General features: G+C 72.7%; 50 protein-coding genes and 1 pseudogene (2 of these 51 running past the window's edge). 25 read left to right on the forward strand and 26 right to left on the reverse strand.

Going from position 1 to position 56,345, the window contains the following annotated elements:
• The 3 genes from RM779_RS13730 to RM779_RS13740 all read right to left on the reverse strand — a co-directional run.
• Positions 1-1,025, reverse strand: partial view of a C40 family peptidase gene (locus RM779_RS13730; RefSeq protein WP_311617952.1) — the 5' portion only. 49 nt of this gene lie to the left of the window's left edge; only the first 1,025 of its 1,074 coding nucleotides appear in the window; its start codon is at positions 1,023-1,025; its stop codon lies beyond the left edge, outside the window.
• Between the two features lie 142 nt (positions 1,026-1,167).
• Positions 1,168-1,983 carry a DsbA family protein gene (locus RM779_RS13735; protein WP_311617953.1) on the reverse strand — a complete coding sequence of 272 codons (816 nt, stop codon included), beginning with the start codon at positions 1,981-1,983 and terminating at the stop codon, positions 1,168-1,170.
• Positions 1,984-2,090: 107 nt separating this feature from the next.
• On the reverse strand, positions 2,091-4,682 hold the full coding sequence (locus tag RM779_RS13740; RefSeq protein ID WP_311617954.1) for a glycoside hydrolase family 9 protein: 2,592 nt from the start codon (positions 4,680-4,682) through the stop codon (positions 2,091-2,093).
• Between the two features lie 195 nt (positions 4,683-4,877).
• Here RM779_RS13740 and RM779_RS13745 point away from each other — a divergent pair, with 195 nt between their 5' ends.
• Positions 4,878-5,228, forward strand: a complete 351-nt coding sequence (locus tag RM779_RS13745) for a hypothetical protein (RefSeq protein WP_077059480.1) — start codon at positions 4,878-4,880, stop codon at positions 5,226-5,228.
• A gap of 45 nt (positions 5,229-5,273) precedes the next feature.
• Here the strand turns inward: RM779_RS13745 and RM779_RS13750 are convergent, their stop codons facing one another.
• From RM779_RS13750 to RM779_RS13765, 4 genes are all read right to left on the reverse strand, one after another.
• Positions 5,274-9,569, reverse strand: a complete 4,296-nt coding sequence (locus tag RM779_RS13750; protein ID WP_311617955.1) for a serine protease — start codon at positions 9,567-9,569, stop codon at positions 5,274-5,276.
• Positions 9,556-9,891, reverse strand: coding sequence for a trypco2 family protein (locus tag RM779_RS13755; RefSeq protein WP_311617956.1), 336 nt, complete (start codon positions 9,889-9,891; stop codon positions 9,556-9,558). Before RM779_RS13755 ends, RM779_RS13750 begins: the two co-directional genes overlap by 14 nt.
• Positions 9,892-9,947: 56 nt before the next feature.
• Entirely contained in the window at positions 9,948-11,168 is a 1,221-nt protein-coding gene (locus tag RM779_RS13760; RefSeq protein ID WP_311617957.1) for a C40 family peptidase, read from the reverse strand.
• A 218-nt stretch (positions 11,169-11,386) separates the two neighbouring features.
• A complete protein-coding gene (locus tag RM779_RS13765) occupies positions 11,387-12,004 on the reverse strand; it encodes a DUF1707 SHOCT-like domain-containing protein (RefSeq protein WP_311617958.1) in 618 nt (205 codons plus the stop codon).
• Between the two features lie 121 nt (positions 12,005-12,125).
• Between RM779_RS13765 and pcrA the strand changes: the two genes are divergently transcribed.
• From pcrA to RM779_RS13795, 6 genes are all read left to right on the forward strand, one after another.
• A complete protein-coding gene (gene pcrA / locus RM779_RS13770) occupies positions 12,126-14,552 on the forward strand; it encodes a DNA helicase PcrA (RefSeq protein WP_311617959.1) in 2,427 nt (808 codons plus the stop codon).
• Between the two features lie 154 nt (positions 14,553-14,706).
• Positions 14,707-15,408 (forward strand): hypothetical protein, encoded by a 702-nt coding sequence (locus RM779_RS13775; RefSeq protein ID WP_311617960.1) that lies wholly within the window; start codon positions 14,707-14,709, stop codon positions 15,406-15,408.
• 174 nt (positions 15,409-15,582) lie between these two features.
• Positions 15,583-16,836, forward strand: coding sequence for an FAD-dependent oxidoreductase (locus RM779_RS13780; protein ID WP_311617961.1), 1,254 nt, complete (start codon positions 15,583-15,585; stop codon positions 16,834-16,836).
• Positions 16,837-16,869: 33 nt separating this feature from the next.
• Entirely contained in the window at positions 16,870-17,994 is a 1,125-nt protein-coding gene (locus RM779_RS13785; RefSeq protein WP_311617962.1) for a cupin domain-containing protein, read from the forward strand.
• Positions 17,991-18,875 (forward strand): fumarylacetoacetate hydrolase family protein, encoded by an 885-nt coding sequence (locus tag RM779_RS13790; protein ID WP_311617963.1) that lies wholly within the window; start codon positions 17,991-17,993, stop codon positions 18,873-18,875. The genes RM779_RS13785 and RM779_RS13790 overlap by 4 nt, the downstream gene beginning before the upstream one ends.
• Before the next feature lie 72 nt (positions 18,876-18,947).
• Complete coding sequence (locus RM779_RS13795) at positions 18,948-19,730, forward strand: IclR family transcriptional regulator (protein ID WP_311617964.1); 783 nt, start codon at positions 18,948-18,950, stop codon at positions 19,728-19,730.
• Between the two features lie 27 nt (positions 19,731-19,757).
• Here the strand turns inward: RM779_RS13795 and RM779_RS13800 are convergent, their stop codons facing one another.
• From RM779_RS13800 to RM779_RS13825, 6 genes are all read right to left on the reverse strand, one after another.
• A complete protein-coding gene (locus RM779_RS13800) occupies positions 19,758-20,906 on the reverse strand; it encodes an FUSC family protein (RefSeq protein ID WP_311617965.1) in 1,149 nt (382 codons plus the stop codon).
• A 103-nt stretch (positions 20,907-21,009) separates the two neighbouring features.
• Positions 21,010-21,996: an ABC transporter substrate-binding protein gene (locus tag RM779_RS13805; protein WP_311617966.1), complete on the reverse strand. Its 987-nt coding sequence runs from the start codon at positions 21,994-21,996 to the stop codon at positions 21,010-21,012.
• Positions 21,993-22,760 (reverse strand): ABC transporter ATP-binding protein, encoded by a 768-nt coding sequence (locus tag RM779_RS13810; protein WP_311617967.1) that lies wholly within the window; start codon positions 22,758-22,760, stop codon positions 21,993-21,995. The genes RM779_RS13805 and RM779_RS13810 overlap by 4 nt, the downstream gene beginning before the upstream one ends.
• Entirely contained in the window at positions 22,753-23,619 is an 867-nt protein-coding gene (locus tag RM779_RS13815) for an ABC transporter permease (protein WP_311617968.1), read from the reverse strand. The genes RM779_RS13810 and RM779_RS13815 overlap by 8 nt, the downstream gene beginning before the upstream one ends.
• Positions 23,616-24,491: an ABC transporter permease gene (locus RM779_RS13820; RefSeq protein WP_311617969.1), complete on the reverse strand. Its 876-nt coding sequence runs from the start codon at positions 24,489-24,491 to the stop codon at positions 23,616-23,618. The genes RM779_RS13815 and RM779_RS13820 overlap by 4 nt, the downstream gene beginning before the upstream one ends.
• Before the next feature lie 199 nt (positions 24,492-24,690).
• On the reverse strand, positions 24,691-26,016 hold the full coding sequence (locus tag RM779_RS13825) for a M23 family metallopeptidase (RefSeq protein ID WP_311617970.1): 1,326 nt from the start codon (positions 26,014-26,016) through the stop codon (positions 24,691-24,693).
• A 323-nt stretch (positions 26,017-26,339) separates the two neighbouring features.
• Between RM779_RS13825 and RM779_RS13830 the strand changes: the two genes are divergently transcribed.
• The 3 genes from RM779_RS13830 to sucD all read left to right on the forward strand — a co-directional run bounded on the left by RM779_RS13830 (position 26,340) and on the right by sucD (position 29,055).
• The gene (locus RM779_RS13830) at positions 26,340-26,744 is read left to right on the forward strand and encodes a cobalamin B12-binding domain-containing protein (protein WP_311617971.1); all 405 of its coding nucleotides are present in this window, start codon (positions 26,340-26,342) and stop codon (positions 26,742-26,744) included.
• Positions 26,745-26,966: 222 nt separating this feature from the next.
• Positions 26,967-28,142 carry an ADP-forming succinate--CoA ligase subunit beta gene (gene sucC, locus RM779_RS13835; RefSeq protein ID WP_311617972.1) on the forward strand — a complete coding sequence of 392 codons (1,176 nt, stop codon included), beginning with the start codon at positions 26,967-26,969 and terminating at the stop codon, positions 28,140-28,142.
• Positions 28,143-28,170: 28 nt separating this feature from the next.
• On the forward strand, positions 28,171-29,055 hold the full coding sequence (sucD, locus tag RM779_RS13840) for a succinate--CoA ligase subunit alpha (protein WP_077059459.1): 885 nt from the start codon (positions 28,171-28,173) through the stop codon (positions 29,053-29,055).
• 136 nt (positions 29,056-29,191) lie between these two features.
• Here the strand turns inward: sucD and RM779_RS13845 are convergent, their stop codons facing one another.
• The gene (locus RM779_RS13845; protein WP_311617973.1) at positions 29,192-29,854 is read right to left on the reverse strand and encodes a SigE family RNA polymerase sigma factor; all 663 of its coding nucleotides are present in this window, start codon (positions 29,852-29,854) and stop codon (positions 29,192-29,194) included.
• Between the two features lie 124 nt (positions 29,855-29,978).
• Here RM779_RS13845 and RM779_RS13850 point away from each other — a divergent pair, with 124 nt between their 5' ends.
• Together RM779_RS13850 and RM779_RS13855 are read left to right on the forward strand one after the other, a co-directional pair.
• Positions 29,979-31,403, forward strand: coding sequence for a cell division protein PerM (locus tag RM779_RS13850; protein WP_311617974.1), 1,425 nt, complete (start codon positions 29,979-29,981; stop codon positions 31,401-31,403).
• Positions 31,404-31,453: 50 nt separating this feature from the next.
• A complete protein-coding gene (locus tag RM779_RS13855; protein WP_311617975.1) occupies positions 31,454-32,350 on the forward strand; it encodes a carbohydrate kinase family protein in 897 nt (298 codons plus the stop codon).
• Positions 32,351-32,369: 19 nt separating this feature from the next.
• On the opposite strand, the gene RM779_RS13860 is transcribed toward RM779_RS13855, so the two are convergent.
• A complete protein-coding gene (locus tag RM779_RS13860) occupies positions 32,370-33,116 on the reverse strand; it encodes a hypothetical protein (RefSeq protein ID WP_311617976.1) in 747 nt (248 codons plus the stop codon).
• A gap of 155 nt (positions 33,117-33,271) precedes the next feature.
• On the opposite strand from RM779_RS13860, the gene purN reads away from it, so the two are divergent.
• Both purN and purH read left to right on the forward strand, forming a co-directional pair.
• A complete protein-coding gene (gene purN, locus RM779_RS13865) occupies positions 33,272-33,907 on the forward strand; it encodes a phosphoribosylglycinamide formyltransferase (RefSeq protein WP_311617977.1) in 636 nt (211 codons plus the stop codon).
• Entirely contained in the window at positions 33,904-35,484 is a 1,581-nt protein-coding gene (gene purH, locus RM779_RS13870; RefSeq protein ID WP_311617978.1) for a bifunctional phosphoribosylaminoimidazolecarboxamide formyltransferase/IMP cyclohydrolase, read from the forward strand. Before purN ends, purH begins: the two co-directional genes overlap by 4 nt.
• Positions 35,485-35,530: 46 nt before the next feature.
• Here purH and RM779_RS13875 read toward each other — a convergent pair whose 3' ends face one another.
• The 3 genes from RM779_RS13875 to RM779_RS13885 form a co-directional block, all read right to left on the reverse strand.
• Entirely contained in the window at positions 35,531-35,800 is a 270-nt protein-coding gene (locus tag RM779_RS13875; RefSeq protein WP_311617979.1) for a hypothetical protein, read from the reverse strand.
• Between the two features lie 22 nt (positions 35,801-35,822).
• Positions 35,823-36,452: an HNH endonuclease family protein gene (locus RM779_RS13880; protein WP_311617980.1), complete on the reverse strand. Its 630-nt coding sequence runs from the start codon at positions 36,450-36,452 to the stop codon at positions 35,823-35,825.
• Between the two features lie 160 nt (positions 36,453-36,612).
• Positions 36,613-37,395: a DUF4234 domain-containing protein gene (locus RM779_RS13885; RefSeq protein ID WP_311617981.1), complete on the reverse strand. Its 783-nt coding sequence runs from the start codon at positions 37,393-37,395 to the stop codon at positions 36,613-36,615.
• A 271-nt stretch (positions 37,396-37,666) separates the two neighbouring features.
• Here RM779_RS13885 and RM779_RS13890 point away from each other — a divergent pair, with 271 nt between their 5' ends.
• Positions 37,667-38,530, forward strand: a complete 864-nt coding sequence (locus RM779_RS13890; RefSeq protein WP_311617982.1) for a bifunctional methylenetetrahydrofolate dehydrogenase/methenyltetrahydrofolate cyclohydrolase — start codon at positions 37,667-37,669, stop codon at positions 38,528-38,530.
• A 13-nt stretch (positions 38,531-38,543) separates the two neighbouring features.
• Entirely contained in the window at positions 38,544-38,957 is a 414-nt protein-coding gene (locus RM779_RS13895) for a DUF3017 domain-containing protein (RefSeq protein WP_311617983.1), read from the forward strand.
• Positions 38,958-38,966: 9 nt separating this feature from the next.
• Here the strand turns inward: RM779_RS13895 and RM779_RS13900 are convergent, their stop codons facing one another.
• Both RM779_RS13900 and RM779_RS13905 read right to left on the reverse strand, forming a co-directional pair.
• Entirely contained in the window at positions 38,967-39,851 is an 885-nt protein-coding gene (locus RM779_RS13900) for a glycine betaine ABC transporter substrate-binding protein (RefSeq protein WP_311617984.1), read from the reverse strand.
• 89 nt (positions 39,852-39,940) lie between these two features.
• Positions 39,941-40,930: a malate dehydrogenase gene (locus RM779_RS13905; protein ID WP_311617985.1), complete on the reverse strand. Its 990-nt coding sequence runs from the start codon at positions 40,928-40,930 to the stop codon at positions 39,941-39,943.
• 213 nt (positions 40,931-41,143) lie between these two features.
• Here RM779_RS13905 and trpS point away from each other — a divergent pair, with 213 nt between their 5' ends.
• The 3 genes and pseudogenes from trpS to RM779_RS13920 all read left to right on the forward strand — a co-directional run.
• Positions 41,144-42,160, forward strand: coding sequence for a tryptophan--tRNA ligase (gene trpS / locus RM779_RS13910; protein WP_311617986.1), 1,017 nt, complete (start codon positions 41,144-41,146; stop codon positions 42,158-42,160).
• Positions 42,161-42,214: 54 nt separating this feature from the next.
• Complete coding sequence (locus RM779_RS13915) at positions 42,215-42,799, forward strand: 2'-5' RNA ligase family protein (protein WP_311617987.1); 585 nt, start codon at positions 42,215-42,217, stop codon at positions 42,797-42,799.
• Between the two features lie 98 nt (positions 42,800-42,897).
• Positions 42,898-43,656 (forward strand): annotated as a pseudogene (locus RM779_RS13920) (YihY/virulence factor BrkB family protein); the annotation flags it as partial.
• A 64-nt stretch (positions 43,657-43,720) separates the two neighbouring features.
• Here the strand turns inward: RM779_RS13920 and RM779_RS13925 are convergent.
• A complete protein-coding gene (locus RM779_RS13925) occupies positions 43,721-44,947 on the reverse strand; it encodes a D-alanyl-D-alanine carboxypeptidase family protein (RefSeq protein ID WP_394813287.1) in 1,227 nt (408 codons plus the stop codon).
• Between the two features lie 174 nt (positions 44,948-45,121).
• Here RM779_RS13925 and RM779_RS13930 point away from each other — a divergent pair, with 174 nt between their 5' ends.
• The 4 genes from RM779_RS13930 (at position 45,122) to RM779_RS13945 (ending at position 49,536) form a co-directional block, all read left to right on the forward strand.
• Complete coding sequence (locus tag RM779_RS13930) at positions 45,122-46,438, forward strand: metallophosphoesterase (protein WP_311617988.1); 1,317 nt, start codon at positions 45,122-45,124, stop codon at positions 46,436-46,438.
• 175 nt (positions 46,439-46,613) lie between these two features.
• Positions 46,614-46,922: a carboxypeptidase-like regulatory domain-containing protein gene (locus tag RM779_RS13935; RefSeq protein ID WP_077059444.1), complete on the forward strand. Its 309-nt coding sequence runs from the start codon at positions 46,614-46,616 to the stop codon at positions 46,920-46,922.
• 115 nt (positions 46,923-47,037) lie between these two features.
• A complete protein-coding gene (locus RM779_RS13940; protein WP_311617989.1) occupies positions 47,038-48,675 on the forward strand; it encodes an ABC transporter substrate-binding protein in 1,638 nt (545 codons plus the stop codon).
• Between the two features lie 21 nt (positions 48,676-48,696).
• The gene (locus RM779_RS13945) at positions 48,697-49,536 is read left to right on the forward strand and encodes a hypothetical protein (RefSeq protein WP_311617990.1); all 840 of its coding nucleotides are present in this window, start codon (positions 48,697-48,699) and stop codon (positions 49,534-49,536) included.
• A gap of 9 nt (positions 49,537-49,545) precedes the next feature.
• On the opposite strand, the gene RM779_RS13950 is transcribed toward RM779_RS13945, so the two are convergent.
• On the reverse strand, positions 49,546-50,913 hold the full coding sequence (locus tag RM779_RS13950; protein ID WP_311617991.1) for an FAD-binding oxidoreductase: 1,368 nt from the start codon (positions 50,911-50,913) through the stop codon (positions 49,546-49,548).
• Between the two features lie 63 nt (positions 50,914-50,976).
• Here RM779_RS13950 and RM779_RS13955 point away from each other — a divergent pair, with 63 nt between their 5' ends.
• Positions 50,977-51,732, forward strand: a complete 756-nt coding sequence (locus RM779_RS13955) for an SAM-dependent methyltransferase (protein WP_311617992.1) — start codon at positions 50,977-50,979, stop codon at positions 51,730-51,732.
• 9 nt (positions 51,733-51,741) lie between these two features.
• On the opposite strand, the gene RM779_RS13960 is transcribed toward RM779_RS13955, so the two are convergent.
• Genes RM779_RS13960 through sdhC form a run of 4 tightly spaced genes read right to left on the reverse strand, consistent with a single transcriptional unit; the run spans position 51,742 to position 55,142 of the window.
• Positions 51,742-52,515, reverse strand: coding sequence for a succinate dehydrogenase iron-sulfur subunit (locus tag RM779_RS13960; RefSeq protein ID WP_311617993.1), 774 nt, complete (start codon positions 52,513-52,515; stop codon positions 51,742-51,744).
• Positions 52,515-54,269: a succinate dehydrogenase flavoprotein subunit gene (gene sdhA, locus RM779_RS13965; RefSeq protein WP_311618015.1), complete on the reverse strand. Its 1,755-nt coding sequence runs from the start codon at positions 54,267-54,269 to the stop codon at positions 52,515-52,517. The genes RM779_RS13960 and sdhA overlap by 1 nt, the downstream gene beginning before the upstream one ends.
• Before the next feature lie 25 nt (positions 54,270-54,294).
• Complete coding sequence (gene sdhD / locus RM779_RS13970) at positions 54,295-54,756, reverse strand: succinate dehydrogenase, hydrophobic membrane anchor protein (protein ID WP_077063302.1); 462 nt, start codon at positions 54,754-54,756, stop codon at positions 54,295-54,297.
• Positions 54,757-54,761: 5 nt separating this feature from the next.
• Positions 54,762-55,142, reverse strand: a complete 381-nt coding sequence (gene sdhC, locus RM779_RS13975) for a succinate dehydrogenase, cytochrome b556 subunit (protein WP_311617994.1) — start codon at positions 55,140-55,142, stop codon at positions 54,762-54,764.
• A 176-nt stretch (positions 55,143-55,318) separates the two neighbouring features.
• Here sdhC and RM779_RS13980 point away from each other — a divergent pair, with 176 nt between their 5' ends.
• Positions 55,319-56,345: the 5' portion of a family 20 glycosylhydrolase gene (locus tag RM779_RS13980; RefSeq protein ID WP_311617995.1), read on the forward strand. It continues 584 nt past the right edge of the window; the window shows 1,027 of its 1,611 coding nt (coding positions 1-1,027); the start codon lies at positions 55,319-55,321; the stop codon falls past the right edge of the window.

Consider the following 56,345-nt stretch of genomic DNA (forward strand, 5'->3'; position numbering starts at 1 on the left):
AGCCGGACCGGCGTGCCGGGGCGGGAGGCGTGCACGATCTGGCCGTTCCCGACGTAGATCCCGACGTGGCTGATGCCGGAGTAGTAGAACACAAGGTCGCCGGGGGCAAGCTCGTCACGCGCGACGCGGGTGCCGGCCGAGACCTGGCTGTAGCTGGTGCGGGGGAGCGAGACGCCCGCGGCGCGCCAGGCGGCCTGGGTCAGGCCGGAGCAGTCGTAGGCGTCGGGCCCTGCCGAACCCCAGCCATAGGGCTTGCCCAACTGGCCCCAGGCGAACGCGACGGCGGCTGAGGCCCGCCGGTTCGGCGCGGTGGCGGGGCGGCCGGCGCGTTCGCCGCTCGCCGCGGTGGTCCCGCCCGTGCCCTCCTCGCGCAGCAGGGCCTCGCGTTCGCGGGCGGTGCGGGTGGCCAGCAGGTCCTCGGCCTCGGCGAGCCGGTCGGTCACCACCGCGCGGTGCCGGCGTGCGCGGTCCTGGGCGTCGGCGAGCGCTTCGGCGCGCTCGGCGGCCTCGGCGCGCAACTGTTCGACGGCGCGCAGCCGTTCCTCGATGCCGAGGGCGGCGCGGGCCTGACGGTCGCCGCTGCGGTGGGCGACACCGGCGCGGTGCAGGAAGACCTCGGGGTCGGCGGACAGGGCGAGTTGCACGGCGGCGGGCAGCCCGGCGGCCCGGTATTCGGCGCTCGCCTGCGAGCCGAGGGCGTCGCGGGCCGTGTTCAGCTCCTCGGTGCGCAGCGCGGCGCTGTCGCGGAGCCGGTCCATGTCCTGTTCGGCCTGGCGGGCGGCCTCGGTGGCGGCGTTGAACGCCTCGGTCGCCTCCTCGGCCTCGCGGTGCAGCGTGTCGACGCGCTCCTCGACTTCGGCGAGGGTGGGCTCGGGGTCGGCGAGTGCGGCACCGTCGAACGCGGCGGCCGACGCGGCACCGGCCAGGGTCAGGGTGGCGGCGGCGCGGAGGGCGGCGGGCACGGGTTTTCGGTGGACGCGCCGGTGCCGGAGCCGCCCGAGCCGCTGCTTTCGATGCTGGGCCATGGAGCAGGACGCTAAACCGGGCGCGCCCGTGGTCATGGCCGTCCGACCGGGATTGGTGCCAATCCCGCAGAAAGTGGCGGATGCTGACCATGTCACCCGCCGCGGGCGGGCGTTAGAATGATCGTTCCTGTGCTATCTGTGACTATTCCGCGGCCTCGTACAGCTGGTCGATCACATCGCGGAACTCGTCGACCGACCGCGCGCCGTGCAGCGCCTGACCGTTGATGAGGAACGAGGGGGTCGAGGTGACGCCCAGGTCGTACGCCTCCTGCGCGTCGCGGCCCACGGCCTCCCCCGCCTCCTCGGATGCCATGTCGGCCTCGAAGCGCTCCAGGTCCGGCACGTCCGCCGCCTCGGCGAGGGCGAGGACGCCGTCCTCGTCGAACCGCCCGCTGTCCCGGTGGAACTCCTCCGCGAACGCCGCGTCGTGGAACTCCCAGAACCGGTCCTGCTGCCCCGCGGCCCAGGCGGCGCGCGCCGCGGCGTCGGACTCGGGGCCGTTGATGGGGAAGTTGCGGACCTCGATGCGCAGCACGCCCGTCTCGACGTACTCCTCGACCAGCTCGCCGTGCGTCCCGCGGGCGTGGATGCCCGCGAACGCGTCCTGGAAGTCCACGTACTCGATCATGACGACCGGGGCGTCGGCCGGGCCCGCGGCCAGCGGGTCGTCCGCGTCGCGGCGGGCCAGGTCGAGCGCGGGATGCCCCTCGGGCAGCGGCTGGATCTCCCCCTGCTCCTGCGCGTCGCTCTCCTCGTCCCCGCCCGGCGAGCCGATCGCCGAGAGCACGCCGACCATCAGCACGCTCACGAGGACCGCGGCCAGCAGGGCGGCGGCGAGCTTGCGGCGCTTCGCGACCGGCCGGGCGGCCTGCGGCCCTGAGGCGCCGGGGGCACCCGGGGTGCGCCTTTTGTTGCTTTTCTTATTGTTTTTGGTCTTTCTCGTCCGTGCCACGGGCATGAGGCAAGCGTAGGCCCGCGGGAACGGGCCCGTCGGCCGGTGCGGCCGACGGGCCCGGGGCCGCCCCGCCTGAAGGGCGGGCGGCGGGACGGCCGTGTGGGGGGTGGTCAGCCGGTGGTGCAGCCGCCGCCGTTCAGCGTGAACGCCTGCGGGTCGGCCGCCTGGCCCGATGCGGTGCCCTGGAACCCGAAGTTCACCGAACCCCCGGGCGGCACCGTGCCGTTCCAGTTGACCGGGCGGGCGAGCACGTCCTGTCCTGACTGGGTGACGACGGCGTTCCACGCGTTCGTGATCCGCTGGTCGTCGGCGAACGTCCAGGTCAGCTCCCAGGGGCTGATCGGCGTCGCACCGGTGTTCTCCACCGTCACGGACGAGGTGAAGCCGGCGGACCAGCGGTGCGAGGTGTAGGTCACCTCACAAGTCGCGGGCTCCTCGCCCGGGTCCCCGCCCGCCCCCGCGCCGAGGTCGTCGGCGTAGGAGGCGAGCCAGGCCAGCGGCGCGTTCCAGTTGATCGTGACCTCGTTGGTCGCGAACGACTCGATGTGGTCGACGTAGCACATCGCCGGGGCGCAGCCCTGGAGCAGGTCCTCGGCGATCGGGTCCTGGAGCGCGCTGTTCGGGCCGCCCGCCACCGAACCGGCCGGCGGGTTGGGCAGGGTGGCGTCGAGCTGGTTGGCCCAGTGCCTGTGGTGCTGGTTGTGCACGTCCCGCTCGCCGTAGCCGGTGACGTACGACAGGTTCAGCGGGTTGCGGCCGAGCAGGTAGTCGAGGCCGCTGAGCACCGCGTCGCGGTACTCCGCCGCGCCGGTCAGGTCGTGCGCGGTCGCCAGGACCACCATGTTGTTCATGACCTGGCTGTTCGAACCCCACACGTAGTTCTCCGTGCCGGCCAGCGGCACCCCGTACAGCGCGTCCTGGGCGGTGGCGGCCAGGCCGTCGGCGGCCTCCGTGACCATGGCGAGGACGCCGTCGCGCTCGCTGTCGGTCAGGCCGTTGTCCGTGGTGGCCAGGTTCAGCGCGCCGAGCGCCGCGGTCGAGCCCCAGCTGAAGCCGCCGGGCGGGAAGACCGCCTCGGCGTCGCCGTGCAGCTCCGAGGACAGCACGTCCTGGCGGTAGGTGTCCTCACCGGTCGTGATGAACAGCTCGGCCGCGGCCCAGTAGAACTCGTCGGTCACATTGTTGTCGCTGTACGCGCCGCCGCCCACGCCGTCGTTCGGGTCGGCCAGCATGTCCGGGTTGGCCAGGGCCGCCTCGTACGCGGTGGTCGCCGCGGTCAGCAGCTCCGCCGCGTACGCCGCGTCGTACGGCTCGAACAGCCGGGCACCCTGCGCGGCCGCCGCCGCCACGTTGAGCGTCGCCGCGGTGGACGGCGGGTGCAGCTCGCGCGCCTGCGAGTCCTCGTGCGGCAGCAGCGGCAGGCCGGTCCACGCCGCGTCGTGCAGCTTGTGGTGCGCCATGCCGGCCAGCTCCTCGCCCGCCGGGACCTGCATGGCGGTGAGGAAGTCCAGCTCCCAGCGCGCCTCGTCGAGGATGTCGGGGACGTCGTTGCCCTGCTCGGGAACGGCCAGCGCGCCGTCGCCCAGCGCCTCGCCGTCCGCGCCCTCCGCGGTCAGGGTGCGTTCCCAGGTGGACAGCACCTGCGCGGTCGCTATGCCGCCGTTGACGACGTACTTGCCGTGGTCGCCCGCGTCGTACCAGCCGCCGGCCGCGTCCAGGGTGTAGTCGCACGGGGTCGTCGCCCAGCAGGTCACGCCGTCGTCGCCCTGGTTGGGCGCCACGTTCACGTGCCCGGCCGGCCGCGCGTACTCCTCACCGACCAGCTCGGCGTCGATCTCGATGCCGCTGCGGTTGTGGTAGAAGTACGCGAGCGCGTCGGTGCGCAGGTCGGCGTACAGGTCGTCGCCGATCGCGAACGGCTCGCTGACGTGCTCGCCGACGGTGACGGTGTAGCCGTCCCCCGCCTCGGTGACGTCACCGAAGTCGAAGGTGTGGACGTTCTCTTCCGACGTCGGGTCCACGCCCTGCGGCGTGGTGGTGCCGGTCGCGACCTCGGTGCCGTCCGCCGCGTTCAGCGTCCACGGCAGGGCCTCGGTCGCCTCCGTGACGTAGGTGCCGGCCTTCGGGCCCTCGGTGAGGTAGCCGACCTGGTTGACCCGTACCGGGGAGCCGGTGTCCGGCTCGTACACCGGCGGCTCCGCCCCGCCGGTCAGCGAGACGTCGTCCAGGCAGAAGGTCAACGGGTCGTCGCTCCCACCGATCTGGAACGCCAGCTGCGCGGCCTCGTAGTCGGCGCTCGCGGTGAAGACGTGCGTGAACGTCTCCGGGGCCTGGGAGATCTGGTCGGCCGCCGCCAGTTCCTGCGTCCACGGCTCCTCGGCCAGCTGCACGTTGGTGCGGCTGGTGACCGGCGCGGTGGCGGTGGCGGTGTAGCTCAGCTCGTAGGACTCTCCCGCGGTGAGGGGGAGGCCGTCCTGCCCGACGATGGCATCCCAGGGGTTGACGGTGCCGCCCTCGACCTCGGCGCACAACTGGCCGTCCACGACCGCGCTCGGTGCGTTGGGCGTCGACCACCACGGGTCGATGAAATCCGAGGAGAAGTCGCCGTTCACGATCAGCTCGGGGCCCTCGGCGGCCGAGGAGGAGGCGGTGGTCATGCCGAGGACACCGGTGGCGAGACCGGTGGCGAGGGCTGCGCCCATGAGGCGTCTGCCGCGCGATGCACGGCGAGACGCGCGTGGGGGGTGGGAAGGACGTTGGGTCACGGCTCGATCCTTCGTACGTGCGGACATGGGCATGGGAGCGCTCCCAAGCATGGTGTGTGCGTGGCAGGACCCCGTCAAGACCTTGGGAGGGCCCTAAATCCGCGTGCGGGTGCGGCAGTTAAACTCCGGCCCATGGAGCCGCTGATCAACATCTTTCTCGCCCTCCACATCATCGGGATCGCCGCGTTGCTCGGGGGCTTCCTCGGGCAGGTGAAGGCCATGAAGGGCGGCGGGGCGCGCATGACGCCCGGCATGCTGCACGGTGCGCTGACGATGCTGGTGACGGGCCTGGCGCTGGTCGGCCTGAACCAGGCGGACGACCAGGAGGTCAATAACACCAAGATCGCCGTCAAGCTGGTGGTGCTCCTGGTCATCACCGTGCTCGTCTACATCAAGCGGGACGACGAGCGCGTGGAGACCCCGGTGTTCGGAGCGGTCGGCGCGCTCACCGTCGTCAACATCTTTCTCGCGACCCTCTGGTAAGCCCGCCGGGCGGGGCTCACCGGGTCGTTCCGGCTGCCCGGCGTGCTAGCGGCGCCCGAGAAGTCCTGCCAGGCGGGCGGCGACTTCGTCGCCCTCGCGTCTGTCGGCGTTCTCCGGCATGCTCAGCCAGTCGGCTGCCTTCGTGCGGCAGTCCGCCGTCTGCGGCCGCGTCAGCCCTGGCCCTTCGAGCAGTGCCGCGAGCACGTGCCCGGCGTACCAGGACCCGGCGTATGTCTCCAGCCAGGCGAGTGCCATGGCCACGACGGCCGTTCGCTCGATCTGCCCGGAAGCGGGCAGGCGCGGGTCCAGGAGCGGGCCCAGAATGGCCCCGCTGAACGACGAGAACTCTCTCTCGTCGAGCCACACCAGGGCCCGCGCCGTGACGGCACGGGCCTGCCCGGGGTCGAGATCCGTGCGAGCCAGCAGAGCGCGCAGCACCTTCTGCCCAAGCGCGCTGATCGGCTGCCCGCCGCAAGCCGCTTCGAGCGCGAGGTCCACGAGAAGGGCGCGCGTCCGGTCGGGGAGCGGCACGAGCCCCAGCCGGCACACGGCGGGGAGTGTCTCCTTCGCCAGCACCATATGGCCGTGGCCCGCACACTCCAGTACCCGCTCCACGGTTCGCCGGCGGAGCCCCTCGTCGGACACGCGGCAGCGGGGCAGGTTTTTCAGTATCCACGGTGCGGCCTCGGCGGCGTGGTGGGTGTCCAGCCAGTCGAGGGCGGGGCGGAGGGCATCGGCCCGGGCCGCCTCCGGCAGCTCGGGGAACTCCAGCAGCGGGCCGAGCACGAACGACGCCGCGTCGTTCATGCGGTTGCCGGGCTTTTCCAGCCATGCGAGGGCGAGCGGCACCGCGCGCACTTCGGCCGCCCGGTGCTTGAGCAGGGGTTGCAGCACGAAGCGCGCCTCAGGGGCAGAGCCGCGCGGGCCCGTGGTGAGCCAGGCGAGCGCGGCGTCGACGACATCGGTGTCGCTGCCGTCGGCGGGGCCGATGCGAGTGTCGAGGCGGAGCAGATGCTGGAGCACGAATGAGGTGTTCGGTGATTCGGCGTGGTCCCCGAGCCAGGTGACGGCGAGCCGGGCAGCCGCCTCGCCGTGGCGGCCGAGTTCCGGATGAGCCAGCAGCGGCCGGAGTACGAAGCTCGCGTCCTCCCCGCTCAGATTGCCGGGGGCGGCGAGCCACCGGACCCCGGCCGCACAGGGCTTGTCGGCGAGCCGCAGTCCACGGCGCTGGAGCAGCGGCCCGAGCACCGACTTGGCGTGATGCTGCGTGCCGTGCTGACCCGTGTCCAGCCACCGCATGGCGTGCTGCGCGGCGCGTTCGGCCGCCGGCCGGGGCAGGTCCGTCTTCTCCAGCAGCCTCCGCAGCACGAAGTGGGCATCCCCGTAAGTGCTGTGCCTCTCAAGCCAGGCGAGGGCCTGGCCGACGACGTCGTACTGCCCGTCCGGGGCGGCAGGGGCCAGCGCGAGCAGGGGGGCCAGTACGAACGTCGCGTCGTGCTCGGTGTCGTGCTCCTCAAGCCATGCGCGGGCGTGGCCCACGGTGGTGTCGGCGGGCTTTCCCCGCAGGGCTGCGTGTTCGAGGAGGTTTCTCAGGACGAACGACGACACCAGGGAGGTGCTCCGGCCGGTCAGCCAGTTGACGGAGCGGTCGATGATTTCCCTCGTCCGGCTCTCGTCCAGATCGTTCCGCCTGAGCAACTCGGCGAGAACGAGGGAGGCCGTATCGGCGTCGGGATGGCGTCTGAGCCAGTCGAACGCGAGCCCAAGCGTTCTGTCGGCCCGGCCGTCGCCGCCGAAGTTGTCACGGCGCAGGAGCGCGCGCAGCACGTGGGCGGTGGCGGACGCGGGCAGGCGCCGGCTGACCACGCCGAGGGCCCGGTCGACTGCTCGCGCTATGCGGTCCTCACGCAGATCGTCGCGTGCCATCAGCGCGTTGGCGAGGGGGAGGCCGCCCTTCATATACGGGTGTCGCAACCACTCGATCGCTTCCTCGGCGGCCTGATCCAGGTGCCCGGCCTGCACTCCGGGTGCCCGGAGCAGGGCTTCGAGGACCGGATGGGTGTCCTCCGGCCGGTCGCGGTTGTCGGCTTGCCACGCCAGAGCCGCCGAGGCCAGACGCGCGGGAACGGCGTCGGAGGTGTTGCGGATCGCGTTCTCGAACAGCCTGCTCGGCAGGTGCGGCGCGTCGGCCTCGGCCTTCTGGAGCCAGGGCCGCACCAGGGAGTCCCAGGACGCGACGACCGCGGACTGCCACGGCGGCCCCGACAGCAGCGTCAGCAGGGCCCGCCTGGCCTCCTCCAGGTCGGGCTCGCCCGCCAGCCGTTCGGCAAGGCCGTTGTCGTCCGCGAGCCACTGCTCGCAGACTCGGCGCACATTGTCCCGCACACCCGGTTCGAGGTCGGCCGACCACCGTCGCACGGTGGCGGAAGCGAGCCGGAACGTCCTGGTGCTGACGAGGAACGCGGAGAACATCCGCTTCGCGGCGTCGGCTTTCAGGCGCACCGTGCTCGGCTGCAGTGCCTGCCGGAGAAGCTCGTCGGCCACGAAGTCGTGGATGACGTGGAGAACGCCGCTCTCGGAGCTGACGAGCCAGCCCAGTCCGAGCAACTGCTGCACGGTGCCGATTCCGCCGTCCAGGTAGCCGTGGTCCTGGTGCAGGTCGAGGAAGGCCTCGACGGCCGTCTCCACCGCCTCCTGCTCCTGCTGACAGGAGGCGGCAGCGACCGCGGAGGCGAGGAGGGAGGTCTGCGAGTCACTGAGGTCCTCTTTGGTGCGCGTCCGTAGCCAGTACGACAGATCCTGGAGTTCGTCGCGCAGCCCGGAGAGGACGAGCGCGCCCTCGGCGTCGTCGTGCAGGCGCGACTCGATGGCCCGCGCGATCAGCAGGGTGAGCGCCGGGCGGTGCCCGCAGACGGCGGCGAGCCGCGCGGTGCCGTAGGCGTCCACGGCCTTCAGGGCGACGCTTTCGATGATCCGGGTAGCGACGGCTTCCTGGTGCCCTCTCTCCTGGGAGACCTGCACCTCCTTGAGGAGCGAGAGCTGATTCATGTCCTGGGCGCGCTGGACCGCCCCGGGGCGCAGTGCGGCGACACACGCGACTCCGGCCCGGGAGGTGCGCTCCGCGTTCACTTGTTCCGCGAAGCCGGAGAGGTCGAGGTGCTCGTAACTGTCGAGGTAGTCGAGTACGAGCAGGACGTCCCTGTTCCGCGCATGCAGCTCGCCCACGGCCTCGGCCAGGGTCTCCGCCGTGATGGGATTCTTCGGCGCCAGATGCAGCACGGTCCAGCCTTGCTTCTCCGCCCTGGCCGCCACCTCGAAACACGTACGGGTCTTGCCGGTCCCCGCGGCGCCTACGAGCACCACCCCCAGTGACCTCGAACCCGGTGCGGCGGCTGCCGTCAACCGCTCCAGGAGAACGTCCGGCTCGGCCTCGTGGCGTTCGCCTGGGCTGACGAAGGAGAACTGGTCGCCCGTCAGAAACTTGTCTCGGTTGGAGTCCCGTGCGAGCGTCTGCCGGTGGGTGCGGATGCCCGCGGGGAGCTTCGGCAGGCCGACATCGGTCAGGTCACCGGCGTGCAGGCTGCCGCAGCCCAGCAGCCGCTGCAGCCGGTCCAGTTCGCCGGGGGGCAGGCGGTCGTGGAGACTGTCGATCCTGGCCGCGGCGAGAGCGGGACCGTCGGAGGGATGGTGTTCGGTGACGACGCCGATGATCCGCCCGCGGCTGAAGACCGCCGCCCCCGACATGCCCTGCCACGGCGAGTACGGGTCGGCGGCCGTGTCATCCGGGCCGTCCGTGCCGTCCGCGTTCGTGCGTTTCTTTGCCTTGCGCGGGTCGTCGTCCGGTGAGGGAGGCCCCGCGACCTTCAGGGCGAGCGTGCCCTCCCGTCGATTGGCGAACGGTACACAGGTGGCCTCCGCGGCCTCCAGGTCCCGATAGGTCCCCTCGCGGAGCTTGAAGAGCGGAAAGCCGAAGGCCACGCACTCGACTCGGGCGGCCCGCTCGCCGACACCGCCGAACGAGGCGGGGGCCGGCGCGGGTGCGGCGGCCGGAGGGTCGAAGACGAGCACGGCGATATCGGTCTCCTCGTCCCGCCATCCCACCGACGCTTCGTACGCGGCCTCGTCCTGCCGGTCGGCGTTGAACCGCACCCGCACCCCGGACGCTCCGACGAGCGGATGGCACGCGGTCAGCACCTTGCCGTCCGCCACGAGGTAGCCGGAGGCCCGGGAGCCTTTGCCCGCCGAGCGGCTGACGATCACCTCGGCGATACGGCCGGGCTCGTCCCACCTGGCGCCCTGCCGTCCGGTGCCCTGCCGTCCGGTGGCTTCACCGTTCGCCATCGACTTCGTCCCCGGAGATCAGCGGGGAGCGCGTCGTGCCGTCCGGTGCCACCTCCTTGGGATGCAGCGTGAGCGTGACGCGTTGGGTCGCGGATCGGGCGAACCTGCTGTCGCCGCCCGCGTCGACGACCCAGAACCGCACCTTGCCGTTCGCGCCGGCTTCGCGTGAGGCCGCGACGGTCACCTCGACCTCGACCGGCCCCACTTCGAACCGGAGATTCTCTCCCGGTGCCGCGCCCGCTGTCGCCGCGGCCTTGATTTCCTGCCGCAACTGGCGTATGAGCTCGGCCAGTTCGACTCCGCTTTCCCCTCCCGATGCCATGCCGAGATGGTAGGAGGCAACAGCGGTACCGTCCATGCGGCAGCGGCGCGGCCCGCTCAGCCGGGGCGGACCGCGCTGTGCCAGGGCATCACGTCGATCGACTCGTACTTGACGGCTTCCCCCGGCCGCGGGGCGTGGATCATCATGCCGTCGCCGGTGTAGAGGCCGACGTGGCTGATGTCGTCGTAGAAGAAGACCAGGTCGCCGGGCTGGAGGGCGTCGCGGGACACCTGGGTGCCGGTGTTCACCTGGTCCCAGGTGACGCGCGGGATCTCCACGCCCGCCGCGCGCCAGGCGGCCTGGGTCAGCCCTGAGCAGTCGAACGAGTTGGGCCCGGTCGCGCCCCACACGTACGGCTTGCCGAGCTGCGCCTCGGCGAACGCGATGGCCGCCTGGGCCTGCGAGGCGTTCGAGCCGCCGTCCGCGGGCGGGGTGCCCGGGTCGGCCGGCTGTTCCTCGGCCTCCGCCTCTGCCGCATCCTGGGCCTCCTGTGCCTGCCGGGCGCGCTCGGCTTCCTCGCGCTCCTCGCGTTCGCGCCGTGCCTGCTCGGCGCGGCGCTCGGCCTCCTCGTGCTCCAGCCGTTCCAGCTCGGCGAGCTCGGCCGCTTCGTCCTCCGTCAGCTGGTCCATCAGGGCGCGGGCCTCGGCCAGCTTTCCCTGGACCGTCTCCTTCTGGTCCGCCAGCTCGGTCTCGCGCTCCTCCAGGTCCGCCAGGGCGTCGGTGGCCTCGTCGCGCTGCGCCTCGGCCTCCTCGCGGCGGTCGGTGAAGTCGTCGACGGCCTGGTTCTGCGCCTCGCTCAGCCGGTCGAGCGTGTGGTCCGTGGCGAAGAAGCTGCGCGGGTCGGGGGCCAGCAGCAGGGCCGCGGTGTCCGAGAGCCCGCCGCCGCCGGTGCGGTACTGGGCGGCGGCGAACGTGCCGAGGGTGCGGCGGGCCTCGTTGACGCGCTCGGTGGCCTCGGCGGCCTGCGACATCAGCTCGTCCGCCCGTTCCTGCTGCGCCTCGCTGGCCTCGCGTGCCTCGTTGTAGTGCTGGGTGGCGGTCCCCGCCTCCCGGTACAGCGCGTCGACCCGCTCGCGCACGTCGAGTGCGCGCTGGCGCGCGTCGTTCGCGCGCTCGCGCTGCTCCTCGATCGCGGGGGTGTCGTCGTCGTCCGCGTAGGCGGCGGACTGCGTGAGCAGCGAGGCCGAGGCGAGGGCCACGGCACCTGCGCCGACGGCGCCCCTGCGGGCCGCGGGGGATTCCAGAATGCCGGGGCGCGGCTTGCGGTGGGAACCCAAGGCCGTGTCCTTCCCTCTGCACGAACGGGAGGCCCCCGGAACGGTTGAGGAGATCCGGGGCACTTGGCGCTGCACGGTAGCCACTCGAAGGGGTGTTTGTGAAGGCGAAGTGCGATCGGACCGAAACCGATTCGTGACCAAAAGCCGTGGTGGCGGCCCCGCGGGTGCTCCGGTGTGGTGGACGTCACGTGCGCCGGGGCGGGCGGCCCGCCCGCGGGTCAGGCCGGGTTGTCGCGCAGGCGGCGGCGCTCCCAGCGGTTGGGGTGCCGCACCGTCACGCCCGCCACACCGCCCGTGCCCGTCAGGCGCAGCACCGGGGCGCCGCGCAGCCGTTCGCCCGTCGTCTTGTTCTTGATGCCGCCGAAGCCGGGGTCTGCGCCGCTGGTGTCGACCTCCCAGCCGGGCGGCACGATGATCGTGATGCCCGCCATGTCGCCGTGCACCTCGATCTCGGTCTCCGGCCAGGCGCAGTCCGCGCGCGAGTAGTCGACCTTGACGCCGCCGAGGCCGCCGCGCGCGATCACCTTCGGCGGGACCTGCCAGCGGCCCACCTGGTTCGCGCCGTGGATGCCGCCCTTGAGTACCAGCGGCCGGCCGTCGGGAGCGGGCGGCGCGGAGCCGAGGCTCCGGGCCAGTCCTGGCTGGGCGGGGAGGTCGGCGATCAGCGGTTCGAGGTCGCCGTAGGTCTTGGCGGTGAGCGCCTTCTCCAGGCGCTCCTCCAGCTCTTCGAGGTCGAGCCGCCCCTCACCCGCCGCTTCCCGCAGCCGCTCCGCGACGGCTTCCCGGTCCTCGTACGAGGCACGCAGCTTCGCGTGCGGCCGCGGCTCGGATGTCATGCCTTTCACGATAGCCGAGGGGGCGGCGGCCGTGCGCCGCCCGGCTTCCGCCGACCGCGCGGGGGCGCGGGGAGCATCGGGCCCGGGCGTCCGCCTGGGCACGGCCTAGACTCGGTCAGCGATGAGCGGCCTTTTCGATGACAACGCGCTGGCGGACCTCGGCCCTTCCGGGCCTGAAGACGAGGAGCCGCCATCCGAGCACGACTTCGCCCAAGAGGTGCGCGAAGAGGTGCCGGACGACCTTTTCGCGGGCACGTTCGCGGAGCCGAAGGCCGCCGACGAGGACGCCTTCTACCGCAACGGCGCCCGCAAGCCCGTGACGGACCCGGCCGAGCTGCTGGCCGGGCTGAACGAGGAGCAGCGCGCCGCCGTCACGCACAGTGGCGCGCCGCTGCTGATCGTGGCGGGCGCGGGCTCGGGCAAGACCCGGGTGCTCACGCACCGCATCGCGCACCTGCTCGCCGCCCGTTCGGTGCACCCGGGCCAGATCCTGGCGATCACGTTCACCAACAAGGCCGCGGGCGAGATGAAGGAGCGCGTCGGCGAGCTGATCGGCCCGCGCGCGAACGCGATGTGGGTGATGACGTTCCACAGCGCCTGCGTCCGCATCCTGCGCCGCGAGAGCAAGCTGCTCGGCTTCACCTCCAGCTTCTCGATCTACGACGCGGCCGATGCCAGGCGGCTGATGGCCCTGGTCTGCCGCGATCTGGACCTGGACCCGAAGCGGTTCCCGCCGAAGTCGTTCAGCGCCAAGGTCTCCAACCTGAAGAACGAGCTGATCGATTCGGAGGACTTCGCCGCGCGGGCGAGCGAGCCCTACGAGCGGACCGTCGCCGAGGCGTACACGCTGTACCAGGCCCGGCTGCGCGAGGCCAACGCGCTGGACTTCGACGACATCATCATGACCACGGTGCATCTGCTCGACGCGTTCCCCGACGTCGCCGAGCACTACCGGCGCCGTTTCCGGCACGTGCTGGTCGACGAGTACCAGGACACCAACATCGCCCAGTACACGCTGATCCGGCTGCTGGTGGGCGAGCGGGAGCCGGCGGAGCTGTGCGTCGTCGGCGACGCCGACCAGTCGATCTACGCGTTCCGCGGCGCGACGATCCGCAACATCCTCCAGTTCGAGCAGGACTACCCGGACGCGACGACGCTGCTGCTCGAACAGAACTACCGCTCCACGCAGACGATCCTCTCCGCCGCCAACGCCGTCATCGAGCGCAACGAGGGCCGCCGCAAGAAGAATCTGTGGACGAACGAGGGCGCCGGCGCCCGCATCGTCGGCTACGTCGCGGACACCGAGCACGACGAGGCGCAGTTCGTCGCGGAGGAGATCGACCGCCTCTCCGACGCGGGGGACGCCCGCGCCGGCGACATCGCCGTCTTCTACCGGACCAACGCCCAGTCCCGTGTCTTCGAGGAGATCTTCATCCGCGTCGGCCTGCCCTACAAGGTGGTCGGCGGCGTCCGCTTCTACGAGCGCCGCGAGGTCCGGGACGTGCTCGCCTACCTGCGGGTGCTCGCCAATCCCGAGGACACCGTTCCGCTGCGCCGCATCCTCAACGTGCCCAAGCGCGGCATCGGCGACCGCGCCGAGGCGATGATCGAGGCGCTGGCGCTGCGCGAGCGGATCTCCTTCGCGCGGGCGCTGCGCCGCGTGGACGAGGCGTACGGGATGGCGGCGCGTTCGGCGAACGCGGTCAAGCGGTTCAACACGCTGCTTGAGGAGCTGCGCACCGTCGTGGAGTCGGGTGCGGGGCCCGCGACCGTGCTGGAGGCGGTGCTGGAGCGGACCGGGTATCTGGCGGAGCTGCAGGCGTCGACCGATCCGCAGGACGAGACCCGCGTCGAAAACCTCCAGGAACTGGCCGCCGTCGCGCTGGAGTTCGAGCAGCAGCGGGAGGAGGACGACCCCGGAACGCTCGCGGACTTTCTCGAACAGGTCGCGCTCGTCGCGGATTCCGACGAGATCCCGGACGACGAGGGTGACGGTGTGGTCACGCTGATGACGTTGCACACCGCGAAGGGCCTCGAATTCCCCGTGGTGTTCCTGAGCGGCATGGAGGACGGCGTCTTCCCGCACATGCGCTCGCTCGGCAAGACGAAGGAACTGGAGGAGGAACGGCGGCTCGCGTATGTGGGGATCACCCGCGCGCGGCAGCGGCTGTACGTGACGCGGTCCGCGCTGCGCAGCGCGTGGGGGCAGCCCCAGCACAATCCGCCGTCCCGCTTCCTTGAGGAGATCCCCGACGTACACGTGGAGTGGCGCCGCACGGGCGGCGCGGGCCAGGCGCCGCCGCAGGGCGCGGCCGCCGCTCCCGCGGCGCGGGAGCGGCGGGGGGCCGGCGGGTTCGCCACGGGCCGCATGAAGGACCGGCCGGTGGTGGCGCTTTCTGCCGGGGACCGGGTGACGCACGACAGCTTCGGCATGGGCACGGTGGTGTCGGTCCAGGGCAGCGGCGACCGGGCCGAGGCGACGATCGACTTCGGCGGCGAGAAGCCGAAGCGGCTTCTGCTCCGTTACGCCCCCGTGGAGAAGCTTTGATTCTTACCCTGTAGTGTCCCCGGTATGTCACAGACCGGGGAAAGGGCTTGTGGTAGAGCCGCGGGGAGCGATTAGCTGCCTGCGGCAATGTTCGTACTCCAGTTCCTTCTGTCCCCGGAGTACGTACCATCTTGAGATTCCCAGGGGGAACACAATGAGCCAGCCCTGGCAGCAACAGCCGGACGGCGGCGGATACGGACAGCAGCCGCAACAGCCGGGCGGATACGGCCAGCCCCAGCCCAACCCGTACGGCCAGCCCCAGCCGCCCCAGCCGCCCGCGCAGCCGTATGGCCAGCCGCCGCAGCAGGGTTACGGCTACCCGCCGCCCCAGCCCCAGCCGCCCCAGCCGTACGGCGCCCCGCAGGGTGCGCCCGGCGGCGGCTGGCCGGCCCCGCCTCCCTCGGGCGGCCCGGCGAACCAGAACATCGCGCTCGCGGTCCTTTCCGCGGTGGGTGCCACGCTGGTCATGGCGATCCTCTACGCGTTCTTCTACGACGCGATGTTCGACGAGAGCAGCGGTGAGGTCACCAAGATCGGCTACGTGTCGCTGGCCATCGGCGCGGCGGTCGGCGCCGGTCCGGCGTTCCTCGCCCGGCGGAACATCGGCATACAGGTCCTCGCCGCCGCGCTGGCCCTCGTGGCGGCCGTGCTCGGTGAGCTGTACGGCATGGCGATGATCCTCAGCGAGTACCTCACCAACGGTGAGTGGAGCGCCACGAAGATCTTCTTCGAGGAGTTCAACCACCTCTGGGACTTCTGGACCGAGTCCAACGATCCGATCAACTACTTCTTCCTGATCCTGGCCCCCGTCGGCGTCTTCGCCATCGGCCAGGCGGTCGCGCGCCGCACCAGGTGAGATCCGCCGGCCCCGCGGCCGGCTCGCACGGACGGCAGGCCCGCCGCTCCCTCCGGGGAGCGGCGGGCCTTTTGCGTGCGCGTGGCCGCCGGGCGCACACCAGCGCTATTTCGGCATAGCGGAAATCAGATCGATCTTCTTTCATGCATGCGGAACGTATGAGATGTTTGCCGCATGCCAGGAATTGAGCGCGGACTCCCCGGCGGCCCGGTGGTCGTCGTCGGCGGTGGTCCGGTCGGAATGGTCGCCGCCGCCTCCCTCGCCCGCTTCGGCATCCCCGTGGTGCTGATCGAGGCCGAGGAGCGGCCGAAGACGGACTGGCGCGCCTCCACGTTCCACGCGGCGACGCTCGAACTGCTCGACGAACTGGGCATCGCGGACCAGATGCACGCCGAGGGCCTGGTCGTGCCCGTGTACCACTTCCGCGACCGGCGGGACGGGCTGATCGCCGCGTTCGACTTCTCGCTCCTCGCCGACGAGACGCCCTTCCCCTACCGCCTCCAGCTCAACCAGCAGCACCTGGTGCGCATGCTGCACGAGAGGCTGGCCCGGACGCCCGGCGTCGAGCTGCTGTTCGGTGCCCGTGTCACCGGCGTCGCGCCGCGTGCGGGGAACGGGGCCTTGGTCGTCGTCAGCACCGCGACCGGCACCCGCGAGGTGCACGGCTCGTGGGTGATCGGCGCCGACGGCGCGGGCAGCACCGTGCGGCGGGCACTCGGCGTCGACTTCACCGGCTGGACCTACCCCGAGCGCTTCCTCATCGCCAGCACGAGCGTCGACCTCGCCGAGGCGCTGCCCGGCATCGCGGAGGTCAACTACGTGGCCGACCCCCGCGAGTGGCTGTTCCTGCTGCGCACCCCCGAGTCCTGGCGGGCGGTCTGGCCGGTGCCCGCCGGGCAGAGCGAGGCCGACGCGCTCGCCGGGGCGACGCTGGAGCGGCAGTTCCAGGGCGTCGCGCCCCGCCGGGCCGGCTACCCGATCATCGACCGGCAGCTGTACCGCGTGCACCAGCGGGTGGCCGGGTCGTTCCGCGCCGGCCGCGCCGTCCTCATCGGAGACGCGGCCCACATCAACAGCCCCATGGGCGGGGTCGGTCTGAACAGCGGCATCCACGACGCCGTCGACATCACCCGGCGCCTCGCCCGCATCGCCGAAGGCGCCGCGGCCGAGGCGGAGCTGACCGCGTTCGCCGACGTGCGGCGGCGGGTGGCCGTGGAGTACGTGCAGGCCGACACGCAGCGCAATACGCAGCGGCTGAGCGAGGCCGACGAGAGCCGGCGCCGCGCCGCGCACGAGGAGATGCGCGCCACCGCGGCCGATCCGGACCGCGCCCGCGCCTACATGCGGCGTGCCTCGCTCCTCGAAAGCGTGCGCCGCTTCGGCGTCGGCCTGCCCCCCGGCGCCCCCGCGCCCGCGCCCGCCCGCTGAGGCGTTTCCCACCCCCTACCCCAGGAGGTCTCCATGTCCCTCGTCGACGAACCCGGGGTCGGCGATCCGCGCTTGCGTTCCCTCTACGAGGACATCGCCGCCGCCGGACTGCGTCCCCTGTGGACGATCACCGAGCAGCTGCTGACGCCCACCCCCAGGCCGCGGGCCGTGCCCTGGCTGTGGCGCTCCGCGGTGCTGCGCCCGCTGGCCGAACGCGCCATCCGGCTGGTGCCGGTGGAGCGCGGCGGCGAGCGGCGCGTGCTGTCCCTCGCCAACCCGGGTCTGGGCGGGCGGCCCTACGCGGCCGGCACGCTGTGGGGCGCGCTCCAGTGCCTCGGGCCGAACGAGACGGCGCCCGCGCACCGGCACACGCCCGGCGCGATCCGCTTCGTCATCGAGGGCGAGGGGGTGTGGACCACCGTCGACGGGGACGCCTGCGATATGCGGCCCGGCGACCTGATCCTCACCCCGGGCGGCGCCTGGCACGACCACGCCAACGGCGGCGACGGCAGCATGTTCTGGTTCGACGGCCTCGACCTGCCGATGGTCGAGGCGCTGGACGCCGTGTTCTTCGAGCCGCACCCGGAACTGCGGCAGCCGGTGACCGGCCCGCACAACCGTTCCGAAGCCGCCTGGGCCGGCGCGGGTGGCGAGGGCGGCGATGCCGCGCGCACCATGACGCCCGGCGCGGTCACCCGCGCGCTCGACCCGGCGCCCTCGCCGCTGCTGGTCTACCGCTGGGCCCAGACCGACGCGCTCCTGTCCCGCCTGGCCGCGGCGGGCGAAGGGCCGCTGGTGAGCGTGGAGTTCACCAATCCGCACTCGGGCGCCAGCGTGCTGCCGACCCTGTCCTGCGGCATGCACCGGGTGCTGCCTGGCGGCGCGTCCGCGCCGGTGCGGCGCAGCGGGAACACGGTGTTCGTCGTGTTCCGCGGCGCGGGCAGCAGCGTCGTCGACGGGTGCAGGTTCGACTGGACGGCGGGCGACATGTTCGTCGTGCCGTCCTGGTCGGCGGTGGAGCACTTCTCGGACGGCGGGGCGGACCTGTTCGGCCTGGGCGACGCACCGGTGCTGCGGGCGCTCGGCCTGTACCGCGAGGAGACGCTGCCGCGGCGGCAGGAGGTCACGGGTGTGTTCGGGGAAGGGACCGCGGCATGAAACTGGCACTGTTCGACGACCACCGCCTCGGCGTGGTCGAGGAGGGCCCGCGGGGCACGACGGTGACCGACGTCACCGCCGCGATCGGCCGGCCGCACGATCCGGACCCGCTCACCGCGGGCTGGTGGCGCGCGCTGTGCCGGGACTTCCCTGCGCTGCGAACGGATCTCGCCGCCGCGGCGGCACAGGGCGCGGCCGAGCCGCTCGACCCCGGCCGGCTGCGCGCACCCGCGCTGAACCCGAGCAAGATCGTGGCCTGTGCCTGCAACTACGCGGACCACGTGGCGGAGATGCACGACGTGCAGGAACGCACGCTGGGCGGCGTCGAGTCGTGGATGATGAACTTCGACGTGTTCCTGAAGTCCCCGTCCTCCCTGTCGGGTCCCGCAGAGGACATCGTGCTGCCCGCGGAGGTTGTCGCCGCGGGCCAGGAGATCCACCACGAGTCCGAGCTGGTCGTGGTGATCGGCAGGGGCGGCGCGGACATCCCGCGGGACCGGGCGCTCGACCACGTGCTGGGCTACACGCTGGGCCTCGACATCACCGTGCGCAGCGCGGCCGACCGTTCGCGGCGCAAGAGTTACGACACCTTCAGCCCGCTCGGCCCGTTCCTCGTCACGGCCGACGAGCTGGGCGACGCGAGCGATCTGGAGATCCGGCTCGACGTCAACGGCGTGCGGCGGCAGCACGTGCTGACCCGCGACCTCATCACGCCGGTGCCCGCGATCGTCTCGTACGCGTCGTCGATGATGACGCTGCTGCCCGGGGACCTCATCTTCACCGGAGCGCCCCCCGGCGTCGGCGCGATCGTCCCGGGCGACCGGCTGCGCGCGGGCATCGGGCGGATCGGCGAACTGACCCTCGCCGTGCGCGAGGGCTGAGCGGGGGCTGAGCGGGGCGGGCGGGAGCGCGGCCGGTGGATGCCCAGAAAAGAACTACGTTAGAATTCCTGCATGTCGAATAACGCCCGGGAGGGCGTCACGAGTTCGGTGGACAACGCGCTGCGGCTCCTGGAGCTGATCGGCGAGCGGAAGGCGCTGCGGGTCTCCGACGCGGCGGCCGAGCTTGGCGTCGCGCCCTCGACCGCGCACCGCCTGCTCAACGCACTGCGCAGGCGCGGATTCGTCCTCCAGGAGAAGCCCAACGGCGCCTACCGGCCGGGCCCCGTGCTGGGCGAGATCGGCCTCGCCGCCATCGGCCGCATCGACATCCGCCAGGTCGCCCGCCCCTTCCTGGAGCAGGTGCGGGACAGCACCCAGGAGACGACGAGCCTGTCGCTGCTCGAAGGGCGCAACGTGCGGTTCATCGACTGCGTGGAGAGCCCGCGTTCCGTCCGTGTCGGCGACCGCACCGGCGTCGTGCTGCCGGCGCACTGCACCGCCGCGGGCAAGGCCATCCTGGCCGCCATGCCCGAGGCGGAGCTGTCCCGGCGCTTCGCCGACCGGGAGCTGACGACGCGCACCGAGTTCTCCGTCTCCGACTGGCAGGCCCTCCTGGCGGAGCTGGCGGAGATCCGCCGCGCCGGCTTCGCGATGAACGTCGAGGAGGGCGAACGCGGCATCAGCGCGGTGGCCGCGGTGCTGCGGGACCGGGCGCAGACGCCGCTGGCCTCGGTCGCGGTGGTCGTGCCCGCGCACCGGCTGGCCGCCCGCACGGACGCGCGCAAGCTCGCCGAGGACCTGCTGCCGGTCCGTGACCGTCTTCAGGAGCTGCTGCACGCGCAGGTCGGGTCCTGAGGCGGGCGGGGGCGTGCGTCCGCCGGGTCAGGAGCGGGCGGGCAGGCTGGTGCCCAGATCGTCCAGGATGCGGTAAGCGTCGGTCAGCAGGGCGCCGTACAGCGGCCACTCGCCCGGCGCGTCGAGGCCCTCCCGCCGGCTGCGCGCGGCCAGCCGGTCGTGGCACCGCCGGCCCCGCGCGAGGTGTTCGTGCAGCTCCTCGTCGTCGCCTTCGTCGCCTTCGCCGCCGCCGCGGCCCTCGGACACCCGCAGTTCCCGCGCGGCAACGGCGGTGTCCGCGAGCAGCTCGGCGTAGCCCGTCAGGAAGTCGCGCGCCAGCGCCGCGTAGTGCTCGCTGTGCACGGCGTAGTGCAGGCCGCGGGCGATCGACTGGGCATGGTGGCCCGCGCGTTCCAGGACGTTGACGGCCGCGTGGTGGACCGGCAGCCGCAGGTGCTCACCGGCGAGGACGCGGCGCGGATTGAGCCGCGCCGCCTCCTCGCCGTTCTCCACCGCGGCGCGGGCCTGCTGCGCCAGCACCCCCACCTGCTCCGCGCGGTCCAGCCAGTCGCGGGTCCGCGCCGCGTCGGGGGTCGTCTCGCGCAGCGCGTCCGCGATGCCGCGCAGCAGCCCGCACACCTCCCGGGACAGCGCGGACACGGCCTCGTCGGCGCCGCGGTGGCGCAGGGGCGGCGCCCAGAGCACGGAGGTGGCCAGACCGCAGCCGACGCCGATGAGCACCGCGGCGAGCAGCTGGAGGCTGTATTCGAGCTGACCGCCGCCCGCCGAGAACGCGAACAGGGCCGTCACCGGCACCTGGAGGCGCTGCGAGCCCAGCGCGCCCAGCCGCATCGTGACCAGTGCCGCCGCCATCACAACGGCCAGGCTCCACGCGTGCAGCCCGGCGGTGGAGCCGAAGCCCGCCGCGAGCATCACGCCCACGGCCACCGCCCCCATGTAGCGCAGCGACTGCCACAGCGACCGGTACACCGTTCCCTGCAAGGACAGCAGCGAGGTGAACGGCGCGAAGGTCGTGACGCCTGGGGTGAGCAGCCAGGAGGCGAGCGACCACGCGACGACGGCCGCCAGCACGGTCTTCGCGGCCAGCAGCGGGTCGACGCGCCGCCACCCCGGACCGCGCACGGCCCGCGCCAGCCGCCGGCGCGCCCGCTGCGCCCGCGCCGCGGCACCCGTCATGGCTCCACGCCCCTTCCTCGGCCGCCGTTCCTGTCCGCCACCGGTAACCGGTAACCCGATCGGCCCCGGCGGAAACAGGCGCGGCCCGCCCGGCTAGGAGCGGCTAGGAGTTGTCCGCGACCGCCTCCGCGTAGTCGAGGTCGGCGTCGGTCAGGCCGATGTCGCGCATCAGGCCGTGGATGGTCTCGATGGACTCCCGGTCCGTCGCCCCGCGCCACACCGGCAGGTGCATGTCGCCCGCCAGCTCCGGAGCCAGGTCGCTGATCTCCGGCAGGGCGTCGCGGAACGCCTGCGGGTCCGCGGCGATGGCCTGGGCCGTCGCGGTCACGCCCCGGCGGAACGCGGCGGCGCGTTCCGGGTCCTCCGCGACCTGCTCGGAGGTCATCAGGTACGTGCCGATCTGCAGCTCGGGCCGGGTGGCCGTGTAGGGGCGCGCGACGTCGCGCAGGCCCTGCGACCTGCCGATCGTGGCGAACGGCTCGATCAGCAGCCCCGCGTCGACGTCGCCGCGCTCGATGGCGGCGGGCATATCGGGCAGCGGCATCTCGACGAAGTCGACGTCCCCGTTGCCGAGCCCGGCATCGGAGAGTACCGAGTGGATGACCACATCGTTGATGTTCTGCAGGGTGTTGACCGCGATGCGCGCCCCGTCGAGGTCCGCCGGCTCCCGTAGCGGGCTGTCCGCCGGGACCATCAGCGCGGAGAAGTCGTCGTCCGCCGCGGACGCGGTGCTGGTGCCCGCCGCGATCATCTCGACCGGCATGCGCCGCCCCATCGCGATCAGCGCCGACACCACGTTGGACCCGGCGACGTCGATGTCCCCGCTCAGCAGCGCCGGGATGACGCTCGCGCCACCGCTCGACGGGCTGACCCTGACATCCAGGCCCTCCGCCTCGAAGTAGCCCTCGCGGACGCCGTAGGCCAGGAACGAGGCCGGGGTTCCCGCGGTCTCCGAGACCATCACGGTGTCGCCGTCCCCGCCGCCCGCCGCGGCGACGCCGGACAGGTCGCCGCCGTAGTCGGTGCAGGCCGTGGTGGCGAGCATCAGCAGGCCCGCGAGGGCCGCGACGGCCCGGCCGCCGCGGTTCACGCCGCCACCGGCCGGCCGTCGAGCGCGGCGTACAGCTCGCCGCGCAGCCTGCCGAACTCCGGCTCCCGCTTGGTCGCCACCTGGTTCCGCGGGCGCGGCAGGCCGACCACGGCCTCGTGCCCGACGTTCGCCGGGGGCCGCAGCACCAGTACCCGGTCGGCCAGGTAGACGGCCTCGTCGATGTCGTGCGTGACGAACAGCACGGTGATCCCGTACCGCTGCCACACGTTCAGCAGCAGGTCCTCCAGGCCCGAACGCGTCTGCGCGTCCACCGAGGCGAACGGCTCGTCCATCAGCAGGATGCCCGGCCGGTACGCCAGGGCCCGCGCGATGGCCACGCGCTGCTGCATGCCGCCGGAGAGCTGCCAGGGGTAGCGGTCCCCGCGGCCGGCGAGGCCGACGGCGTCCAGCGCCTCCTCGGTCAGCTCCGCCGCTTGGCGCCGGTCGACGCCCTTGTAGCGCAGCGGGAACGCGATGTTGCGCCGCACCGTCATCCACGGCAGCAGCGAGCGGCTGTAGTCCTGGAAGACGAACGCCATGTCCTCCGGCGGCCCGTTCACCGGCTTGCCGCGCAGGACGACCGACCCGGAGGTGGCGGGCGTCAGGCCGGAGAGGCACCGCAGCATCGTGGTCTTGCCGCAGCCGGACGAGCCGAGGATGCAGACGAACTCCTGGTCGGCGACGGCGAAGGACAGGCCGTCGACGGCCGGCGCGGCGTGCGGGTCGGGGCCGTAGACCTTCCGCAGGTTCGAGACTTCAAGCATCGGACTTCTCCGGGGTCGGGGTTTTCTTGAGGGAGGAAGCGGAGGAAGCGGAGGAAGCGGAGGAAGGGGCGCCGGCGGCGGGTTCGTGCTCCGCGAGGAGGCCGCGGGCGCCGCGGTGCCAGCGCAGCACCCGCCGTTCCACCCGCAGGAAGATCCAGTTGAGGACGAAGCCCAGGACGCCGAGCAGGATGATGCCGGTCCACATCTCGGGGATGGCGAACGAACGCTGCTGTTCCAGAACGAAGTAGCCGAGCCCGTTGCTGCTGGCCACCATCTCGGAGACGACCATCAGGATGATCGCGATGGCGAGGCTGGTGCGCATGCCCGCGAACACCCGCGGGCCCGCGCCCGGCAGGATGATGCGGACGATGCGGGCCCCGGGCGGAATCCGGTGGGCGCGCGCCATGTCCAGCGCCTGCGGGTCGACGCCGCGCACGCCGTCGATCGTGTTCAGCAGGATCGGCCAGACCGCGCCGAGCACGATCACGAAGACCTTCGAGGCGTTGCCCGCGCCGAACATCAGCAGCGAGAACGGGATCAGCGCCGGGGCGGGCAGCGCCCGCAGGAACTCCACGACCGGCTCGGCCGCGACGCGCAGCGGGCGGTACATGCCGAGCAGCAGCCCGAGCCCGACGCCGATGACGACGGACGCGGTGTACCCGGCCAGCATGCGCGCCAGGCTCGGCAGCAGGTCGCTGCCGACGCGGTCGAACAGCCACAGCTCGCGGAAGTAGCGGAAGATCTCGTCGAGCGGCGGGAAGTAGAAACTCCCGGCCCGGTGCGCCCACAGCCCGTAGCCGATGAGCAGGGCGGCGGGCAGGGCGAGTTCCAGCAGGAACCCGAGGACGCGGCGGCTCACCGGCTCTCCTCCTGACGCTGCGAGGGGTGCCACCGGAGCAGGCGGCGCTCGACGGCCTGGAAGGCCATGTTGAGTACCCAGCCGACCAGGCCGGTGACGATGATCAGGGCGTACATGCGGGGCAGTTGCGCGTTGGACTGGGCGACGACGATGGACTGGCCGAGGCCGGGCGCGCCCACGACCAGCTCGGCGGTCACCGCGAGCACCAGCGCGATGGCGGACGCGATCCGCAGCCCGGTGGCGATGTAGGGGGCGGCGCTCGGCAGGGTGATGCGGAAGAAGCGCGCGTGGGAGGGCAGTCCGTAGGCCCGCGCGGTGTCGCGGACCACCGGGTCGACGTCGGTGACGCCGTAGACGACCTGGAGCAGGATGGGCCAGAAGGTCACGAAGACGATGAGGAAGACCTTCATCTCCAGGCCGACGCCGTAGACGAGCACGGCCAGCGGGATCAGCGCGACGGAGGGCACCGGCCGGCAGAACTCGATGACGACCCGGCTCATGCGGTAGGCCGCCGGGCTCGACCCGAGCAGGATGCCGAAGGGGACGGCCAGCAGCGTGGCGAGGGCGAGCCCGATCGCCCAGCCGTTCAGCGTGCGCCCGATCTCCACCCACAGGGGGCGGCCCATGCCCAGCCGGAACAGCTCCGCGTAGGTGTCGGTGACCGGCGGAAACCAGTCACGCGACAGCAGGCCGACGCGCGAGCACAGCTCCAGGGCGAGGAGGACGGTGAGCACCCCGGAGACCTTGAGCCCCAGATCGCGCACCCGGCGCGAGGCGAGGAGGCGGCCGACCCGGCCCGGGGGCAGCCGGGCCCCGGCCGCGGGGGTGCCCCGGCGAGCGTCTCCGATGGTTGCGGCCCCGTCGAGGCTCATGGCGACTCCTTCGGTGCTCGATCGCGGGTAGCTGGAAAACTACGGTCTCATTCCGTATGCAGCAATACGCGTGATCGAATTTCCCTCTATAAGAAAAACGAGGGCCCGGGGGAGTCGCCTCGGCCCACGGAAAAGCGCCGGACCGGGGAGTCCCCGGTCCGGCGCCTGGCGTCGGTGGTGAGCGGTGGTGAGCGGGTGGTTACGTGGGTTCGAGGCCCTGGCCCCGCAGCCAGGTGAGCGGGTCGATGGGCGAGCCGCCGCCCGGCCGTACCTCGAAGTGCAGATGCGGCCCCGTGGAGGTGCCGGAGTTGCCCGAGTAGGCGATCACCGTGCCGGCCTGCACGTGGCCGGAGGTGAAGACGGTGCTGTCCAGGTGCGCGTACCAGGTCTCCGTGCCGTCGGGGGCGGTCAGGATGACCATGTTCCCGTAGCTCGGGTGCCACTGCGTGCTGATGGAGCCGTCGGTGGCCGCCACCACGGGGGTGCCGTAGCTGACCGGGAAGTCGATGCCGGTGTGCGTGGACATCCAGTTGATGCCCGACTGGCCGAAGTAGGCGCTGAGCCCGGCCTGCTCCACCGGAACGAAGAACTTCTGCCGCTCGGCCTCGATACGCGCGGCCTCCGCCGCCGCGGCCTCGGCCTCCGCCTCCTGCTGCGCCTGGAGGTCGAGGCGGCCCTGCGTGCGGCTGGCGCGGTCGCTGTAGTCGTCGACGGCCTCGGTCAGGCCCGCCAGCTGGCTGTCGAACTGCTGGTTCGCGGCGACCTGCTGGACCTCGCCCGGGTCGGGCGCGGCCACCGGCGCCGGCTCGCCGCCCTGCGGGGTGTCGGACTCGGAGACGGTCGCCGCCGTGGCCACGGCGGTCACGCCCAGGACAGCGAGGGAGGGGGCGGCCACGCTGAGGAACGCGGACCGCCGCGGACGCGCCGAACGCCGCCGTCCGCCGCGCCGCTGCGGCCGCGCGGCTGACGGTGGCCCGGACTCGGGCGCCGGGTCGTCGGGGGCCCACTCCTGTCCGGGGTCCGCGGCCACGTCGTCGAGGCCGTCGAGGTCCGGATCGGCGCCGAGGCCGGGATCGGGTTCGTGCGCGGTGCCCGTGTCCGCGGCCGGTCCGCCCCGCGGCGCGGGGGTTTCGTGAAAATCCTCCGCGGCGGGCCCGCCGGCGTACCAGGTGCCGGATTCGTACCCGGTTTCGCCGTACCACTGCTCGGGCGGATACGGCTGCTGTTGTTCCTGGTGAAAGGACTCCTGCGGGAACTGCTGGAACGGGGGGAACTGCTGGTAGCCGTCCTGCGGGAACGGCTCCTGGGGAAAGGATTCCTGCGGGAAGGACTCCTGTGGAACGGCGGCCCACTGCTGTGCGTCCTGGTACCCGGCTCCGTACCCGTCCCCGGCCCCGTACCCGCCTCCGACACCGTAGGCATCCTGGTGGCCGTACGCCGGGTCGAGCAGCCCGTGTGCGGCGTGGGTGCCGAAGCCGGAATAATCCGTGTGCCCGGAGGCTTCCGACAGCAGACGATCGCTCACCGACTAGGCCCTTCGGCTCGACAACAGGGGCGTGGCAAGGACCTGCCCCTGCGGTTCGGCGGTGACTGTACCCGGCGGTACGTGGCGGCGACAATCTTTCCCGGCTTGTTCGCAGGTTTCCGAGGGGCGTAAGCGGTCAATAGGCCGATTTTCGGCGGGGTCCACCATGGGTGCCGCACGTCATGTTCGACATGAGTTCGAATAGGGGTCCGCGTGGTCCGCGGTCCGCGGATGTGATTTCCCCCTCGGACCTGTTCCGCCGGCCGCGGATTGGGAGATCCTGTAGTCAACGTGCGTTAACTCGCGTCCCCGGGAGGCTGCTGATGGGTGTATCGGGTCCGATTCGCGTCGTGGTGGCCAAGCCCGGGCTCGACGGTCACGACCGGGGGGCGAAGGTCATCGCCCGCGCGCTGCGCGACGCGGGCCTGGAGGTCATCTACACGGGGCTGCACCAGACGCCGGAGCAGATCGTGGACACCGCCATCCAGGAGGACGCGGACGCCATCGGCCTTTCCGTCCTCTCCGGCGCGCACAACACCCTGTTCACCCGTGTCATCGAGCTGCTGCGCGAGCGGGACGCGGCGGACGTCGTCGTCTTCGGCGGCGGCATCATTCCCGAGGACGACATCGCCCCGCTGAAGGCGGCCGGCGTCGCCGCGATCTTCACCCCCGGCGCACCCACCAGCGAGGTCGTGGACTGGGTGCGCTCGGCCCTGGCCGCTCCCTGAGGCGGCCCCGGCCCCCTCGCCCGGCGGGCGGACCGGCCCGCGGCGGCGATGTGTGACGGGACTCACCACGTTGGTGTGACCCAGGATTCAAGCCCTCCGCCGGGGCACGGATACGCTCGACTTCGGACATGCCGCGTGCTTCGGCGTCGCCTCGCAACGCGGCCACGCGGCACGCCCACGCAGACAACGACCGCGAGACCATTGATTGAGGGACGGACGCGCGTGGACCTGTTCGAGTATCAGGCGAGGGACCTCTTCGCCAAGCATGGCGTACCGGTGCTGGCCGGCGAAGTCATCGACACGCCCGAGGCGGCGCGCGAGGCGACCGAGCGGCTCGGCGGTCGCGCGGTCGTCAAGGCGCAGGTGAAGACCGGCGGACGCGGCAAGGCGGGCGGCGTCAAGCTGGCCTCCGACCCGGAGGACGCGGTCGCCAAGGCGGGCGCCATTCTGGGCATGGACATCAAGGGCCACACGGTCCAGCGCGTCATGCTGGCGCAGACGGCGGACATCGCGGAGGAGTACTACGTCTCCTTCCTCCTGGACCGCACCAACCGCACGTTCCTCGCCATGGCCTCCGTCGAGGGCGGCATGGACATCGAGGAGGTCGCGGCCAACAGCCCCGAGGCGCTGGCCAAGATCCCGGTGGACGCGATCGACGGCGTCACCGCGGACAAGGCCCGCGAGATCGTCGAGGCGGCGCGCTTCCCCGCCGAGGTCGCGGACCAGGTGGTCGACGTCCTTCAGCAGCTGTGGACCGTCTTCATCAAGGAAGACGCGCTGCTGGTCGAGGTCAACCCGCTGGTGAAGACCGGGGACGGCAAGATCGTCGCGCTGGACGGCAAGGTGTCCCTGGACGCGAACGCCGAGTTCCGGCAGCCGGAGCACGCCGCGCTGGAGGACAAGGCCGCGGCCAACCCGCTGGAGGCCGCGGCCAAGGAGCGCGGCCTCAACTACGTGAAGCTCGACGGCGGTACCGTCGGCATCATCGGCAACGGCGCGGGTCTGGTGATGAGCACCCTGGACGTCGTCGCGTACGCCGGTGAGGCGCACGGCGGCGTGAAGCCGGCCAACTTCCTCGACATCGGCGGCGGCGCGTCCGCCGAGGTGATGGCGAACGGCCTGGAGATCATCCTCGGCGACCCGGAGGTGCGTTCCGTCTTCGTGAACGTCTTCGGTGGTATCACCGCGTGCGACGCCGTGGCGAACGGCATCGTGCAGGCCCTGGAGCTGCTGAAGTCCAAGGGCGAGGACGTGAAGAAGCCGCTGGTCGTCCGGCTCGACGGCAACAACGCGGAGCTGGGGCGCAAGATCCTCACCGACGCCGACCACCCGCTCGTCGAGCAGGTGGACACCATGGACGGAGCGGCCGACCGCGCCGCAGAGCTGGCCGCGAAGTAGCGCGGAGTAAAGGACACCGACTTACACCATGGCTATCTTCCTCACCAAGGAGAGCAAGGTCGTCGTCCAGGGGATGACCGGCTCCGAAGGACAGAAGCACACGCGGCGGATGCTCAGCGCCGGCACGAACATCGTGGGTGGCGTGAACCCGCGCAAGGCCGGTCAGAGCGTCGACTTCGACGGCACGGAGGTACCGGTCTTCGGCAGCGTCAAGGACGCCATCGAGGCGACCGGCGCGGACGTAACGGTGATCTTCGTTCCGGAGAAGTTCACCAAGGACGCGGTCGTCGAGGCCATCGACGCGGAGATCCCGCTCGCGGTCGTGATCACCGAGGGCATCGCGGTCCACGACACGGCCGCCTTCTGGTCCTACGCGGGCAAGAAGGGGAACAAGACCCGCATCATCGGTCCCAACTGCCCGGGTCTGATCACTCCCGGCCAGTCCAACGCGGGCATCATCCCGGCCGACATCACCAAGCCGGGCCGCATCGGCCTGGTGTCGAAGTCCGGCACGCTGACCTACCAGATGATGTACGAGCTGCGCGACATCGGCTTCAGCTCCTGTGTCGGCATCGGCGGCGACCCGGTCATCGGGACCACGCACATCGACGCCCTGGCGGCCTTCGAGGCCGACCAGGAGACCGACCTGATCGTCATGATCGGCGAGATCGGCGGCGACGCGGAGGAGCGGGCGGCCGACTTCATCAAGGCGAACGTCTCCAAGCCCGTCGTCGGCTACGTGGCCGGTTTCACCGCGCCCGAGGGCAAGACGATGGGGCACGCGGGCGCGATCGTCTCCGGTTCCTCCGGCACGGCCCAGGCCAAGAAGGAGGCGCTGGAGGCCGCCGGTGTCAAGGTCGGCAAGACCCCTTCTGAGACCGCCCGGCTGGCCCGCGAGCTGCTCACGGCGTGACACCGCGGTTTCCCGGCGTTCCCGGCGTTCCCGGCGTTCCCGGCGCACCCCGCGAAGGCCCGGCCCCCTCGACACGTTCGAGGGGGCCGGGCCTTCGTGCTGCCCGGCGTCCGCCGGCCCGGCCGGCCCGACCGGGTCAGCCGGTGAGGACCGCGACCGCGGTGATCGTGGAGACGGCCGTGGCGACCAGCGCGTACGCGGCCCACGTCCAGCGGCGCGTGCGCCGTTCGCCCGAGGCGCGCAGGGCCGCGGGGGAGCAGGTCTTGGCCGGGTGGCCGGCCGCGAAGTCCCGCAGCAGCCCGGTCAGCAGGGCGCCGCGGTCGCGGGGGGCGGTCTCCGCGAGGCCGGGCAGCCGGGCGGCCAGGCAGGTCCTGGCGTGCAGGATGCGCAGCGCCGCGGCGCGCGTGGTCGCCTCCGTCTCGGCCGCGGTCTCGGGCAGACGGAGGCCGACACCGTCGTGCAGGACGAGGCTGCGCCGGTAGCAGCGCGGCAGGCTCAGCAGCGCTTCGAGCAGCCCACGGTCCTCGGGCGGCACCGCGCGCGGCTCTCCGCCGCGCCGCCCGGGAACGAGCTGGTGCCAGGGCGAGAGCGCGTAGTCGTGGGCCGCGGCCCGCACCCAGCCGGCCGGGTCGGGGTCCACGGCGACCTCGGGCCAGCGTTCCCACGCCCGGTGGAACGCGTACACCACCGCGCGCTCGGCCAGCCGCCGGTGGCCGCAGAGCAGGAACGCCTGCCGGGTGAGCGAGGCGGCCTGCCGCGTGTAGAGCCGGTCGAACGCCGCCGCCGGGCCCGCCCTCACCGCCGTCTCCAGGGCTCGGCAAAGGGGTGCAAGTATGTAAAAAGGTACATACGCCTATATTGAGCGACACATCGGCGAAAACGGGTTACCTCCCCGCTCCGGGTGTTGTTGGCAGCATGGCCGCGTGCGACACGTTCTCCGGCGCCTCGCCCCGCTCAGCCCCGTCCGCGCCCGGTGGCTCCTCGAAGGGCTGCTCGCCGCCGGGCTCGGCCTCGGGGCGCTCGCCGTCCCCGTCCTCCTGCTGTGGACCCTCTCGCCCTACCCGGACGGCGGTGTCGGCGGCGCCCTGCGCGTCGCCGCCGACCTGTGGCTGCTCGCACACGGCGCGGACCTCGTGCGCCAAAGCCCCGGCGACGCGTTCACCGCCCCGGTCGGCGTGACCCCGCTGCTGCTCGCCGCCCTGCCCGCCTGGCTGCTGAACCGGGCGGTGCGCGCCTGCGACTGGGCGCCCCAGCCGGGACAGGGCGCGCTCGCCGCGCTGTGGATCACCAGCGGCTACCTCCTGGCCGCCGCGGGAGCCGTCCTGTGCACCGCCCCCGCCACCCTGGCCGCACAGCCCCTCAGCGCCGCCTGGCACCTGCCGCTGTTCGCGCTCGCCGTCACCCTCACCGCCGCCTTCACCATCAGCGGGCCGCCGTTCGCGGGCGGTCCTGGGACCGGCGGCGCCCTCGACGGCCGCCGCCTGTCCGCCGGCCGGCGCCTGGCGCTGACCGGCGTCGCCGCCTGCTGCGCCGCGGGAACGCTGCTGCTCCTCGGCGGACTGCTGCTCAGCGCCGCGAGCGCGCAAGCCGCGTTCGGGCAGCTCGCCACGGACTGGGCCGGGCGGCTCGCGGTACTGCTGCTGACCCTGGCCCTCCTCCCGAACGCCGTCGTCTGGGCCGTCGCCTACGGCCTCGGCCCCGGCTTCACCGCGGGCGCGGGCAGCGCCTTCGGGCCCCTCGCCGTCACCGGCACCGCGCCCGACCTGCCGCCCTTCCCGCTGCTCGCCGCGCTGCCCGCCACCGCGGGCGGCCCCTGGCTGCTGACCGCCGCCGCGCTCGTCCCCGCGGCGGGGGCGGCGGCCGTCGCGTGGACCGCCGCCCGGCTCGCGGTGCCGGAGCGCGGCGAACGGGCCACCGCGTCCGGCTGGGGCGGCACCGCGCTCACCGTGCTGCTCGCCGCCTGCGGCGCCGGTGCCGCGTTCGGGCTGCTCGCCGCGTTCGCCGGCGGGCCGCTCGGTACCGGCGCGCTCGCCACGTTCGGTCCCGAGCCCTGGACGACCGGCCTGGCCGCGGCCGCCTGGACGGCCGTCCCCGCCGTACCCGCCGCGCTGGTGCTGCGCGCCTGGCGGCTGCGCAGACCGCGCTGGATCAGGGCCGCCGTGGGCGGCGCGGCCGCCCGTGCCGCCCGGCTGCTGCCCCGCCGCCCCGGGCGGCGGCGCGGGAAGCGCGGCACGGCGGCCGACGCGTGGCACACCACCGCCGCCCGCGACACGCGCTGGGCCGCGCTGAGGAAGTCCTCGGGCACCCTGGTGCCCGAGATCACGGAGGAGCCGCGGCACCGTCCGTGACACCGGCCGGCCGGCGCCCAGGTCTCCCGGAACGAGCTGGAGGTAGGGACGTGACGACGGAACTGGACGTGTTCGTGGTCGGCGGGACCGGGGTGGACACCACCGTCCGGGTCCCCAGGCTGCCGCTGCCCGAGCGGGAGACCATCATGGTGCCGCCGATCGAACGGTACGTGGCGCACACCGGCAACGGCGTCGCGTTCGGCTGCCACCACCTGGGACTGCGCACCCACCTCGCGGACGTGATCGGCGCCGACCCCGAGGGCGATCAGGTGCGTGGCGCCTACGCCGCGGCGGGCCTGTCCTTCGACCACCGCACCCATCCCAGCGGCACGAGGCGCAGCGTCAACCTGGTCGACCCGAACGGGAGGCGGGTGTCCCTCTACGACGGCCGCCACCCCGTGGGCATGACCGTCGACCCCGGCCTGTACCGCCCGGCGCTCGCCCGCACCCGGCACGTGCACGCCTGCCTCGCCGACTGGGCGCGGCACGCCCTGGCCGAGGCCGCCGGGGCCGGCCCGTCCACCTCGACCGACCTGCACGACTGGGACGGCGTGCAGGACTACCACCGCGACTTCGCCTACGGCGCCGACCTGGTGTTCGTCTCCACCTCCGCGCTCGGGGACCGGACGGAGGAGACCGCGCGGGACATCCTCGCCCGGGGCCGGGCCGGGGCCGTCGTCGCGATGGCAGGTGCGGACGGCAGCTACCTCGCGCTGCCCGGCGGCCCGCTGCGCCACCTGCCCGCCGCCACCGTGCCAGGACCGGTCGTGGACACCGACGGCGCGGGCGACGCCTACGTCGCGGCGTTCCTCCACGGCCGCCTGGCGGGGAAGGACTGGCGGGCGAGCATGCGGGCCGGCTCGGTGGCGGGGGCGCACGCCTGCCTGACGGCGGGCACGCACACCTCGTTCCTCACCGCGGAAGAGCTGGCGCGCGCGCTCGCCTGACCGCAGAAGGCGCCGGGCGTCAGTCCTGTTCGCCCAGTATCGGCCGGAGCTGACTGGGCAGCAGCTCCTCGCATGCCTGCTGCGACGGCCTGGTCAGCGCGTCGCTCACGCAGTCGAAGTAGTCCTTGTACACGAGCTGCACGGTGTACGTGGCCGCGACGATCGCCAGCGCCGCGGACGCCAGCACGACCCCGGAGACCGCCGCGGCGAACTGCGGGCGCGCGGGGCGCGCGCCCGGTGCCGCGGGGCCGGGGGAGGGGGGCCCGGACGGCGGGGGCGGCTCGCCCTCCAGCTTCTCCAGGCGCCGGTTCCTGCCCTCCGGCTTCTCCTTCGGGCCGCCGCGCAGGGCGCTGATGCCCCAGTACAGGGCGAGCGCCCCCAGCAGCAGCGCCAGCCACTCCCAGCCGAGCAGACCGCCGAAGACTCCCCACATGCCGGCCAGCACGGCGTAACGGGCGTGCCGCTGCGCGGGGTCGGACGGGTCCCAGCGGGAACCCCCGCCCGGGCCGCCGGGCTTGCGGTCGGTCTCGGAGGGCGGCTCGCCGAACCCGCCGTTCTGGCGCTTCGGCTGGCGCCTGCTCCACTGGCTGCCCCAGCGCTGGCGCTGGGGCCCCTCCCTCGTTCCGTCCTCGCCGTCCCCGTCGGACCCCTCCGGCCGACGCGGCTGCCACGGCCGGTCCGGCTGTCCCTCGGGTGGCGGGGCGAAGGGGTTGTCCTCCTCGCCTTTCCGGTCCTGCTGGCCGGCGGCGCGGCGTCGGTCCGTCATCGTGGTCGTCGAGTCTCCCTCTTAGGTGCCGGACCGCTGGAAAGGCGCCGGTGCCATCGACGGTACCTGGAGCCGGGCCCCACCGGGGCACGGGGGGAGCGAGGCGTACCGGTATCGTTGCGGCTCACGGCTCCCCCTGACGAAAGACCCCGATCGTGGCTGCTGCCCCAGAGCGTACGTCTCCGGCGCGCGTCGTCGTCCTCGTCTCCGGTTCGGGTACGAATCTTCAGGCGCTGCTCGACGCCGTGGCCGAAGGCGGGGCCGCGTACGGCGCCGAGGTGGTGGCGGTCGGGGCGGACCGGGACGGGATCGAGGGCCTGCGGCGCGCCGAGCGCGCGGGGGTGCCGACGTTCGTGTGCCGGGTCCGCGACTTCGCGACCCGCGCCGAGTGGGACGCGGCGCTGGCCGGCGCGGTGGCCGCGCACCGGCCGGACCTGGTGGTGTCGGCCGGGTTCATGAAGATCGTGGGCACGGCGTTCCTCGCCGCCTTCGGCGGCCGGACCGTCAACACGCACCCGGCGCTGCTGCCGAGCTTCCCCGGCGCGCACGGGGTGCGCGACGCGCTGGCCCACGGGGTCAGGGTGACCGGCTGCACGGTGCACTTCATGGACGCCGGGGTGGACTCGGGGCCGATCATCGCCCAGGAGGCGGTGGCGATCCGCGAGGCGGACGACGAGGCGGCGCTGCACGAGCGCATCAAGGACGTCGAGCGGCGGCTCCTCGTCGACGTCGTGGGCCGGCTCGCCCGCGACGGGTACAGGATCGAGGGACGGAAGGTGCATATCCCGTGACCGCGGAAGAGACGAGGCGGCCCGTTCGCCGCGCGCTGGTCAGCGTCTACGACAAGACCGGCCTTGAGGAGCTGGCCGGCGGGCTCCACGCGGCCGGGGTGCGGATCGTGTCGACCGGCTCCACGGCGGCACGCATCGCCGCCGCGGGGGTGCCGGTCACGCCGGTCGAGGAGCTGACCGGCTTCCCCGAGTGCCTGGACGGCCGGGTCAAGACGCTGCACCCGCGGGTGCACGCCGGGCTCCTGGCCGACCAGCGCCTGCCCGCCCACCGGGAGCAGCTGGAGGAGCTGGGCATCGAGGCGTTCGACCTGGTCGTGGTCAACCTCTACCCGTTCCAGCTGACGGTGGAGTCCGGTGCCTCGCCGGACGAGTGCGTGGAGCAGATCGACATCGGCGGCCCGGCGATGCTGCGCGCGGCGGCCAAGAACCACCCGTCGGTCGCGGTGGTCACCGACCCCGCGCGCTACCCGGACGTGCTGGCCGCGGCGGCGGGCGGCGGGTTCACGCTGGAGGAGCGGCGCCGGCTCGCGGCGAAGGCGTTCGCGCACACCGCGGCCTACGACGCCGCGGTGGCCGGCTGGTTCGCGCAGCTCGACGCGGCCGGGCCCGCCGAGGCGGCGGAGGGCGAGCTGTTCGTGGAGAACGCGCGCCTGACGTTCTCGCTGGAACGGGTGCTGCGCTACGGGGAGAACCCGCACCAGGCGGCGGCCCTCTACGGGGACGGCTCGGGCACGGGCCTCGCCGCGGCCGAGCAGCTGCACGGCAAGGAGATGTCGTACAACAACTACGTGGACACCGAGGCGGCCCGCCGGGCGGCCTACGACCACGAACTGCCGTGCGTCGCGGTCGTCAAGCACACCAATCCCTGCGGCATCGCGGTCGGGGCGGACGTGGCGCAGGCACACCGCAGGGCGCACGCCTGCGACCCGCTGTCCGCCTTCGGCGGCGTCATCGCCGCGAACCGGCCGGTGTCGGTGGCCATGGCGGAGCAGGTCGCGGAGATCTTCACCGAGGTGATCGTGGCGCCCGGCTACGAGGAGGGCGCGGTGGAGGTGCTGGCCCGCAAGAAGAACATCCGGGTGCTGCGCTGCCCGGAGCCGCCGGCCGCGGCCACCGAGTACCGGCCGATCGACGGCGGGACGCTGGTGCAGGTCACCGACCGCCTCCAGGCGCCGGGCGACGACCCGTCGACGTGGCGCCTGGCGGCGGGCGAGCCGCTGCCGGAGGGGGAGCTGGCCGAGCTGGCGTTCGCCTGGCGCGCCTGCCGGGCCGTGAAGTCGAACGCGATCCTGCTGGCCAAGGACGGTGCCACCGTCGGCGTCGGGATGGGCCAGGTCAACCGGGTGGACTCCGCCAGGCTCGCGGTGCAGCGTGCCGGGGCGGAGCGCGCGGCGGGGGCGTACGCGGCGTCGGACGCGTTCTTCCCGTTCCCCGACGGCTTCGAGGTGCTGGCCGAGGCGGGCGTCAGGGCCGTGGTGCAGCCGGGCGGCTCCGTCCGCGACGAGCAGGTGACCGAGGCGGCCCGCGCGGCCTCGGTGACGATGTACTTCACCGGTACGCGGCACTTCTTCCACTGACGCGGGTCGGGGGCGCGGCACCCGCGGGTGCCGCGCCCCCGGCAGGTCACGGCTGCGGGCGGTGCAGCAGGCCGACCAGCACGTCGTGCAGCACCTCGTGGTCGCGCGGGTCGTGCAGCCGGTACGGGCCGCCGTCCACCGTGTACCACTCGTCCGCGCCCGCGTAGCGGATGCGGAGGGTGAGGGTGCCGTCGTCCCCGGCGGCGGTGTGCAGTTCGAGTTCGCCGGTGACGACCCCGACCTCCTTGGTCATCACGCCGCCGCGCGGGGCCGTGAAGACGGAGAACTTTTCGGTCATGTCGCTCTTCGTGGTCATGCAGCGTATTTCAGCAGGAAACTCAGCAGGTGCTGAGCATCTCCCGCAGCGCCGTGCGTTCCGCGTCGTCGATCGTCAGCTGCCAGTGGTACTTGGCCCTGACCCACATCTTCCCGTAGGTGCAGTGGTATGCGGCGGCGCGGGGCTGCCATTCCGCGGGGTCCTGGTCACCCTTGGAACGGTTGGACGCGGCGCTGGCCGCGATGAGCTGGGGGCGGCCGAGGTCGTTGGCGAACGCCTCGCGCCGGTCGGTGGTCCAGGTGTCCGCGCCCGAACGCCATGCCTCGGCCAGCGGGACGACGTGGTCGATGTCGACGCGGGACGAGGCGGGCACCGTGACGTCGTCGTAGGGGCTGTACCAGGTGCCGGAGACGGGCCGGCAGTCCGCGTCGACCGTGACGCCCTCGCCGTCCCGCTTCAGCACCTCCTCCCGCGTGGAACAGCCGTCGCGGCTGGTCCAGTGGGGGAACAGGCGGCGCGAGTAGCCCGCCATCGAGCCGGGGGGCGCCACGGTGAGGGCGGCCAGCTCGGCCCGCGCGGTCGCGGCGTCGGGAATGCCGGGCGGGGCCGCGGACGCGGCCGGGGCGAGCAGGGTGGCCGTGAGGAGGAGGGCGAGGACCGTGCCGAAGAACGTCGCGGCGCTGCGTCGCATCAGGCGGCTCCGTGCGGTGGGGGGACGTGGCCTGATGGAGCGTTACCCGCGGGCTGAAGTGCCCATGATCAGCCTGCGCCGGAACGCCCGGGGCGCGCGCCGGAGATGCCCGGCGCGCGACCGGCGGACGAACCGGCGCGTGGCGTTCCGGCCGGAGCCCTCAGGCGACCAGCGGGAGCGGGGTACCGGGCGGCGGGCCCTGGTAGTGGTGGTGGATCTTGTTGATCTCCGACTGGAAGTAGATCATGTGCGTCCCCAGCAGGATGTACAGCAGAATCCCCAGGCCGCCGCTGCACGTCGGCGGCAGACCCGCGGCGCGCTGCGCCGCCGATATGCGGCCGGCGGTGTTCGCCACCGAGACGAACGGCGGGATCAGCAGGTACCCACCCGGCAGGAACGCCAGGACGCTCATGCCCGGGCTGACCTCGATGCGCTGGTCGAACTGGTTCAGCTCTTTCTGGATCTTGTACCACCACACCAGGGCGTAGATCCCGCAGGTGATGAGCCCCAGCAGCCAAGTGACACCGGGCCCGCGCAGCGGCATCGCGTAGCCGAACCCGGCCGGCTGCCCCGGCATACCGGGCATCCCCGGCGGCATCTGGCCCTCCGGTGAATACGGCACAGGCGGGCCGCCCTGCGGCGCGTAGGGCGCCGGAAGGCCGCCCGGCTGCTGCGGCGGCGGGCCCGGCTGGGTGGCCGCGTCCGGCGCCCCGTACGGGCCCGGCGCGGGCGGCGGGCCCTGCGGCGGGTACGGGCCCGGCTGCTGCTGCGGGGCGGGCTGGGTGGCCGCGTCCGGCGCCCCGTACGGGCCCGGCGGCGGCGGGTTCTGCGGTGGGTACGGGCCCGGCTGCGGCCCGCCCTGCGGCGGGTACGGTCCTGGCTGCCCACCCGGGGGCACGGGCCCCTGCGGCGGCTGCCCGGGCGGGTTCTGATAGTTGCTCACGTCCAGTGGGCTCCTTGCGATGAAGTCCTGCGTGGCCGGGACGGCCGCTCGGCCCGCTGGCGCGGAAGGCCCGCAGCGATCTGGGCGCCCCACGGCGCCGACGGCACGTTCCCCCGGCCGGCCAGGGCCGCTATTCCACAGCCGCGCCTTCCCCGCTGTCCACCTGGACGGCGGGACTGTGGCAAAGCTGATACATCGTCCGGCGCGGCAGACATGCGGTGTTCCGGGGGCGGATTGGTGGGCAGGCCCCCGCATCCGCGAGGATGGGGGCATGAGCGCCGAGATTCTCGATGGCAAGGCCACCGCAGCCGCGATCAAATCCGATCTCACCACCCGGGTCGCCGCCCTCGGGGAGCGCGGGGTCACTCCCGGGCTCGGCACGCTGCTGGTGGGCGACGACGTCGGCAGTCAGAAGTACGTCGCGGGCAAGCACCGCGACTGCGCCGCCGTCGGGATCGCCTCGATCCGGCGCGCCCTGCCGGCCACCGCCACCCAGGCGGAGGTCGAGGCCGTCGTCCAGGAGCTGAACGCGGACCCCGCCTGCACCGGCTACCTGGTGCAGCTGCCGCTGCCCCGCGGCATCGACGTCAACCGCGTACTGGAGCTGGTGGACCCGGCCAAGGACGCCGACGGGCTGCACCCGACGAACCTCGGCCGTCTCGTGCTCGGCGAGCCCGCCCCGCTGCCCTGCACGCCGAACGGCATCATCGCGCTGCTGCGCCGGTACGGCGTCGCCCTCGCCGGCGCGCACGTCGTCGTCATCGGCCGCGGCGTCACCGTCGGCCGCTCCCTGCCGCTGCTGCTCACCCGCCGCGGCGAGAACGCGACCGTGACGCAGGTCCACACCGGCACCCGCGAGGTGTCGGCGCACCTGCGGCGTGCGGACATCGTGGTCGCCGCGGCCGGGGTGCCGCACCTGGTCAAGCCGGAGGACGTGAAGCCGGGCGCGGCCGTGCTCGACGTCGGCGTCAGCCGCGACGAGCAGGGCAAAATCGTCGGCGACGTCCACCCGGGGGTGGCCGAGGTCGCGGGCTGGGTCTCGCCCAACCCCGGCGGCGTGGGCCCGATGACCCGGGCGATGCTGCTGACGAACGTGGTCGAGGCCGCCGAGCGCGCGGCCGCGGCCGAAGAGTGAGGGAAGGCGTTCCATGGGCGCGAACGGCACCGTCTGGCGCAGGCGCCGCAGGACGGCCGACAAGTACCCGACGCGCGGCACCGCCAGGCCCGAGGGCGGCCGGCGCAGCGCGGGCGGCGAAGCCCCGGCCCCGATCAGGCAGTGGCCGTTCCTCGCCGTGCTCGGTACGGTCCTGGCCGGGCTGCTCATCACCCTCGCCGACTTCCGGATCGGGCTCCTGGTGGTGGGCGGCGGGCTGATCGGGGGCGGGCTGCTGCGCGGCTGGCTGCCCGCGGTGGGCATGCTGGCGGTCAGGTCCCGGTTCACCGACGTGGTGACGTACTCGCTGCTGGGCGGCGTGATCGTGCTGCTGACGCTGATGGCCGAGCCGGACCCGTGGCTGGAAGTGCCGTTCCTGAGCGACGTGCTGCGGTTCTCCGCGGGCTGACGGGCCGGGTCATTCCCCGAGCCAGGCGGCCACCGCGTCCGGGTGCTCGGTGACCCAGCGTTCCGCGGCGGCGGCCGGGGTCATGCCCTCGTTGGCGATGAGCCCGGCCACCTCGTTCTGGTCGCGCTCCGTCCAGGAGAACCGCTGGAGAAACTCGGCGGCCTCGCCGCCCTCCGCCGCGAATTCGGCGTTGAGGTACTTCCGCAGCTCGATGTGCGGATAGTAGCCGGGCAGGTCGACCTCCACCAGCTCGACCTCTTCCGCCAGCCAGTGCGGCTGCCAGAAGTAGGTGAGCAGCGGCGTGCCGCCGCGCTCCGCGCGGTATATCTCCGCGACCAGGGCGTCCTCGCTGCCCGCCGCCGCGGTCCGCAGATCGAGGCCGAGGTCCTCGATGATCGTCTCCTCGCGGGTGGCGAACTGCGGGTCGCCCTGGAGTATCCGGCCGCCGAGCTGATCGGTGAACTCGCCGAGGCGGTGCCAGTCCAGCGCCTCGGGGTGCGCCTCGGCGAAGGCCCTGGGCACGTACCAGCCGACGTGCCCGGTGATCCCGAGCGCACCGGCGTCCACCACGTACTTCTTGTGCTCGACGTACAGCTCGGCCTTGTCAGGCACCGCGCCCCAGTCCTCCAGGATCGCCTGGATGGCGCCGCTGCCCAGCGCGTCCCAGGCGTCCGCCTGGCCCGACTCGACCCGCTCGACCGGCACGCCCAGCTCGTTCTCCAGGACGTGGGCGGCGACCGCGGCGTTCGCCTGGCCGCCGGGCCATGCGGGCATGGCGATGAGCACGGGCGGGCGCTCCTCGGTCTCCGTCACCCCGTCGGCCAGGCTGCACGCGCTCATCGCGACCAGGCTGAGGGCACCTGCCCCGGCGAGGAGGGGGTGACGTATGGGCATCGGCAGGGTTCCTTCGACAGGTGCGGCGGCGGACGCAGTGTGGCCCCGACAGCGTGTGTGGGGGCCACAGGGGTTACGTCCGCAGTGTTTCAGATGAGACCGAGGGCGCGAACCGCCTCGCGCTCATCCGCCAGCTCCGCGACGGAGGCGTCGATGCGGGGGCGGGAGAACGCGTTCACGGCGAGGTCCTGGACGATGCGGTACTCGCCGCCCGCGGTGGTGACGGGGAACGAGGAGATCAGGCCCTCCGGAACGCCGTAGGACCCGTCGGACGGCACGGCCATGGAGGTCCAGTCGCCCTCCGGGGTGCCGTTCACCCAGGTGTGGACGTGGTCGATGGCCGCGTTCGCCGCCGAGGCGGCCGAGGAGGCGCCGCGCGCCTCGATGATGGCCGCGCCGCGCTTGGCGACCGTCGGGATGAAGTCCTCCGCCAGCCAGGTCTCGTCGGCGACGGCCTCGGCCGCGTTCTTGCCCGCGACCTCGGCGTGGAAGATGTCCGGGTACTGGGTCGCCGAGTGGTTGCCCCAGATGGTGAGCCTGCGGATCTCGGCGACCGGGACGCCGGTCTTCTTCGACAGCTGGGACAACGCCCGGTTGTGGTCCAGGCGCGTCATCGCGGTGAACCGCTCGGCGGGCACGTCGGGGGCGGCCGAACGGGCGATCAGCGCGTTGGTGTTGGCCGGGTTGCCCACGACCAGGACCTTCACGTCGTCCGCGGCATGGTCGTTGATGGCCTTGCCCTGCGGCTTGAAGATGCCGCCGTTGGCCTCCAGCAGGTCGCCGCGCTCCATGCCCTTGGTGCGGGGGCGCGCGCCGACGAGCAGCGCGACGTTCGCGCCGTCGAACGCCACGTCGGGGCTGTCGCTGATGTCGATGCCGGCCAGCAGCGGGAACGCGCAGTCGTCCAGCTCCATGGCGGTGCCCTCGGCGGCGCCGAGGGCGGGGGTGATCTCCAGCAGCCGCAGGCGGACCGGGGTGTCCGGGCCGAGCAGGTGCCCGGAGGCGATGCGGAACAGCAGGGCGTAGCCGATCTGGCCGGCCGCGCCGGTGACGGTGACGTTGACGGGTGTGCGGGGCATGTGGGGCCTTCCGGGTCAATGACGGCCGCTTCGCGGCCAGATTATCCCCCGCCCGTCCGCCCTGGGACGGACGGGTGTCCGTGCCGGACGACCGCGGCCCGCGCCGCGCGCCTCCCGGCCGTTCACTGTCTCGCCATCAAGATACCTCCGCGCCCTTCCGCGGCCGCGGGCTGGGCTCCCGGGGGCGCGGGCGGACCTGAGACAATGGGCCGCATGGCCTTGAGACGTCTCCGCGTGTTCTCCGGAATCCAGCCCACCGCGGGCTCCTTCCACCTGGGCAACTACCTGGGCGCGGTCCGCCAGTGGGTGGCGCTCCAGGAGACGCACGACGCCTTCTACTCGATCGTCGACCTGCACGCCATCACCATTCCGCAGGACCCCGGGGCACTGCGCGAGGCCACGCGGCTCGCCGCGGCCCAGCTCCTGGGCGCGGGCCTGGACCCGGCGCGGTGCACGCTGTTCCTCCAGAGCCAGGTGCCCGAGCACGCGCAGCTGGCCTGGGTGCTCAACTGCCTGACGGGCTTCGGCGAGGCCGCCCGCATGACGCAGTTCAAGGACAAGTCGGCCAGGCAGGGCACCGAGGGCACCACCGTCGGCCTGTTCACGTATCCGGTGCTCCAGGCCGCCGACATCCTGCTGTACCAGGCGAACGAGGTGCCCGTCGGCGAGGACCAGCGGCAGCACATCGAGCTGACCCGGGATCTCGCCGAGCGGTTCAACGGGCGCTTCGGCGACACGTTCACCGTGCCGGGGGCCCACATCCTGAAGGACGCGGCGAAGATCTACGACCTCCAGGACCCCTCGGTCAAGATGAGCAAGTCGGCGTCCTCGCCCCGCGGCATCGTGTGGCTGATGGACGAGCCGAAGAAGTCGGAGAAGAAGTTCCGCAGCGCTGTGACCGACACCGGCACGGTGATCAGGTTCGACCCCGAGGAGAAGCCCGGCGTCAGCAACCTGCTGTCGATCTACTCGGCGCTCACCGGGATAGGCGTCGCCGAGCTGGAGGAGAAGTTCACCGGTCAGCTCTACGGCCCGCTGAAGACGGAGCTGGCCGGGATATTCGCGGACTGGGTGGCGCCGTTCCGCAGCCGCACCCAGGAGTACCTGGACGACCCGGCCGAGCTCGACCGCATCCTCGCCCTGGGCGCGGAGAAGGCGCGTTCGGTCGCCGCCGGCACGCTGGCGGACGTCTACGAGAAGACGGGCTTCCTGCCCGCGGCCCGGACCTGAGCACGACTAGCACGACCAGTACCACGAGACGACCAGCACCGACAGGAGAGGGAATTGGCGGGGACCGTCACGCTCGGCGTGTCGATCGCGGTCCCGGAGCCGCACGGCAGCCGCCTCCAGCGCCGCCGCCTGGGCTTCGGGGATGCCGCCGCGGCCGGCATCCCCACGCATGTGACCCTGCTGCCGCCCACCGCGGTCGAGGCCGCGGCCCGGCCGGCCATCGAGGAGCACCTCGCGGGCATCGCCGCGGCGGCGCGCCCGTTCCGCATGCGGCTGTACGGCACGGGTACCTTCCGCCCGCTGTCGCCCGTCGTGTTCGTGCAGGTCGTCGAGGGCGGGTCGGCGTGCGGCTGGCTCCAGGAGCGCGTCCGGGAGGACGGCGGGCCGCTGGCCCGCGAGCTCCAGTTCCCCTACCACCCGCACGTCACCGTCGCGCACGGCATCGGCGAGGACGCGATGGACGCCGCGCAGGCGGACCTCGCCCGGTACGAGGCGGCGTGGACGGTGGCCGGCTTCGCGCTGTACGAGCAGGGCGGGGACGGCGCCTGGGCGCTGCGGCGCGAGTTCCGGTTCGCGCCCTGCCCGCGGCAGCGGCGGCCCGCCTCCTCCGCGTTCGAACGGGCGCAGGAGGCGGCGTAGGCCCCTTGTCCTGCCGCGCCGCCGCGGAGGGCGCCCGCGGGCCGGTCGCGTGTCGGCCGGTCGTTAAGGGGGCACACGGCCATAGCGTGAGCGGCGCTATGGAGAAACTGACCCGGCTGCCCTGGATCGGACCGGCGGTGGCCTGGTTCCTGCGCAGCCGTGCCTGGCAGGTGTACCGGCACCTGGACGACCGCACGTGGACGCGGCTGGCCGCCGCGATCACGTTCACCAGCTTCGTCACCCTCTTCCCCGTGCTCGGCCTGACCGCCGCCACCTGCGCGGCGCTGCTCAGCGACCAGCACCTGGAAGACATCGAGCAGTGGGCGTCCGACCAGGTGCCCGGCATCTCCGACCAGCTGGACCTCGGCGCGCTCTTCGACCACGCGGGCACCATCGGCCTCGTCTCGCTCGCGCTGGTCCTGCCCACGGGCGCCGGCTGGGTGGACGCCATGCGCGGCTGCCTGCGGGAGTTGTGGGACCTGGCCGACCCCGAGGACAACGTCTTCCTGCGCCGCGCCAGGGACATCGGCGTACTGGCCGGGCTCGGCGCGGTGACGCTGCTTTCGCTCGCCGCGTCCGCGCTCGGCATGGGCGCGGTGCACTGGGCGTCGCGGCGGGTGGGCGCCGCGTTGCCGTTCCAGCTCCTGGCCTACCTGCTGGCGATGGTCGTCACGTTCTTCCTGCTGGTGTACCTGCTGGTGTGGCTGCCCGGGGTCAGGCCGCCGCGCACCGCCACGCTCACGGCCTGCGCGATGGGCGCGGTCGGCTTCGAGGTGCTGAAGCAGCTGCTCGGCGGCTACCTGACGGAGGTCGCCACCCGGAACGTGTACGGCGCCTTCGGCGTGCCCGTCGCGCTCCTGGTCTGGATCAACCTGATGGCCAAGCTCCTGCTGGTGTGCTGCGCCTGGACGGCCACCGCGGTCACTCCCCGGGAGCGTCTCGGGGCCGACGCGCTGGACGCGGAGCCCGAACGGCGGCCGGCAGCGGATGACGGCGGTGGAACAGCCACGCCGCCGCCGCGAGCACCGCAAGGCCCGCCGCCGTGAACCCGACCACCGCGGGCCCGACCCCGGAATCCCCGCCGCCCGCCGCGCCTTCGAGCGGCACCTCCCCGGCGTTCTTGCCGTCGCTGCTGCCCTCGCCGACGCCCTGCGGACTGCCGCCTTCGCCCTCCGCGGGCGCGTCGGCGATCTCGCTCAGCGGCCGCACCAGCTCGCCGACGGGGCGGATCGTCCCGGCCACCGAGAAGCCCCAGTCGAACAGGGCCGCGGTCTCCCGGTAGACGGCGAGGTTGTCGCCGCTGTCCGGGTCCATCACGGTGACCAGCAGCACGCGGCCGTCCCGTTCCGCGACACCGGTGAACGTGTAGCCCGCGGCGCTGGTGTAGCCGTTCTTGACGCCGGCGATGCCCTCGTACGGGTCGAGACCGGGGGCGCCGACGAGCAGCCGGTTGGTGTTCTGGATCTCGTAGGTCTCCCGGTCCTCGCCCTCGCCCTCGCCGGGGAAGTCGGCGTCCGGGGTGGCGGCGTACTCGCGGAAGTCGGCGTTCTGGAGCCCGGAACGGGCGATGAGGGTGAGGTCGTAGGCGGAGGAGACCTGGCCCCTGGCGTCGTAGCCGTCCGGGTTCACCACGTGGGTGTCCGCGGCCTGGAGCTCCTCGGCGCGGGCGTTCATCTCGGCGACGGTCCCCTCCTTGCCGCCGTTCATGGCGGTCAGCGCGTAGACGGCGTCGTTGCCCGAGGCGAGGAAGACGCCGTGCCACAGGTCCTCGACCGTGTAGGTCCTGTGGTCGTCGATGCCCACCGCGCTGCTGCCGGGGCCGAGGTCCGCGAAGTGCTCGGGCTGGGCCCGGTACAGGTCATCGCGGTCGAACTTGGGCAGCAGCGTGTCGGCGAACAGCATCTTGATGGTGCTCGCGGGCGGCAGGGGCTGGTGGGCGTCGTGGGCGGCAAGCACCTCGCCGGTCTCGGCGTCGGCGACGAGCCACGACTCCGCGGTCAGCTCCTCTGGCACGGCGGGCACCCCGTCACCGGTGTGCGCCTGTGTGCCCGGCCGGCCCAGGAGTTCACCGCCGATGGCGGGCGCCTGGTCCTCGGCACGGGCGGCGAGAGCGGGAGAGAGCAGCCCGGTGGTGACTATCGAAAGCACCAGGGCGCGAACGGGCGTCCGAAAAGAAGACGAGCGATTGAACGGCACACCGCGAACCTACCGTTGCCGCCCGGGAAGTGGTCGGGCGGAGCGGCCCAAACCGGTGAGTGCCCCCGATCATCCGGGGGACGGCGGGCCCCCACATACTGACATCACAGACGAGGAAGGACGCTCATGCCCATCGGCGCCATCATCCCCATGGTCCTGCTCATGGCCGGGGTCCACTGGTACCTCTGGAAACGCCTCGTGCGGGACGTGTCGCGGCCCGGCGGCTGGTACCGGAGAGCCGGCACCGGGCTGCTGGTGGCGCTGCCCTTACTGGCCATCATGGCGACGACCGGCGGCGAGTTCGGTGTGCCGTTCGGCGTCCAGCGGGTCGTGGGCTGGCCGGGCTTCTACTGGTACGCGGCCCTCCTCTACCTCGTCCTGACCCTCCTGGTCTCCGAGCCGATCCGCTTCGCCGTGCTGCGCAGGGCGCGGCGCGCGGCGGCGGAGCGGCAGGCGGAACCGGTGGCTGAGCCGGTGGCCGAGCCGGTGGCCGAGCCCGTGCCGGTCGGCACCGCCGCGGGCCCGGCCGCGCCGGCCGTGCCGCCTGCGCCCGCGGGTGAGGGCGGCGGGGACGGGGGCGACAGCCCGGAGCCGGCGGGCGGTCCTGACGCCGCGGGGCTGCGCCGCCGGGTCCTGCTGGCGCGCGGCGTGGCGGTCGGCGCGGGAACGGTGACGGCCGGGCTGCTCGGCTACGGCTCGTGGGCCGCGCGGAACCTGACCACCAAGCACGTGACGGTTCCGCTGGCCAAGTTGCCGCGGGCAGGACACGGTTACCGCATCGCCGTCGTCAGCGACATCCACCTCGGCCCGGTCGCGGGCCGTTCGCACTGCCAGCGCGTGGTGGACGCGGTGAACGCGACCCAGCCCGACCTCATCGCCGTCGTCGGCGACCTGGTCGACGCCGAGGTGGACGACCTGCGGTCGGCCGCCGCGCCGCTCGCGCAGCTGCGGTCGCGCGACGGCGCCTACTTCGTCACCGGCAACCACGAGTACCGGGTCGGCCCGCGCGAGTGGCTGGAGCACGTGGCGGAGCTGGGGCTGCGGCCCCTGGAGAACGCCCGCGACGAACTGGCCCACTTCGACCTGGCGGGCGTCAACGACGAGGACGGCAAGGGGACCGACTTCGGCGGCCCCGACTACGAGGCGGCGCTCGGCGACCGGGACCGGCGGCGGGCCACGGTGCTCATGGCGCACCAGCCGGTGCAGATACACGAGGCCGTGGACCACGGGGTGGACCTCCAGCTGTCCGGGCACACCCACGGCGGGCAGATGTGGCCCGTCACCTATCTCGCCGGCCTGGCCAACCCGACCCTGGCGGGCCTGGAGCGGTACGGGGACACACAGCTCTACGTCACCCGCGGCGCGGGGGCCTGGGGCCCGCCGGTCCGCATCGGCGCCGACCCGGACATCACCGTCGTCGAACTGGCCTCCCGCCAGAGCTGACCCGCGGTCCCGCGGTCCCGCGGGCGAAGCCCAAAAAGAACGTGCGATTGTCCAGTTTTCGTCTCAAGCTCGCTTCTGAGTCAACTATTCGCGCCACGCTGGTGTCTTGGATAACGACCAGGGAACAAACTGACAGCGTGACGGATACAGAACGCGGTGGCGGAGGAGCGAAGGCATGGCGGACGAGATCGGGGCGGAGGCCCTCATTATCCGGGGCCGCGTACGCGACTCCCTGGGGGTCGCCCTGCCCCGCGCGGTGGTGACGCTGTCCGGGGCCGGCGGTGGACGGCACCTGGTGAAGACGCGCAGTGCGGAGGACGGCGGGTTCACGGTGATCGCGCCGACGCATGGAGAGTACCTGCTGGCCGCCTTCTCGCCCCAGCTCGGCAGCCAGAGCGTGGCGGTCAGGCTCGACGGGCGGCCGGTGGAGGTGGAGTTCCACATCGACGTTCCCGGAGTGCCGGGAGTCGTTCCCGAGACGTGACGGCCCGGTCACAGCGCGAGTTGTGGCCCGTCCGTTGCCCCCTGCGTACTCCATGGGATATGCCCCTGTGGTTGGCTTGGCCCCGCATGATGTCTTCCGAGGAGAGGCGCGGGGAGTGCGACGAATCCGGGCCAGAGGGGCCATAGGTATCGGACTGGCCCTGGTACTGGTGGTCGGTGCGGTTGGCGGCTGGATGTTCTTCCGGTCGGACAGTGACGGGCAGGGCCAGATCGTCGTGGGCACCACCTCCACACCATCCATGCTCGATCCAGGCGGTGCGTTCGACGCGGGCGCGTCGATGCTGACGAGCAACCTGTACCAGTCACTGCTGACCTACGCACCCGGCGAGGAGCAGCCCGTCCCGGACGCGGCCGAGGAGTGCGTGTTCACGGACAATCAGCTGACGGTCTACCGCTGCGAGTTGCGCGGCGGCCTGACCTTCAGCAACGGCCGGGAGATCACTCCGGAGGACGTCAAGTTCTCCTTCGACCGCATCCTCGCCATGACCGAGCGGGCGGCGCAGGAGGACGCGGACGACAGCATTCCGGAGGACGAGAAGTTCACCTACGCCGGTCCTTCCAGCCTGCTGGCCACGCTGGACGCCGTGCGCGTCGACGGCCGCGACGTCATCTTCGAGCTGAGCAAGCCGGACGCGACCTTCCCGTTCGTCGTGGCCAGCTCCGCGGGCGCGATCGTGGACCGCGAGAAGTACGAAGAGCTGGAACCCCGCGCCGACAACGAGGTCGACGGCTCGGGGCCCTACCTGCTCACCGGCTTCGAGGCCGACCAGTACGCCGAACTCGAGCCGAACCCGGACTACGACGGCGCCGCCGAAGTCCCCGAGCACTCGATCCGCGTCGAGTACTTCACCGAGACCGAGGACGCCTCCGCCGAGGAGCTGCTGGCCGACGCGTGGGAGAGCGGCGAGATCGACGTGAACGACGGGAAGATGCCGCCCGACGTCATGGCGGACCTCAGCGCCAGCGACCCGGAGTACCGTTTCACCGAGTCCACCGGCACCTCCATCCGCACGCTCGGCTTCAACACCCGTGGCGGCGCGCCGATGGCGGACGAGCAGCTCCGGCAGGCCGCCGCCGCGCTGCTCGACCGCGAGGCCATCACCCGCCGCGTGCAGCACGACACCGTCGAGGCGCTGTACTCGCTGATCCCGGTGGGCTTCACGGGCCACGGCACGCCCTACTACGACCGGTACATGGACACCGAGGCCGACGGCCTGCGCGCCGACCTGGAGGCCGCGGGCCACGAGCTGCCCGTGCCCTTCGAGCTGGCCTACTCGCGCGGCGCCGCCAACCACGCCGAGGCCGAGCTGATCGAGCGCCAGCTTGAGGCGGACGGCATCTTCGACGTGGAGATCACGTACTACCCGTGGGCCGAGTTCCTGCCCGCCATCTACGGGCAGCACCCCTTCGACGCCTACCTCATCGGCTGGCGCGCGGACTACCCGGACCCGTCCACGTTCACCGACCAGCTCGTCGGCCAGGCCGACGGCCTCAACACCGGCTTCAGCAGCGACTCGGTCAACCGGCTGATCGAAGCCACGCAGGCCGAGCCGGACCGCGGCCGGGCGGCCGAGGACTTCCGCACGATTCACGAACAGGCAAGCGAGGCCGCGTCGCTCATCCCGATCTGGCAGGACAAGCGCATCACCATCAGCACCACGGAGATCTCCGGCATTCAGAACCTGTCGTCCAACAGCGGCGTGTGGCGCCTGTGGGAGCTGCGCCGGATCTGATCCGTACGGCAGGATGCGGGCATGGCACGCCTACGGCACACGATCACCCTGACCTCCGTCGGCCGCGGCCACGTCGAGCGCTCCCTCGACGTGGCGCACGCGGTTCTGGAAAGCCTGCGCGGTGAAGGGAGCCAGCTCGTCGCCCCCGACGGCAGGCCCGTTGTCGACATCGCCCTGCGCTCCGGGCAGCATCTGCGGCCCGGCGCGAGATACGGGCTGGTCGACAGCGAGGGACAGACCGTGGACGCCGAACTGCTGGCCTGGGACCGCGGTCGCGAAACGGGGGTGCGGATCGAGGCGACCGAGCCCGCGCACCTGATCCCCGAGGGCGGCGGGACGGCGAGCGCCCGCATGGTGTCCGCCCTGTGGCTGCGTGGCGCCGAGCGTCCTGAACGGGCCGAGGTGTCCCTGGACGGTGCGCTGCGGCGGCCGGACGGGCGCCGCAGGCGGCTGCGCTGGTTCACGCTGAGCGGTGTGCTCGACCTCGGCCGCTGGTGGGAGGCCGCCGCCACGGGCGGCGCCTCGCCCGGCCGCCCGGCGCTGATCGTCCGCGCCCGGCACCCGATACTGCGGGCCGCCGTCCACGCCGGGCCCCGCCCGGGCCCGGACGGGACCTGGCGACTCGACGTCGTCGTCATGATCCGCGGCCGCGGACTGGCCAGGCCGGTCGCCGCGGTGCCGCTGCTGGCGACCCGTCGCATGCAGCAGCGCGCGCTCGACCGGGCACTCGAACGGTTCGCCGAGACCTGGCGCACCCGCGTCGTTCCCGAGCTGAACCGCGAGCCCGAGGAGCTGCACCGGCGGCTGGTCGACCACCTGTGCACTCCGCCAGGGCCCGCGCTGCCCGGGACGGAGCGGTGACCCGCGCCCTCAGAGGACCTTGCCCGGGTTGAGAATGCCGAGCGGGTCGAAGACCTGACGGATGGAACGCTGCATCTCAAGGCCCACGGGACCGAGTTCGCGGGCGAGCCAGTCCCGTTTGAGGACGCCGACGCCGTGCTCGCCCGTGATGGTGCCGCCGAGACGCAGGCCGAGGTCCATGATCGCGTCGAACGAGGCGCGGGCCCGCCGCGCCTCGTCCTCGTCGGTGGCGTCGAAGCACACGGTGGGATGCGTGTTCCCATCCCCTGCGTGGGCGCACACGCCGATGGTCAGCCGGTGTTCCGCCGCGATGCGGGCCACCCCGTCGAGCATGTCGGCCAGCCTGCTGCGCGGCACGCACACGTCGTCGATCATCGTGGTGCCCTTCACCGCCTCCAGCGCGGGCAGCGCCGCGCGGCGGGCGGCCAGCAGCAGCTCGGACTCGGCCTCGTCGTCGGCCGGGACCACCTCGGCCGCGCCCGCGGCGCGGCACAGCTCGCCCACCGCGGCCAGGTCGGCCGCCGGGTCCGCGGTGTCGAACGCGGCGAGCAGCAGCGCCTGCGTCGACTCGGGCAGCCCCATCTTCGTCATCCGGTTGACCGCGGCGATCGTCGTGGCGTCCATCAGTTCGAGCAGCGAGGGCGTGTGACCCTCCGCCATGATCCGGGCGACCGCCTCGCCCGCCGCCGCGGCCGAGCCGAATTCGGCGGCCAGCACCAGCTGCCGCGGCGGCGCCGGCTTGAGCGCCAGCACGGCGCGGACGACCACGCCCAGCGTGCCCTCCGAGCCGACGAACAGGCGGGTCAGGTCGTATCCGGCGACGCCCTTGGCGGTGCTCCTGCCGGTGCTCAGCAGCCGCCCGTCGGCGAGCACGACGTCGAGGCCGAGCACGTACTCGGCGGTCACCCCGTACTTGACGCAGCACAGGCCGCCCGAGCCGGTGCCGATATTCCCGCCGATGGTGCACTGTTCCCAGCTGGAGGGGTCCGGCGGGTAGGCCAGGCCGTGGGCGGCCACCGCCTTGGACAGGTCGGCGTTGACCACCCCTGGCTCCACCACGGCGATGCGGTCGACCGGGTCGATCCGCAGGACGCGGTCCATCCGGAGCAGGGACAGCACGATGCAGCCGTCGGTGGCGTTGGCCGCCCCGGACAGGCCGGTCCGCGCGCCCTGGGGCACGACGGGCACCCGGGCCTCGGTCGCCGTGCGCATCACGTGCTGGACCTGCTCGACGGTGTGGGGCAGCACCACGGCCGCGGGCGCGCCCGCGGGGCAGAAGCTGGCCATGTCGTGGGCGTAGGAGGCGGTGACGTCGCTGTCGGTGAGGACCGCTTCCGCGGGCAGGCCCGCGCGCAGCCGGGACAACAGATCGTTCATGTGTTTCAGCGTGACACCGCGTCCGGCCGCAGGGAAGCCGCCGGGGGGTGCGAGGCTTGCGGCATGGAGAGTTATGAGAGGCACCTGATCACCCATGCGGGGCACCCGATCGCGGCGCCGCTGTCCGACGCGTCGGTCGACGCCCTGCTGGCCGCGGCCCTCGCGCACGTGCCGGACGGCGCGGGGCGCCTGCTCGACCTCGGCTGCGGCGAGGGCGCGTGGCCGCTGCGGGCGCTGGCCGCCCGGCCGGGGGCGCGGGCGGTGGGCGTGGACGTGAACGGGGCGGCGCTGGCCGCCGCCGCGCGCGCCGCCGAGGGCGCCGGGGTGGCCGACCGACTGACGCTGCACGAGACGTCGGCCGCGGGATTCACGTCGGACCAGCCGTTCGACGCGGTGCTGTGCGTGGGCGCCACCCACGCGTTCGGCGGACTGCTCCAGACCCTGACGTCGGTGCGTCCCCATCTGGCGCCCGGCGGCTGCGTGGTCGTCGGGGAGGGCTTCTGGGAACGCCCGCCGACGCCGGCGGCGCTGGCCGCGCTCGACGCGGTGCCCGAGGAGTTCGCCGATCTGGGGACGACCGTCGAGCTGGTTCTGGAGGACGGCTGGGCGCCGGTGTTCGGGCACACCTCCTCGCTCGCCGAGTGGGACGACTACGAGTGGCACTGGACCGGCTCGCTGACCCGCTGGGTCCTCGACCACGCCGACCACCCCGCCGCGGCCGAGGCCCTGGAGACGGCCACCGCGCACCGCGCGGGCTGGCTCGGCGGCTACCGCGGGGTGCTCGGCTTCGTCACACTGGTGCTCCGCGCCGCCCGCTGAGGGGCCAGGTCAGAAGCGGCGGGTGATCAGCGCCTGCTTGACCTCCTGAATGGCCTTGGTGACCTGGATACCGCGCGGGCAGGCGTCCGTGCAGTTGAAGATGGTGCGGCAACGCCACACCCCGTCCCGGTCGTTCAGGATCTCAAGGCGCTGCTCCCCGCCCTCGTCGCGCGAGTCGAAGATGAAGCGGTGCGCGTTGACGATGGCCGCGGGGCCGAAGTACTGCCCGTCGTTCCAGAACACCGGGCAGGAGGAGGTGCAGGCGGCGCACAGGATGCACTTGGTGGTGTCGTCGAAGCGCTCCCGGTCGCGCGGCGACTGGCGGCGCTCGCGGGTCGGCTCGTTCCCCGACGTGATCAGGAACGGCATCATGTCCCGGTACGCCTGGAAGAACGGGTCCATGTCGACGATCAGGTCCTTCAGGACCGTCATGCCCTTCATCGCCTCGATCACGACGGGCTTGGTGCCGACACCGTCCTTGACGTCGGCGATGTCCTTGATGAGGACCTTGCAGGCCAGCCGGTTCTTGCCGTTGATCCGCATGGCGTCCGAGCCGCAGATACCGTGCGCGCAGGAGCGGCGGAACGTCAGGGAGCCGTCGTTCTCCCACTTGATCTGGTGCAGCCCGTCGAGCACCCGCTCCTTCGGGTCGATCCTCAGCTCGAAGTCCTGCCAGTACGCGTCCGCGGACCGTTCCGGGTCGAACCGGCGGATGCGGAACGTCACCGTCACCAGGTGGCCGGTGTCGGCCGCGGGCTGCTTCTCCAACGTCGGGGTTGCCATCAGTACTTACGCTCCGTCGGCTGGTAGCGGGTCTGGACGACCGGCTTGTAGTCCAGCCGGATCGAGTCGTTGCCCTCGGTGTCGGTCTCGCGGTACGCCATCGTGTGCCGCATGAAATTGACGTCGTCGCGGTTGGGGTAGTCCTCGCGGTAGTGCCCGCCGCGGGACTCCTTGCGGGCCAGCGCGGAGAACACCAGCACCTCGGCCAGCTCCAGCAGGTTGCCCAGTTCGAGCGCTTCGAGCAGGTCGGTGTTGTAGCGGCGGCCCTTGTCCTGGACCGACACGTTCCGGTAGCGGCTGCGCAGCGCCGTGATCTCCTCCAGCGCCTCCTTGAGCGTCTGCTCGGTGCGGAAGACCATCGCGTTCTTGTCCATGGTGTCCTGGAGCGCCTTGCGGATCTCGGTGACCCGCTCGTTGCCCGTGGCGTCCCGCATCCGCTCGACCTCGTCGGCCACGAACCGCGCGGGCTCCTTGGGCAGGTCGACGAAGTCGGCGGTGGCCGCGTACTCGGCGGCGGCGACGCCCGCGCGGCGGCCGAACACATTGATGTCCAGCAGCGAGTTGGTGCCGAGCCGGTTCGCGCCGTGCACGGACACGCAGGCGACCTCGCCGGCCGCGTACAGGCCGGGCACGACGTCGGTGTTGTTGGCCAGCACCTCACCGCGCACGTTGGTCGGGATGCCGCCCATCGCGTAGTGCGCGGTCGGCTGGATCGGAATGGGGTCGGTGTACGGCTCGATGCCCAGGTAGGTGCGCGCGAACTCGGTGATGTCCGGCAGCTTCGCGTCCAGCTGCTCGGGCGGCAGGTGGGTGAGGTCCAGGTAGACGTGGTCCCCCTCGGGGCCGCAGCCGCGGCCCTCGCGGATCTCGGTGTAGATGGACCGCGAGACGACGTCGCGGGAGGCGAGATCCTTCATCACCGGCGCGTACTTCTCCATGAAGCGCTCGCCGTCCTTGTTGCGCAGGATGCCGCCCTCGCCGCGGGCGCCCTCGGTGAGCAGAATGCCCATCTTCCAGATGCCGGTCGGGTGGAACTGGAAGAACTCCATGTCCTCCAGCGGCAGTCCGCGCCGGAACGCCGCCGCCTGCCCGTCGCCCGTGAGCGTGTGCGCGTTGGAGGTGACCCGGTAGAACTTGCCGTTGCCCCCGGAGGCGAAGACGACCGCCTTGGCCTGGAAGACGTGCAGCTCGCCGGTCGCCAGCTCGTACGCCACGACGCCCGCGGTGCTGCGGACCCCGGCCACGTCGTTCAGCAGCAGGTCGAGCACGTAGAACTCGTTGAAGAACTCCACGCCCTCCTTCACGCAGTTCTGGTACAGCGTCTGGAGGATCATGTGCCCGGTGCGGTCGGCCGCGTAGCAGGAGCGGCGCACCGGGGCCTCGCCGTGGTTGCGGCTGTGGCCGCCGAAGCGGCGCTGGTCGATGCGGCCCTCGGGCGTGCGGTTGAACGGCAGGCCCATCTTCTCCAGGTCGAGGACCGAGTCGATGGCCTCCTTGGCCAGGATCTCCGCGGCGTCCTGGTCGACCAGGTAGTCGCCGCCCTTGACCGTGTCGAAGGTGTGCCACTCCCAGTTGTCGTCCTCGACGTTCGCGAGGGCCGCGGCCATGCCGCCCTGGGCGGCGCCGGTGTGGGAACGGGTGGGGTACAGCTTGGTCAGGACCGCGGTCCTGCTGCGTTTGGTTGCCTCGATGGCCGCGCGCATGCCGGCGCCGCCCGCGCCGACGATGACGGTGTCGTACTTGTGGATCTGCATGGCTGTCGTCACACCCCGGGGTCCTTCAGCTGATGTTCGGGTCGAAGGTGAAGATCACCAGGGTGCCCAGCAGCACGGTGAAGACCGTGGCCGTGTACAGGAGCATCTTCAGCCAGAAGCGCGTGCCGTCGCGCTGCGCGTAGTCGTTGATGATCGTCCGCAGGCCGAGACCGCCGTGCAGCATGGCCAGCCACAGCATGATGAGGTCCCACGCCTGCCAGAACGGTGAGGCCCAGCGGCCCGCCACGAAGGCGAAGCTCACCTTGCTGACACCGCCGTCGAGGACCAACTGGATCATCAGGTGCGTGATCACCAGCACCACGAGGAGGATGCCGGAGACCCGCATGAACAGCCAGCCGTACATCTCGAAGTTGGTGCGGGTGGTGCGCGGGGTGCGGCGGGTGCGGGCGCGCGGCGGCTCGATGACGGGCGCGGGGTGGTCGGGACCGTAGCCGGAGGGGCTGGACCCGTTCGTGTCGATGGCCATGATCATCAGCTCCCGAACAGCTCACGGAACGCGTGCCCGAGCACCGGATAGGCGGCCCCGGCCATCGCCACGGCCCACACGCCCACCACGCTCCACAGCATCTGCTTCTGGTAGCGGGCGCCCTTCGACCAGAAGTCGACGGCTACGACGCGCAGCCCGTTCAGCGCGTGGAACAGCACGGCGGCGACCAGGCCGTACTCCATCACGGCGACCAGGGGCATCTTGTACAGCGCGATGGTGTCGTCGTACGCCTCGGGGGAGACGCGGACGAGGGCGGTGTCCAGCACATGGACGAACAGGAAGAAGAAAACGAGGACACCGGTGACGCGGTGCGCCACCCATGACCACATGCCTTCCCGGCCGCGGTACAACGTTCCTGCCGGCACGGAAGAACCCTTCACACGACGCTCAGTGGGCCGCTGGCCCGGCCGGATACGGTCCACCGGCCGCGGTCATGGTATCCGCGGGGCCCCCTCGCACCGTCCCGGGGGCCTTCGGCGGAAGCAAACGGGCGGGGACGTCATCCGTTTGCGGGGCCCTGGCCAACGGTTACCTTCGAGGTATGCAACGTGCGCCATGGCGAATATTCGCACTGGCCGCGGCTGTGCTGGTGATCACCGTCGCCACGGTGGTCACCGTCGTACAGCGGACCGACGACGCGCCGGTCACGGAGCGTCCCGGAGCGGCCGGCCGGCAAGCGGCCACCCCCACGTCCCCCGCCCCCTCCGCCCTGCCCACCGGCCCCTCGGGGGCCCCGGAAACCATCCCCTTCGTGCGGTCGTTCGAATCAGCCTCCGGGCCCGGCTGGGCACCCGCCGACTCCACCCGCGTCGTCGCCGACCCCGAGGGACCGCTCGCCGACGAGGCCGACCGGCTCGCCGGGGAACTGGACGCAGACCGCGCCGCGGACGGCGCGGGTCCAGGCGATGTCGCCCTCGTCCTCGACCCGGACGCGGACACCGGCGCCGAGGGCTACACCCTGGTGACCGACGACCGGCAGGTCACCGTCACGGGCAGGACCGAGGCCGGCGTGTTCTACGGCACCCGCACCGTGCGGCAGTCCGTGACCGACCGCGGCGGTCTGCCGCAGGGCACCGTCTCCGACCGGCCGGACCGGCCGCAGCGCGGCCTGATGCTCGACATCGCGCGCAAGCACTTCCCCGCCGCGTGGATCGAGGACCGGCTGCACGAGATGGCCGATCTCAAGCTCAACCAGCTCCAGCTGCACTTCAGCGACGACCAGGGCTTCCGCATCGCGAGCGATTCCCACCCCGAGGTCGTCTCCGAGACGCACCTCACCAAGGACGAGGTGCGCGGCATCCTCGACCTCGCCGAGTCGCTGCACATCACCGTGATCCCCGAGATCGACTCGCCCGGCCACCTCGGCGCGGTGCTCGCCGCCCACCCCGACCTCCAGCTGACGAGGGCGGACGGCAGTCCGGCCGAGGGCGCCATCGACATCGCCGACCCGGCCGCCGCCGACCTCGTCGACGAGCTGCTGCGCGAGTACGCCGACCTCTTCCCCGGCCGCTTCATGCACCTCGGCGGCGACGAGTACGTGGCGCTGAACGCCACGGACCCCGAGGCCA

Source organism: Streptomyces johnsoniae, from assembly GCF_031845565.1.
Classification (GTDB): Bacteria; Actinomycetota; Actinomycetes; order Streptomycetales; family Streptomycetaceae; genus Streptomyces; species Streptomyces johnsoniae.

What these genes read in the sequence shown, in the direction of transcription:
- RM779_RS13935 (WP_077059444.1), top strand. Translation starts at nt 46,614, where the DNA reads ATGGCGGACGAGATCGGGGCGGAGGCCCTCATTATCCGGGGCCGCGTA.
- RM779_RS13775 (WP_311617960.1), top strand. Translation starts at nt 14,707, where the DNA reads ATGAGCCAGCCCTGGCAGCAACAGCCGGACGGCGGCGGATACGGACAG.
- RM779_RS13800 (WP_311617965.1), bottom strand. Translation starts at nt 20,906, where the DNA reads ATGACGGGTGCCGCGGCGCGGGCGCAGCGGGCGCGCCGGCGGCTGGCG.
- RM779_RS13860 (WP_311617976.1), bottom strand. Translation starts at nt 33,116, where the DNA reads ATGACGGACCGACGCCGCGCCGCCGGCCAGCAGGACCGGAAAGGCGAG.
- RM779_RS13765 (WP_311617958.1), bottom strand. Translation starts at nt 12,004, where the DNA reads ATGACATCCGAGCCGCGGCCGCACGCGAAGCTGCGTGCCTCGTACGAG.
- RM779_RS13960 (WP_311617993.1), bottom strand. Translation starts at nt 52,515, where the DNA reads ATGGCAACCCCGACGTTGGAGAAGCAGCCCGCGGCCGACACCGGCCAC.
- sucD (WP_077059459.1), top strand. Translation starts at nt 28,171, where the DNA reads ATGGCTATCTTCCTCACCAAGGAGAGCAAGGTCGTCGTCCAGGGGATG.
- RM779_RS13830 (WP_311617971.1), top strand. Translation starts at nt 26,340, where the DNA reads ATGGGTGTATCGGGTCCGATTCGCGTCGTGGTGGCCAAGCCCGGGCTC.
- RM779_RS13810 (WP_311617967.1), bottom strand. Translation starts at nt 22,760, where the DNA reads ATGCTTGAAGTCTCGAACCTGCGGAAGGTCTACGGCCCCGACCCGCAC.
- RM779_RS13790 (WP_311617963.1), top strand. Translation starts at nt 17,991, where the DNA reads ATGAAACTGGCACTGTTCGACGACCACCGCCTCGGCGTGGTCGAGGAG.
- trpS (WP_311617986.1), top strand. Translation starts at nt 41,144, where the DNA reads ATGGCCTTGAGACGTCTCCGCGTGTTCTCCGGAATCCAGCCCACCGCG.
- RM779_RS13880 (WP_311617980.1), bottom strand. Translation starts at nt 36,452, where the DNA reads ATGCGACGCAGCGCCGCGACGTTCTTCGGCACGGTCCTCGCCCTCCTC.
- RM779_RS13750 (WP_311617955.1), bottom strand. Translation starts at nt 9,569, where the DNA reads ATGGCGAACGGTGAAGCCACCGGACGGCAGGGCACCGGACGGCAGGGC.
- RM779_RS13780 (WP_311617961.1), top strand. Translation starts at nt 15,583, where the DNA reads ATGCCAGGAATTGAGCGCGGACTCCCCGGCGGCCCGGTGGTCGTCGTC.
- RM779_RS13945 (WP_311617990.1), top strand. Translation starts at nt 48,697, where the DNA reads ATGGCACGCCTACGGCACACGATCACCCTGACCTCCGTCGGCCGCGGC.
- RM779_RS13905 (WP_311617985.1), bottom strand. Translation starts at nt 40,930, where the DNA reads ATGCCCCGCACACCCGTCAACGTCACCGTCACCGGCGCGGCCGGCCAG.
- RM779_RS13795 (WP_311617964.1), top strand. Translation starts at nt 18,948, where the DNA reads ATGTCGAATAACGCCCGGGAGGGCGTCACGAGTTCGGTGGACAACGCG.
- sdhA (WP_311618015.1), bottom strand. Translation starts at nt 54,269, where the DNA reads ATGCAGATCCACAAGTACGACACCGTCATCGTCGGCGCGGGCGGCGCC.
- RM779_RS13875 (WP_311617979.1), bottom strand. Translation starts at nt 35,800, where the DNA reads ATGACCACGAAGAGCGACATGACCGAAAAGTTCTCCGTCTTCACGGCC.
- RM779_RS13895 (WP_311617983.1), top strand. Translation starts at nt 38,544, where the DNA reads ATGGGCGCGAACGGCACCGTCTGGCGCAGGCGCCGCAGGACGGCCGAC.
- RM779_RS13900 (WP_311617984.1), bottom strand. Translation starts at nt 39,851, where the DNA reads ATGCCCATACGTCACCCCCTCCTCGCCGGGGCAGGTGCCCTCAGCCTG.
- RM779_RS13735 (WP_311617953.1), bottom strand. Translation starts at nt 1,983, where the DNA reads ATGCCCGTGGCACGGACGAGAAAGACCAAAAACAATAAGAAAAGCAAC.
- RM779_RS13950 (WP_311617991.1), bottom strand. Translation starts at nt 50,913, where the DNA reads ATGAACGATCTGTTGTCCCGGCTGCGCGCGGGCCTGCCCGCGGAAGCG.
- RM779_RS13820 (WP_311617969.1), bottom strand. Translation starts at nt 24,491, where the DNA reads ATGAGCCTCGACGGGGCCGCAACCATCGGAGACGCTCGCCGGGGCACC.
- sdhD (WP_077063302.1), bottom strand. Translation starts at nt 54,756, where the DNA reads ATGGCCATCGACACGAACGGGTCCAGCCCCTCCGGCTACGGTCCCGAC.
- RM779_RS13890 (WP_311617982.1), top strand. Translation starts at nt 37,667, where the DNA reads ATGAGCGCCGAGATTCTCGATGGCAAGGCCACCGCAGCCGCGATCAAA.
- RM779_RS13740 (WP_311617954.1), bottom strand. Translation starts at nt 4,682, where the DNA reads ATGGGCGCAGCCCTCGCCACCGGTCTCGCCACCGGTGTCCTCGGCATG.
- pcrA (WP_311617959.1), top strand. Translation starts at nt 12,126, where the DNA reads ATGAGCGGCCTTTTCGATGACAACGCGCTGGCGGACCTCGGCCCTTCC.
- RM779_RS13755 (WP_311617956.1), bottom strand. Translation starts at nt 9,891, where the DNA reads ATGGCATCGGGAGGGGAAAGCGGAGTCGAACTGGCCGAGCTCATACGC.
- RM779_RS13745 (WP_077059480.1), top strand. Translation starts at nt 4,878, where the DNA reads ATGGAGCCGCTGATCAACATCTTTCTCGCCCTCCACATCATCGGGATC.
- RM779_RS13785 (WP_311617962.1), top strand. Translation starts at nt 16,870, where the DNA reads ATGTCCCTCGTCGACGAACCCGGGGTCGGCGATCCGCGCTTGCGTTCC.
- RM779_RS13955 (WP_311617992.1), top strand. Translation starts at nt 50,977, where the DNA reads ATGGAGAGTTATGAGAGGCACCTGATCACCCATGCGGGGCACCCGATC.
- RM779_RS13930 (WP_311617988.1), top strand. Translation starts at nt 45,122, where the DNA reads ATGCCCATCGGCGCCATCATCCCCATGGTCCTGCTCATGGCCGGGGTC.